At 29.0% G+C, this 57671-nt stretch carries 60 protein-coding genes (1 of these 60 cut by a window edge); 31 read left to right on the top strand and 29 right to left on the bottom strand.

Annotated features, from left to right (window positions below; translation table 11 throughout):
* Nucleotides 1–334, bottom strand: partial view of a 1,9-bis(guanidino)-5-aza-nonane synthase gene (locus B5L73_RS06160; RefSeq protein WP_085149370.1) — the beginning only. Its footprint begins 710 nt before the window's first position; only the first 334 of its 1044 coding nucleotides appear in the window; it begins with the start codon at nt 332–334; the stop codon falls past the left edge of the window.
* A complete protein-coding gene (locus tag B5L73_RS06155; RefSeq protein WP_085149690.1) occupies nt 334–1518 on the bottom strand; it encodes a type III PLP-dependent enzyme in 1185 nt (394 codons plus the stop codon). Before B5L73_RS06155 ends, B5L73_RS06160 begins: the two co-directional genes overlap by 1 nt.
* Before the next feature lie 148 nt (nt 1519–1666).
* Here B5L73_RS06155 and B5L73_RS06150 point away from each other — a divergent pair, with 148 nt between their 5' ends.
* Nucleotides 1667–2230 carry an ActR/PrrA/RegA family redox response regulator transcription factor gene (locus B5L73_RS06150; protein WP_085149367.1) on the top strand — a complete coding sequence of 188 codons (564 nt, stop codon included), beginning with the start codon at nt 1667–1669 and terminating at the stop codon, nt 2228–2230.
* On the opposite strand, the gene B5L73_RS06145 is transcribed toward B5L73_RS06150, so the two are convergent.
* Nucleotides 2223–2774 (bottom strand): biotin transporter BioY, encoded by a 552-nt coding sequence (locus B5L73_RS06145; RefSeq protein ID WP_085149364.1) that lies wholly within the window; start codon nt 2772–2774, stop codon nt 2223–2225. The two genes, B5L73_RS06150 and B5L73_RS06145, sit on opposite strands and share 8 nt — an antisense overlap.
* A gap of 46 nt (nt 2775–2820) precedes the next feature.
* Between B5L73_RS06145 and polA the strand changes: the two genes are divergently transcribed.
* The 7 genes from polA to B5L73_RS06110 are packed head-to-tail and all read left to right on the top strand — an operon-like array spanning nt 2821 to nt 11295.
* Nucleotides 2821–5595 (top strand): DNA polymerase I, encoded by a 2775-nt coding sequence (gene polA, locus B5L73_RS06140; RefSeq protein ID WP_085149361.1) that lies wholly within the window; start codon nt 2821–2823, stop codon nt 5593–5595.
* Nucleotides 5596–5640: 45 nt separating this feature from the next.
* Nucleotides 5641–6348 (top strand): response regulator transcription factor, encoded by a 708-nt coding sequence (locus B5L73_RS06135; RefSeq protein ID WP_085149358.1) that lies wholly within the window; start codon nt 5641–5643, stop codon nt 6346–6348.
* Nucleotides 6348–7889: a HAMP domain-containing sensor histidine kinase gene (locus tag B5L73_RS06130; RefSeq protein WP_085149354.1), complete on the top strand. Its 1542-nt coding sequence runs from the start codon at nt 6348–6350 to the stop codon at nt 7887–7889. The genes B5L73_RS06135 and B5L73_RS06130 overlap by 1 nt, the downstream gene beginning before the upstream one ends.
* Nucleotides 7890–7934: 45 nt before the next feature.
* Complete coding sequence (gene ahcY / locus B5L73_RS06125) at nt 7935–9221, top strand: adenosylhomocysteinase (protein ID WP_085149351.1); 1287 nt, start codon at nt 7935–7937, stop codon at nt 9219–9221.
* Entirely contained in the window at nt 9205–9660 is a 456-nt protein-coding gene (tsaE, locus tag B5L73_RS06120; RefSeq protein ID WP_085149348.1) for a tRNA (adenosine(37)-N6)-threonylcarbamoyltransferase complex ATPase subunit type 1 TsaE, read from the top strand. Before ahcY ends, tsaE begins: the two co-directional genes overlap by 17 nt.
* 10 nt (nt 9661–9670) lie before the next feature.
* On the top strand, nt 9671–10609 hold the full coding sequence (locus tag B5L73_RS06115; protein WP_085149345.1) for a phosphotransferase: 939 nt from the start codon (nt 9671–9673) through the stop codon (nt 10607–10609).
* On the top strand, nt 10606–11295 hold the full coding sequence (locus tag B5L73_RS06110; RefSeq protein ID WP_085149342.1) for a sugar phosphate nucleotidyltransferase: 690 nt from the start codon (nt 10606–10608) through the stop codon (nt 11293–11295). Before B5L73_RS06115 ends, B5L73_RS06110 begins: the two co-directional genes overlap by 4 nt.
* Here the strand turns inward: B5L73_RS06110 and B5L73_RS06105 are convergent.
* Nucleotides 11273–11986 (bottom strand): 2,3-bisphosphoglycerate-dependent phosphoglycerate mutase, encoded by a 714-nt coding sequence (locus B5L73_RS06105; RefSeq protein ID WP_085149339.1) that lies wholly within the window; start codon nt 11984–11986, stop codon nt 11273–11275. The two genes, B5L73_RS06110 and B5L73_RS06105, sit on opposite strands and share 23 nt — an antisense overlap.
* Nucleotides 11987–12030: 44 nt before the next feature.
* Here B5L73_RS06105 and B5L73_RS06100 point away from each other — a divergent pair, with 44 nt between their 5' ends.
* Both B5L73_RS06100 and B5L73_RS06095 read left to right on the top strand, forming a co-directional pair.
* The gene (locus tag B5L73_RS06100; RefSeq protein WP_085149336.1) at nt 12031–12426 is read left to right on the top strand and encodes a hypothetical protein; all 396 of its coding nucleotides are present in this window, start codon (nt 12031–12033) and stop codon (nt 12424–12426) included.
* Nucleotides 12407–13006 (top strand): transglycosylase SLT domain-containing protein, encoded by a 600-nt coding sequence (locus B5L73_RS06095; RefSeq protein ID WP_085149333.1) that lies wholly within the window; start codon nt 12407–12409, stop codon nt 13004–13006. Before B5L73_RS06100 ends, B5L73_RS06095 begins: the two co-directional genes overlap by 20 nt.
* Here B5L73_RS06095 and B5L73_RS06090 read toward each other — a convergent pair.
* Genes B5L73_RS06090 through msrA form a run of 4 tightly spaced genes read right to left on the bottom strand, consistent with a single transcriptional unit; the run spans nt 12996 to nt 18261 of the window.
* Nucleotides 12996–16124: an efflux RND transporter permease subunit gene (locus B5L73_RS06090; protein ID WP_085149330.1), complete on the bottom strand. Its 3129-nt coding sequence runs from the start codon at nt 16122–16124 to the stop codon at nt 12996–12998. The two genes, B5L73_RS06095 and B5L73_RS06090, sit on opposite strands and share 11 nt — an antisense overlap.
* Nucleotides 16124–16993, bottom strand: coding sequence for an efflux RND transporter periplasmic adaptor subunit (locus tag B5L73_RS06085; protein WP_085149327.1), 870 nt, complete (start codon nt 16991–16993; stop codon nt 16124–16126). Before B5L73_RS06085 ends, B5L73_RS06090 begins: the two co-directional genes overlap by 1 nt.
* A gap of 7 nt (nt 16994–17000) precedes the next feature.
* On the bottom strand, nt 17001–17816 hold the full coding sequence (locus B5L73_RS06080; protein ID WP_085149324.1) for a rhodanese-like domain-containing protein: 816 nt from the start codon (nt 17814–17816) through the stop codon (nt 17001–17003).
* 1 nt (nt 17817) lies between these two features.
* Nucleotides 17818–18261, bottom strand: coding sequence for a peptide-methionine (S)-S-oxide reductase MsrA (msrA, locus tag B5L73_RS06075; protein ID WP_085149321.1), 444 nt, complete (start codon nt 18259–18261; stop codon nt 17818–17820).
* Nucleotides 18262–18296: 35 nt separating this feature from the next.
* On the opposite strand from msrA, the gene B5L73_RS06070 reads away from it, so the two are divergent.
* Together B5L73_RS06070 and B5L73_RS06065 are read left to right on the top strand one after the other, a co-directional pair.
* Complete coding sequence (locus tag B5L73_RS06070; RefSeq protein WP_085149317.1) at nt 18297–19181, top strand: DMT family transporter; 885 nt, start codon at nt 18297–18299, stop codon at nt 19179–19181.
* Complete coding sequence (locus B5L73_RS06065; protein WP_085149314.1) at nt 19174–19809, top strand: DNA-3-methyladenine glycosylase family protein; 636 nt, start codon at nt 19174–19176, stop codon at nt 19807–19809. Before B5L73_RS06070 ends, B5L73_RS06065 begins: the two co-directional genes overlap by 8 nt.
* Here the strand turns inward: B5L73_RS06065 and B5L73_RS06060 are convergent.
* Together B5L73_RS06060 and B5L73_RS06055 are read right to left on the bottom strand one after the other, a co-directional pair.
* On the bottom strand, nt 19796–20095 hold the full coding sequence (locus B5L73_RS06060) for a DUF1330 domain-containing protein (RefSeq protein WP_085149687.1): 300 nt from the start codon (nt 20093–20095) through the stop codon (nt 19796–19798). The two genes, B5L73_RS06065 and B5L73_RS06060, sit on opposite strands and share 14 nt — an antisense overlap.
* A 1-nt stretch (nt 20096) precedes the next feature.
* Entirely contained in the window at nt 20097–20993 is an 897-nt protein-coding gene (locus B5L73_RS06055) for a hypothetical protein (RefSeq protein WP_085149311.1), read from the bottom strand.
* Nucleotides 20994–21041: 48 nt separating this feature from the next.
* Between B5L73_RS06055 and B5L73_RS06050 the strand changes: the two genes are divergently transcribed.
* Nucleotides 21042–21560 (top strand): phosphoribosyltransferase, encoded by a 519-nt coding sequence (locus B5L73_RS06050; RefSeq protein WP_232309657.1) that lies wholly within the window; start codon nt 21042–21044, stop codon nt 21558–21560.
* Between the two features lie 37 nt (nt 21561–21597).
* Here the strand turns inward: B5L73_RS06050 and B5L73_RS06045 are convergent, their stop codons facing one another.
* Nucleotides 21598–22908, bottom strand: a complete 1311-nt coding sequence (locus B5L73_RS06045) for an NCS2 family permease (protein ID WP_085149304.1) — start codon at nt 22906–22908, stop codon at nt 21598–21600.
* A gap of 126 nt (nt 22909–23034) precedes the next feature.
* Here B5L73_RS06045 and B5L73_RS06040 point away from each other — a divergent pair, with 126 nt between their 5' ends.
* Nucleotides 23035–23340: a hypothetical protein gene (locus B5L73_RS06040; RefSeq protein ID WP_085149684.1), complete on the top strand. Its 306-nt coding sequence runs from the start codon at nt 23035–23037 to the stop codon at nt 23338–23340.
* Between the two features lie 38 nt (nt 23341–23378).
* Here B5L73_RS06040 and B5L73_RS06035 read toward each other — a convergent pair whose 3' ends face one another.
* Nucleotides 23379–23825 carry an Hsp20 family protein gene (locus tag B5L73_RS06035; RefSeq protein WP_075522573.1) on the bottom strand — a complete coding sequence of 149 codons (447 nt, stop codon included), beginning with the start codon at nt 23823–23825 and terminating at the stop codon, nt 23379–23381.
* 94 nt (nt 23826–23919) lie between these two features.
* Nucleotides 23920–26001 carry a S9 family peptidase gene (locus B5L73_RS06030; protein WP_085149300.1) on the bottom strand — a complete coding sequence of 694 codons (2082 nt, stop codon included), beginning with the start codon at nt 25999–26001 and terminating at the stop codon, nt 23920–23922.
* Nucleotides 26002–26015: 14 nt separating this feature from the next.
* Here B5L73_RS06030 and B5L73_RS06025 point away from each other — a divergent pair, with 14 nt between their 5' ends.
* Nucleotides 26016–26519, top strand: coding sequence for a J domain-containing protein (locus B5L73_RS06025; RefSeq protein ID WP_085149297.1), 504 nt, complete (start codon nt 26016–26018; stop codon nt 26517–26519).
* On the opposite strand, the gene B5L73_RS06020 is transcribed toward B5L73_RS06025, so the two are convergent.
* Nucleotides 26516–27478, bottom strand: coding sequence for a glycosyltransferase family 9 protein (locus B5L73_RS06020; RefSeq protein ID WP_085149294.1), 963 nt, complete (start codon nt 27476–27478; stop codon nt 26516–26518). The genes B5L73_RS06025 and B5L73_RS06020 overlap by 4 nt on opposite strands.
* Before the next feature lie 48 nt (nt 27479–27526).
* Between B5L73_RS06020 and B5L73_RS06015 the strand changes: the two genes are divergently transcribed.
* From B5L73_RS06015 to B5L73_RS06000, 4 genes are read left to right on the top strand one after another with little or no spacing between them, the layout of a single operon-like run.
* Nucleotides 27527–28411, top strand: a complete 885-nt coding sequence (locus B5L73_RS06015; RefSeq protein WP_085149291.1) for a dihydrodipicolinate synthase family protein — start codon at nt 27527–27529, stop codon at nt 28409–28411.
* 1 nt (nt 28412) lies between these two features.
* The gene (locus B5L73_RS06010) at nt 28413–29600 is read left to right on the top strand and encodes an SAM-dependent methyltransferase (RefSeq protein WP_085149288.1); all 1188 of its coding nucleotides are present in this window, start codon (nt 28413–28415) and stop codon (nt 29598–29600) included.
* 29 nt (nt 29601–29629) lie between these two features.
* A complete protein-coding gene (locus B5L73_RS06005; RefSeq protein WP_085149285.1) occupies nt 29630–30829 on the top strand; it encodes a hypothetical protein in 1200 nt (399 codons plus the stop codon).
* Between the two features lie 30 nt (nt 30830–30859).
* A complete protein-coding gene (locus tag B5L73_RS06000) occupies nt 30860–31153 on the top strand; it encodes a hypothetical protein (protein WP_085149282.1) in 294 nt (97 codons plus the stop codon).
* On the opposite strand, the gene B5L73_RS05995 is transcribed toward B5L73_RS06000, so the two are convergent.
* Complete coding sequence (locus tag B5L73_RS05995; protein WP_085149279.1) at nt 31143–31499, bottom strand: DCC1-like thiol-disulfide oxidoreductase family protein; 357 nt, start codon at nt 31497–31499, stop codon at nt 31143–31145. The two genes, B5L73_RS06000 and B5L73_RS05995, sit on opposite strands and share 11 nt — an antisense overlap.
* Before the next feature lie 94 nt (nt 31500–31593).
* Here B5L73_RS05995 and tldD point away from each other — a divergent pair, with 94 nt between their 5' ends.
* Genes tldD through B5L73_RS05980 form a run of 3 tightly spaced genes read left to right on the top strand, consistent with a single transcriptional unit; the run spans nt 31594 to nt 35291 of the window.
* The gene (gene tldD / locus B5L73_RS05990) at nt 31594–33006 is read left to right on the top strand and encodes a metalloprotease TldD (RefSeq protein WP_085149276.1); all 1413 of its coding nucleotides are present in this window, start codon (nt 31594–31596) and stop codon (nt 33004–33006) included.
* Entirely contained in the window at nt 33007–34323 is a 1317-nt protein-coding gene (locus B5L73_RS05985) for a TldD/PmbA family protein (protein ID WP_085149273.1), read from the top strand.
* Nucleotides 34320–35291 carry an NAD(P)-binding protein gene (locus B5L73_RS05980; RefSeq protein ID WP_085149270.1) on the top strand — a complete coding sequence of 324 codons (972 nt, stop codon included), beginning with the start codon at nt 34320–34322 and terminating at the stop codon, nt 35289–35291. Before B5L73_RS05985 ends, B5L73_RS05980 begins: the two co-directional genes overlap by 4 nt.
* 1 nt (nt 35292) lies before the next feature.
* Here B5L73_RS05980 and B5L73_RS05975 read toward each other — a convergent pair whose 3' ends face one another.
* On the bottom strand, nt 35293–35973 hold the full coding sequence (locus B5L73_RS05975; RefSeq protein ID WP_085149268.1) for a DUF6134 family protein: 681 nt from the start codon (nt 35971–35973) through the stop codon (nt 35293–35295).
* 50 nt (nt 35974–36023) lie between these two features.
* On the opposite strand from B5L73_RS05975, the gene yczE reads away from it, so the two are divergent.
* The gene (gene yczE, locus B5L73_RS05970; RefSeq protein ID WP_085149265.1) at nt 36024–36671 is read left to right on the top strand and encodes a membrane protein YczE; all 648 of its coding nucleotides are present in this window, start codon (nt 36024–36026) and stop codon (nt 36669–36671) included.
* Here yczE and typA read toward each other — a convergent pair.
* The 3 genes from typA to groES all read right to left on the bottom strand — a co-directional run bounded on the left by typA (nt 36668) and on the right by groES (nt 40906).
* On the bottom strand, nt 36668–38494 hold the full coding sequence (gene typA, locus B5L73_RS05965; RefSeq protein WP_085149262.1) for a translational GTPase TypA: 1827 nt from the start codon (nt 38492–38494) through the stop codon (nt 36668–36670). The genes yczE and typA overlap by 4 nt on opposite strands.
* A 436-nt stretch (nt 38495–38930) precedes the next feature.
* Nucleotides 38931–40592, bottom strand: coding sequence for a chaperonin GroEL (groL, locus tag B5L73_RS05960; protein ID WP_085149259.1), 1662 nt, complete (start codon nt 40590–40592; stop codon nt 38931–38933).
* Nucleotides 40593–40615: 23 nt separating this feature from the next.
* Complete coding sequence (groES, locus tag B5L73_RS05955) at nt 40616–40906, bottom strand: co-chaperone GroES (protein WP_085149254.1); 291 nt, start codon at nt 40904–40906, stop codon at nt 40616–40618.
* Between the two features lie 123 nt (nt 40907–41029).
* Between groES and B5L73_RS05950 the strand changes: the two genes are divergently transcribed.
* From B5L73_RS05950 to B5L73_RS05925, 6 genes are read left to right on the top strand one after another with little or no spacing between them, the layout of a single operon-like run.
* Nucleotides 41030–41848, top strand: a complete 819-nt coding sequence (locus B5L73_RS05950) for a TIGR01459 family HAD-type hydrolase (RefSeq protein ID WP_085149251.1) — start codon at nt 41030–41032, stop codon at nt 41846–41848.
* Nucleotides 41842–42768, top strand: a complete 927-nt coding sequence (locus B5L73_RS05945) for a bifunctional riboflavin kinase/FAD synthetase (RefSeq protein ID WP_085149248.1) — start codon at nt 41842–41844, stop codon at nt 42766–42768. Before B5L73_RS05950 ends, B5L73_RS05945 begins: the two co-directional genes overlap by 7 nt.
* A 1-nt stretch (nt 42769) precedes the next feature.
* Nucleotides 42770–45490: an isoleucine--tRNA ligase gene (gene ileS / locus B5L73_RS05940; protein WP_085149245.1), complete on the top strand. Its 2721-nt coding sequence runs from the start codon at nt 42770–42772 to the stop codon at nt 45488–45490.
* Nucleotides 45468–45962, top strand: a complete 495-nt coding sequence (gene lspA / locus B5L73_RS05935; RefSeq protein WP_232309656.1) for a signal peptidase II — start codon at nt 45468–45470, stop codon at nt 45960–45962. The genes ileS and lspA overlap by 23 nt, the downstream gene beginning before the upstream one ends.
* Complete coding sequence (locus tag B5L73_RS05930; protein ID WP_085149241.1) at nt 45963–46274, top strand: DUF3035 domain-containing protein; 312 nt, start codon at nt 45963–45965, stop codon at nt 46272–46274.
* Nucleotides 46274–47431, top strand: a complete 1158-nt coding sequence (locus B5L73_RS05925; RefSeq protein WP_085149238.1) for a hypothetical protein — start codon at nt 46274–46276, stop codon at nt 47429–47431. The genes B5L73_RS05930 and B5L73_RS05925 overlap by 1 nt, the downstream gene beginning before the upstream one ends.
* Here the strand turns inward: B5L73_RS05925 and rsmD are convergent.
* Nucleotides 47428–47988, bottom strand: a complete 561-nt coding sequence (gene rsmD, locus B5L73_RS05920; RefSeq protein ID WP_085149235.1) for a 16S rRNA (guanine(966)-N(2))-methyltransferase RsmD — start codon at nt 47986–47988, stop codon at nt 47428–47430. The two genes, B5L73_RS05925 and rsmD, sit on opposite strands and share 4 nt — an antisense overlap.
* Complete coding sequence (gene purD / locus B5L73_RS05915) at nt 47988–49250, bottom strand: phosphoribosylamine--glycine ligase (RefSeq protein WP_085149232.1); 1263 nt, start codon at nt 49248–49250, stop codon at nt 47988–47990. The genes rsmD and purD overlap by 1 nt, the downstream gene beginning before the upstream one ends.
* Nucleotides 49251–49271: 21 nt before the next feature.
* Between purD and B5L73_RS05910 the strand changes: the two genes are divergently transcribed.
* Nucleotides 49272–49463, top strand: a complete 192-nt coding sequence (locus B5L73_RS05910) for a DUF2093 domain-containing protein (protein WP_085149229.1) — start codon at nt 49272–49274, stop codon at nt 49461–49463.
* 4 nt (nt 49464–49467) lie between these two features.
* On the opposite strand, the gene B5L73_RS05905 is transcribed toward B5L73_RS05910, so the two are convergent.
* Genes B5L73_RS05905 through ubiA form a run of 5 tightly spaced genes read right to left on the bottom strand, consistent with a single transcriptional unit; the run spans nt 49468 to nt 55106 of the window.
* Nucleotides 49468–50334 (bottom strand): lysophospholipid acyltransferase family protein, encoded by an 867-nt coding sequence (locus B5L73_RS05905; protein ID WP_085149226.1) that lies wholly within the window; start codon nt 50332–50334, stop codon nt 49468–49470.
* Nucleotides 50321–51277 carry a tetraacyldisaccharide 4'-kinase gene (gene lpxK, locus B5L73_RS05900; protein WP_085149223.1) on the bottom strand — a complete coding sequence of 319 codons (957 nt, stop codon included), beginning with the start codon at nt 51275–51277 and terminating at the stop codon, nt 50321–50323. Before lpxK ends, B5L73_RS05905 begins: the two co-directional genes overlap by 14 nt.
* Nucleotides 51274–52509, bottom strand: a complete 1236-nt coding sequence (locus B5L73_RS05895; protein ID WP_085149220.1) for a 3-deoxy-D-manno-octulosonic acid transferase — start codon at nt 52507–52509, stop codon at nt 51274–51276. The genes lpxK and B5L73_RS05895 overlap by 4 nt, the downstream gene beginning before the upstream one ends.
* The gene (locus B5L73_RS05890) at nt 52509–54239 is read right to left on the bottom strand and encodes an ABC transporter ATP-binding protein (protein ID WP_085149217.1); all 1731 of its coding nucleotides are present in this window, start codon (nt 54237–54239) and stop codon (nt 52509–52511) included. Before B5L73_RS05890 ends, B5L73_RS05895 begins: the two co-directional genes overlap by 1 nt.
* Complete coding sequence (gene ubiA, locus B5L73_RS05885) at nt 54240–55106, bottom strand: 4-hydroxybenzoate octaprenyltransferase (protein ID WP_085149214.1); 867 nt, start codon at nt 55104–55106, stop codon at nt 54240–54242.
* Nucleotides 55107–55158: 52 nt separating this feature from the next.
* Between ubiA and B5L73_RS05880 the strand changes: the two genes are divergently transcribed.
* Nucleotides 55159–55563 (top strand): DUF2721 domain-containing protein, encoded by a 405-nt coding sequence (locus tag B5L73_RS05880; RefSeq protein WP_085149211.1) that lies wholly within the window; start codon nt 55159–55161, stop codon nt 55561–55563.
* Here the strand turns inward: B5L73_RS05880 and B5L73_RS05875 are convergent.
* From B5L73_RS05875 to B5L73_RS05865, 3 genes are read right to left on the bottom strand one after another with little or no spacing between them, the layout of a single operon-like run.
* Nucleotides 55560–56531, bottom strand: a complete 972-nt coding sequence (locus B5L73_RS05875; RefSeq protein ID WP_085149208.1) for a quinone oxidoreductase family protein — start codon at nt 56529–56531, stop codon at nt 55560–55562. The genes B5L73_RS05880 and B5L73_RS05875 overlap by 4 nt on opposite strands.
* 3 nt (nt 56532–56534) lie before the next feature.
* The gene (locus B5L73_RS05870) at nt 56535–57368 is read right to left on the bottom strand and encodes a pirin family protein (protein ID WP_085149205.1); all 834 of its coding nucleotides are present in this window, start codon (nt 57366–57368) and stop codon (nt 56535–56537) included.
* 39 nt (nt 57369–57407) lie between these two features.
* Complete coding sequence (locus B5L73_RS05865; protein WP_085149203.1) at nt 57408–57647, bottom strand: CDGSH iron-sulfur domain-containing protein; 240 nt, start codon at nt 57645–57647, stop codon at nt 57408–57410.
* Between the last annotated feature and the right edge of the window lie 24 nt (nt 57648–57671).

The raw sequence follows: 57671 nt of genomic DNA, 5'->3' as shown, positions 1-57671 counted from the left end.
AACCAAGAGCTTCGAAAAAATCCATATCAATTATTGAAGCGCCAGTCGCCACTATTGCATCAACCATATTATATTTAACTAAATCTTTATAAATGTTCATACAACCCGCAGCAGATGTTGAACCTGCCAATGTTAAAAAAATTGTACATTCTTTGTCTTTCAACATTTCATTATAAATATTAGCTGCATTTGCGGTCTCTCTTGAAACAAAAGACATTTTTTCCATGGAAGAAATAATTTTTCTAGAGTCAAAGGACGTAATATCAATATGTTCTACAGGTTTTTTTAAGAAATCTTTTTTACTATTGTGACCAAGATTTTTATTTTCTGACATTAAGCAACTAGAGTAGCTTTGTCTGAATTCTTATCATACATAGACATTATTGGTGTATCCTCAACCTCATAAATCTCATCAGAGTAATAACCATTAAATTGAGTTCTAAAAGTTAAACCATATGATCCCAATTGACCAAGTTCAATGTAATCATTTTCTTTAATATTATTTGGAAGTAGGAAAGGACCTTTCATATAATCCATACTGTCACATGTTGGTCCATAAAAATCAAATGCAGTCATTTTCTTTGAAATAATCTTACTTGAATTTTCTTTAATTAATTTTGATGGAAAAACTATATTAGGTGTTCCAGCATCAAAAAGTGTGCCGTAAGTACCATCATTAATATAAAGTTTTTGTTTTTTTCTTAAATTAACTCTCACAATTGTTGATCCACTTTCTGCAACCAAAGCTCTACCAGGTTCACAAATAATTTGAGGCATATTCTTTAAATCTAAATTTTCTAAACTCTTCTTAATTTCCTCCATATAATTATCTAAAGATTGTGGCACAAGATCAGGATAAATTGTTGGGAAGCCACCACCGATATTTATGTAATCTGGAATTATTTTAGTTTTTTTAATTATATTTCCCACTTCTTCAATTCCTTTAGAATATGAAATCGGATGCATACATTGGGAACCAACATGAAAACTTAAACCAATTTTTTTTGAATGAAGTTTCGCAAGTCTTAGCAGTCCTGAAGCTTCAGAATTTAATGCACCAAATTTTTTTGACAAATCTATTTCGGCATGTTCATTGGAAACAGCAACTCTAATAAATAATTCTAAATCTTTGGCATTACCTGTTGTTTCAATAATCTTAATTAATTCATCTTTAGTATCTAATGCGAAAGTTTTTATTCCAAAATTAAAATATGCTTCTTTAATACTCTCTCTACTTTTAACTGTATGCATAAAAGAACATTTTGCAGTATCATTAAATTTCCTTACTGCTTTGATTTCTTCGATAGACGCAACATCAAATTGATCAATTCCACTTTTAATCAAAGTTTTTATTACTTCTGGATGAGGATTAGTTTTAACAGCGTATAGTATTTTACCAGGGAACTTTTTTTGAAAGAATTTTGAAGCAGAAAGAATAGAATTCTTCCTTATACAATATACAGGTTTTTCCGGTTTCAGTTGATTAACTAATTCTTCAACTGACTTAAATTTTTGCATTTTAAATGCCCCCCAAAAAAAATTTAACAAAAAAAAAGTCTTTTATTTAAAAAAAACTTTAATAATCGAGCAATTAATTCAATAGTTATTCAATGTAAAGCAAATAATGGCCTATTGAATTGTGGAAAAAAATGTCCATATAGAGTTTATGAAAAACCAAGCTCCATTACAAAATCTGTCTGATTTTGACAATAAATCCTTATTAATTGTGGATGATGACAATCCCTTCAGAGAAAGATTAGCTAGGGCTATGGAAAAGAAGGGATTTGAGGTCTTACAAGCTGAGAGTGTGCAAAAAGGTAAAGACGTGGTTAAAGTTAAGAAACCAGGTTTTGCAGTAGTTGATCTTAGGTTAAATGATGGAAATGGATTGGAGGTTGTAAAAGAAATTCAATCATCAAATTCATTAAGCCGAATCATAATGCTAACTGGCTATGGAAATATTCCAACTGCTGTAGCTGCAATCAAAGAAGGCGCTATTGACTATTTGGCTAAACCAGCTGATGCTGACGATGTAGAAAAAGCATTACTAGCAGATCCATCAAAAAAAGCTGCACCACCTGAAAATCCAATGTCAGCAGATCGGGTTAAATGGGAACATATTCATAGAGTATTTGAATTGTGTAACAGAAATGTTTCCGAGACTGCAAGAAGGCTTAAAATGCATAGAAGAACTCTTCAAAGAATATTATCTAAAAGATCGCCTAAATAAATTTTCTAAGTTTTATAATTTTTTTTGTAATTAAAGTAAGTAGACAAATTTTGAAAATTTCAGCAACTAAAAATGGCATTACACCTAATGTAAAAATAGGTTTATCCCAACCAATTAAAGTACCTAGCCACAGAATCCCGAAAATATAAATTGTTGAAACTGAAAATATTAATTTAAAAAAAATTAAAAAATAATTATCATCATTTTTGACGAGTGAGGCTAAAAAACATGCTGATAGAAATCCAATTAAATAACCCATTGTTGGGCCTGTAAAATAAGCTAAACCAACTCCTCTCTCAGGAGAATTAGAAAATACTGGTAAACCCAATATACCCTCTAATAAGTATAAACTTACAGTAGCTAGAGCTATTTTATAACCAAAGCTAATACCTAAAAATAAAACTATGAATGTTTGCATAGTCATTGGAACTGGATAGAAAGGTATCTTAATTTTAGCAGAAACTGTAAGAATTATTGAACCTATAAAGATAATCAATAATGATTTTACAAGCTGGCTTTCAGTATTTTCTTTTATAAGTTGCATAAAAAATAATACTCTTATTTATATCTTTAATCTATATTAAATTTCAATGAATAAGATTCAAAAAACAGATCATTTTTATCTAATTGATGGATCAGGTTATATATTTAGAGCGTATTATGCTTTACCACCATTAACTCGAAAAAGCGATGGATTACCAACTGGAGCAGTAAGTGGTTTCTGCAGTATGTTGTTTAAACTTCTTGAAGACTCGAAATCAAAAGAAAATTTACAGAAACCAACTCATTTTGCTGTTATTTTTGATTCAGCGAGAAAGACTTTTAGAAATGAAATTTATAGTGATTACAAAGCCAATCGATCTGAGGCTCCAGATGACTTAGCACCACAATTTGAATATATAAGAAAATCAGTTTTAGCCTTTAATTTACCCTCTGTTGAATTAGTCAATTATGAAGCAGACGACTTAATTGCAACTTATGTGGATCAGATTTTAAAAAAAGGGGCAAAGGTAACAATAGTTTCATCAGATAAAGATTTGATGCAATTGTATAGAAAAGATGTTCGTATTTTTGATCCTATGAAAAATAAGTTTATCTCTGATGAGGATGTAAAAAACAAATTTGGAGTAGATCCAGATAAAGTTATAGATGTTCAGGCTCTAGCTGGGGATAGCAGCGATAACGTTCCTGGTGTTCCTGGAATTGGCGTAAAAACTGCAGCTGAATTAATTAATAAGTATGGTAATTTAGAGACACTTTTAAAATCAGCAGGTGAAATCAAACAAAATAAGAGAAGAGAGACTTTACTCAACAACAAAGATAAAGCCTTAATAAGTAAAAGATTAGTAACATTGAAACACGATGCTCCAATTGAAATGAAACTCAATGATTTTGAATTAAAAAGAATTGATAAAGATAAACTTTATAAATTTCTTCGAGAAATGGAGTTTAATAGGTTACTTAGCTCTGCTATTTCTCTTTATGGGGAGCCAGATTTTAGTGGTGAAAAAAAAGATATTCAGTTAAAGGAAAAAAAAGTTGAAATTGATAAAAAAAATTATTCTCTAATAACAGAGCACAGTAAAATTGATGAATGGATTAAGGAGGCTGAAGAAATAGGAGAAGTTGCAGTTGATACAGAAACAAATTCTTTAGATCCTCATCAAGCTGATTTAGTAGGAGTATCTTTGAGCTCTAAGATTGGAAAAGCTTGTTATATACCAATAGGACATAATTCAAAAAAGTGCATTGATAAAGGTATAGTGCTTAAAAAGCTAAAACCTTTGCTTGAAGATCCAAGTATAAAAAAAATAGGTCAGAACATAAAATTTGATTTTATTGTATTTTTTAAACATGGGATAACAGTATCAGCGATGGAAGATACAATGCTAATGTCTTACGTTCTTGATGCTGGAAAAAATAGACACAACATGGATACTTTATCTGAAATTCACCTGAATCATAAAACAATAAAATTTAAGGAATTAGTTGGTTCTGGAAAGAAACAGATAAATTTTAGTGAGGTTGATCTAGAAAAAGCAAAAGATTATGCCGCTGAGGACGCTGACATAACTTATAGACTATATAAAAAATTTTATAAAAGTTTGAAAGAGGAAAAAATGATTAATATTTATGAAATTTTTGAAAAGCCATTACTTAGAATTTTGGCTGATATGGAGATACATGGTATCAAAGTTGATAACAAATTTCTAAAAACATTATCCACTAAATTTGAAAAGAAGATTGAAAAAATTCAGAAGGAAGTTTTTAAAATTTCCAAGAAAGAATTTAATATTGCTTCTCCAAAACAGCTAGGTGAAATTTTATATAATGATCTTAAGATTGCAGACTTAAAAAAAACAAAAAAAGGAAGCTTTGCAACAAGCGCCACAGTGTTGGAAGATCTTGCTTTTAAAGGTCATAAATTTCCACAATTAATTTTAGACTGGCGGCAAGTTTCAAAACTAAAAAACACCTATTCAGACTCATTACCTGAGCATATTAATCCTAAAACAAAAAAAGTTCATACTTCTTTTTTATTAGCAGCAACGACTACCGGACGATTAGCTTCAAGTGATCCTAACTTGCAAAATATCCCAATTAAATCAGAAGATGGTAGAGATATTCGTAAAGCTTTTGTTGCTGAGAAGGATAATATTTTGATTTCTGCAGACTATAATCAAATTGAAATGAGAATTTTAGCTGATTTGGCTGATGTCAAAGAATTAAAAAAAGCTTTTCAAAATAATGAGGATATACACTCTCTTACTGCTAGCCAAATTTTTAATATTGATATTAACAAGGTGAATCAAGACCAAAGAAGAAAGGCTAAAGCAATAAACTTTGGAATAATCTATGGAATTTCTCAGTATGGATTAGCGAAGCAAATAAATGTCTCTAATTTTGAGGCTGAAGAGTTTCTAAATTCATATTTTTCAAAGTTTCCTGAGATAAAAGTTTATATGGATCGAACAATTAAATTCTGTAGAAAAAGTGGTTATGTAAGTAATATTTTTGGAAGAAAATCTCATTTTGTTAATATAAATGACAAAAATTATAATGTGAGAAACTTTCAAGAACGTGCAGCAATTAATGCTCCAATACAAGGCTCTGCAGCTGAAATAATGAGATTGGCAATGATAAGAATTGACAAAAAATTAAAGGAGCAAAAACTTAATAAAACAAAGATGTTACTTCAAATCCATGATGAACTAATTTTTGAAAGTCCAAAAAATGAAGTAAAAAAAATATCAAAAGTGATAATTGATGAAATGGCTAGCGTTGCTGAAAGTGATCAACATTCTTTTTCAATACCTCTTACAGTAGATTTAAACACTGGAGAAAATTGGGGGGCATTACATTAATTTATTTGCCCAAATTAGAACAATTTAGTATTTTTATAATTAAGTATGCAAAAACAAACTATTGCTTTAGTAGATGATGACAGAAATATTTTAACTAGCTTAAGTATTGCTCTTGAAAAGGAGGGGTTTGAAGTTCAGACTTACATTGATGGAGAGAGTGCATTAATTGGATTAACCAGGACACCACCAGATCTAGCTATTGTTGATATAAAGATGCCAAAAATGGACGGTGAGGAATTGCTCAAGAAATTGAGAAAAAAAACTTCATTACCAGTTATATTTCTGACTTCAAAAGATGATGAAATTGATGAGTTACTAGGACTAAAATTAGGTGCTGATGATTTTGTAAAAAAATCAGGTGGTTTTTCAATTAAAGTTTTAATCGAAAGAATTAGAGTTCAACTTAGAAAAAAAGATTCCAAAGAAACTCTTGAGGAAAATAAAAGTATTATATCACATGGAAAATTAAAACTTGATCCGTCCCAATTAGAGTGTGAATGGAATGGGAAACAATTGCCTGATAAATTGACTACCACAGAATTTTTACTTGTAAAAGAGCTAGCCAAAAGACCAGGAATTATAAAAGAGAGAGCTCAATTAATGGACATAGCTTATAGAGAAGATACAGATATTGAGGATAGAACAATTGATAGTCACGTTAAAAGAATCAGAAAAAAATTCAAAAAGGTTGATCCTGAATTTTCAGCTATAGAAACTAGATATGGAAGCGGATATAGATGGAATGTTAGTTAATGCTCAGCAATTTTCTTAAGAACTTATCAATTTTAAAAAAATTTTTATTCATAAATTCTATTTTTTTCACAATAATAGGCTTGTTCACATTCATTTATTTAAAAAATGTCCAACCAAATTTAATTAAAAAAAAATCTTCAAATCATATTGAGGTTATCAATAATACAATTGATAATCTAACAAGATTAAATGTAAAATTTGTTGAAAAAGATATTAGAAAATTTTTGTTTTCAACAAGATTTCTTTTTCAGAACTTGGATAGAGTAATATTTTTTGATAATAAACTTAATTTAATAGGAGACACTGATACATTAGACTTAGATCCAAGATCATTTTCACAAAGGTTGGATACTATTGAGTTAGAGGTGTTGGACTCAACAACAACAAAAAAAATCACTGAAGAAAAAAATATAGATATTGGAAATGAAAATAACGTGTCTTTAAATGATGTTCTTTTAAATTACGCAACGTCTAAAAATTTTGGGATCCCTTTTACATTTACCGAGGAAGAATTTAATAAATTTAAATTGACCACTATCAAGAACGTGATGAAGGATGGAGAAAATATAGGATATTTAGCAATAACAGAAAATGCTAATGATATAAAAGCTGCCATTGATGAAAGAAAAACTTTTGTAATTAGGACTGCAATTGCAGTTGGTATCGTAATATTGATTTTTTCGTTTGTCTTAAATCGATATTTTTTAAAACCAATTAAAAATTTAGTCAGTTATACCAAAATTATAAAAAATAAAGACACAAAAAAAACAAATATAGATACATTAAAATTAAGAAACGATGAACTTGGTTTGCTCTCTAATTCTTTGGATGATATGACTTTAGAATTACAAAAGAGAATTTCACATGCAGAAAATTTTTCAACTGATCTTGTACACGAAATTCGCAATCCATTGGCATCATTAAAAAGCGCATCAGAAATTTTACATGACGCACAAGACTCTGAACAGAGACTTAAATTAATTAATATTTTAAGCCATGATGTACAAAGAATTGAAAGATTGATTACTGATTACTCACAAATGTTAAAAGATGAAGTTGCATTAAGTAAAGAAAAAATAAAAAAAATAGACATTGAACCAATAATTAAGTCAGTAGTAGATGATTTTAATAATATTTATAAACTTAAAAGAGGAATTAATATTTCTTATAAAAATGATGGTAAAAATAAATATTTAATTTATGGAATCGAAAACAGAATTGAACAAATCATTGCAAACCTTTTAGATAATGCGATTTCTTTTAGTGATGATGATAAAGATGTAATTGTACAAGTTTCGAAATCAGAGGATAGCAAAGTGCACATAAAAATATTAGATGAGGGGCAGGGTTTTAAAGAAAAAGACACGAATAAAATATTTAAAAGATTCTACAGTAACAGACCAGATAAATTTGGACAGCATTCTGGTCTAGGGTTAAATATAGTAAAAAATTTAGTTGATTTACATAATGCCACAATCAAAGCATCTAATAGACAAGATAAAAAAGGTGCGAGCATGGAAATAGAATTTCCAAAAGTTTAAAGAGTTCTATTGATTAATTAATTTTTAATTGTTAGAAGAGCCACGATGGAAGATTATAAAGTAAAAGATCTGTCTCAAGCAGAATTTGGTCGAAAAGAGATTTCAATTGCTGAGAGTGAAATGCCAGGACTTATGGCTTTGAGAGAGGAGTATGCTGGAAAATCTCCTTTAAAGGGCGCAAAGATTATAGGCTGTTTGCATATGACAATACAAACAGCAGTTTTAATTGAAACTTTAGTGGATTTAGGTGCAGAAGTAAGATGGTCATCATGTAATATTTTTTCTACCCAAGACCATGCAGCCGCTGCAATTGCAAAAGCAGGTATTCCTGTTTATGCGTGGAAGGGAGAAACAGAAGAGGAATATGTTTGGTGCATTAAACAAACTATTGAAGGCAAGAAAAGTTGGAAACCTAATATGCTTTTAGATGATGGTGGTGACTTAACAGCAATGATGCACAATGAATATAAAGATTTATTAAAAGATGTGAAAGGAGTTTCAGAAGAAACAACTACAGGGATAAAAGCGTTAAATAAAATGGAGAAAGAAAATTCTTTATTAGTTCCAGCAATTAACGTGAATGACTCTGTTACAAAATCAAAATTTGACAATTTATATGGATGTAGAGAAAGCTTAGTTGACGGAATTAGAAGAGCAACTGATGTAATGATGTCAGGAAAAATTGCAATTGTTGCTGGTTTTGGTGATGTTGGGAAAGGAAGTGCTGCATCATTAAGACAAAGTGGGGCACGTGTATTAGTTACTGAAGCGGACCCAATATGTGCATTGCAAGCCGCAATGGAAGGTTATGAGGTTGTTTTAATGGATGAAGCAATTAGTAAAGCAGATATTGTTGTGACTGCGACTGGTAACAAAGATATTGTTACAGCTGACCACATGAGAGACATGAAGGATAGAGCAATTTTATGTAACATCGGACATTTCGATAATGAAATTCAGGTTGAAGCTTTGAAAAATTACAAGTGGACCGAAGTAAAACCTCAAGTACATGAAATTGAATTACCTAGCAAAAAAAGAATAATTTTATTAGCAGAAGGTAGATTGGTAAATTTAGGTTGTGCCACAGGGCATCCAAGTTTTGTAATGAGTGCTTCATTTACAAATCAAGTCATTGCTCAGATAGAATTGTGGAATAATCATAAAAATTACAAGAACAAAGTTTATGTTTTACCAAAACATTTAGATGAGAAAGTAGCTACACTCCATCTTAAAAAAGTTGGTGCTAAATTAACTAAACTCTCAAAAGATCAAGCAGATTATATTAGTGTAGGAGTAGAGGGACCTTTCAAGCCTAATGCCTATCGCTACTAAAAGTGATTTTATCAATTTATCTTCAGAAAAAAAAACAGAGGAATTAGCTAAGAAGATTTCAAAGAAATTGAAATTAGGACATGTAGTTTTTTTTGTGGGTGAGATGGGTGTCGGAAAAACTACTTTTATTAGATATCTAATCAACAATTTCCAAAAACAAAATGGACTTAAAATAACGGAAGTAACAAGCCCTACATTCAATTTATTAAATGAGTATCAAATTAAACAAATCAAAATTAATCATTATGATTTATTTAGAATAAATAATTTAGATGAAATTTACAATCTAGGATTATTTGACGATATTACTAACGCTATTACATTAATTGAATGGCCACAAAAAATAAAACCAAAACCAAAAAATTTGATCGAATTAAATTTTGAATATGGAAATGATTACAAGAAACGAATTTTAAAAATTAAGGGTTTAAATTTGTAATTATAGATAAATGCAAAATCTTAAAAAATTAAAAGGAGATGCGTCACATAGAAAGTTTTTTAGAAAAAAATCCAATTATGGTAATTCTATTGTAATTCAAGCAAAAAAGGACAAATTTAAAAATCTTCTTGTTTATGATGCAATTAGCAAGATTTTAAATAAAAACAAAATTCTAGCTCCAAAATTATATCAAGAGAATTATAAGAATAATTATATAGAAGTTGAGGATTTTGGAAATAAGACAATTTTTCAAATTTTAAAGAAAAGTAAAAATAAAAAATTATTATATTTTAAAGATATAATAAAATTGCTTAATCAAATACAGTCAATAAAAGATAAAAAAGTAAGAAATTTTAGAAACAAATATTATCGAATACCTGATTATAAAAATGAAATATTAATTCAGGAGGCTAATTTATTTTGTGAGTGGTATGTGAAAAAAAATTTGACAAAAAATAAGAGACAAGACTTTAATAAAAAATTTAAAAAAATAATTAAAACTTTATCTTTATGTCTAAAGATGGAAAAAAATGTATTTGTTCATAGGGATTTTCATGTATCAAATTTAATGCTTGTTAATAACAGAATAGGTGTAATTGATAGTCAAGATGCTTTAATAGGGAATAGAGCTTATGATTTAGCTTCTTTAGTCGATGATGTAAGACTAAAAACCTCAAAAGTTCTAAAAAAAAAGATTTTTAATTTTTATATAGGTACTCAAAAAAAAATTGATAAAAAAAAAATAAAAAATGATTTTGAAATTTTATCTATTTTAAGAAACCTGAAAATAATTGGAATATTTACACGTCTGGCAATCCGAGATAAAAAAAAGGGTTATTTAAAATTAATACCATATGCGTGGGAATTGATTTCTTTAAGAATCAATGAAAATGAAATTTTCTTAGATTTAAAAAAATTACTAAATAATAATTTTAAAAAAAATTTATGAAAATTAATAATGCTTTTATTCTCTGTGCTGGATTTGGTAAAAGACTAAATCCTTTAACACTTAAAAAACCCAAACCATTACTTCAAATTAAAAATCAAACAATTTTAGAAGATTGTATTAATACTGTAATAAAATTGAAAGTAGATAATATTTTCCTAAACACTTTTTATTTAAGTGAACAGATTGTTGATTTTTTTAAAAATAAAAATTTTTCAGTAAAAATAAAAATTATAGAGGACGGAAAAGAAATTTTAGATACTGGTGGAGGAATTTTGAATTTGATCAACCATTCAGATTGTGAGGATTTTTTTGTTTTTAACCCTGATACTATATGGAATGAAAATTATGTGAGTGAAATTAATGATATGCAAAAATATTATTTCCAAAATAAATTAAATAATATTCTTTTATTGGTTAATAAAAAACTAAGTTTTGATAATAACTTAGAGGGCGATTTTGATTTAGAAGATAATATGATTAAAAAAAGTTATGAAAAAAATTTTATATATACTGGTTGTCAAATTTTGAATAAAAACTTGTTTAATGAATATGAAGTAAAAAACTTTTCAGTTGCAAATATTTGGAATAAATTATTAATGAAACAAGAGTTAAATGGATTTGAGAGCACCAATAAATTTCACCATTTAACGAATTTAGAAATTTTTAAAAAACTAAAAGGTTCTTAGATCTCTCTTTATCTAGATATTTACATTCATTTATTTTCAAATTTTCACCGAAATTGATTATTAAGGGATTTCCTGTTGGAATTTCTAAACTTGTGATTTGATTGTTATCTAAATTGAACAGATATTTACATAAAGCTCTTATTGAGTTTCCATGTGCTGTGATTAATATATTTTTATCTATTAATTTAGGTTGTATTTCTTTTTTGAAATATTCCAAAACTCTGTTGTATGTATCTTTTAAAGACTCTGTGTCAGGAATGAACTCTCTGGGTATTTTTTCATATGTCTCAATATTTAGCGGATGATAAGAGCTTTCTCTACTTAGTTTTCCAGGTTTGATATCCCAAGATCTTCGAAATTCGAAAACTTTATCTTCACCAATTTTATTTGCGGTCTCAATCTTATTCAATCCCGTAAGTTCACCATAGTGTCTTTCGTTTAGCTGCCACGCTCTTACAAAATCTTTTTTTGATTTTAATACTTTTTGTATTATTTTAAGAGTATGGTTTGCCCTCACTTGAAATGAGGAATAATAAAAATCTATATTTATATTTTGATTTTTGATAAGTAAACCAGCTTTCTCAGCTTCAATTTTACCTTGATCTGTTAGATCAACATCAACCCAACCAGTGAATCTTTTTTCAAGATTCCAAGTACTCTGACCATGTCTGACTAATACCAAAAAACTCATCTTGTCATATCTAAAAATAATTTATAAAAAAATCATTTAACTAAATGTCAAAATTTTTTTCTACATATAAAGTAATATTTTATATAATTAATATCCTTTTAATTATTTTATATCTATATCCTGGAAGTTTATTAGGCTGGATAATTTATGACAATAAAAGTATACAACCTCAAATAACACCAGATTTTGTTATATCATCAAATCATTTTTATGTATTTGTATTAATTTCAATTATTGGTTTTTTAACTTTTGTTAATTCCAAGAAAATCATCTTATTACTATTATATTTAATTTTTCTTTCTATCATGCTTGAAATTTTTCACCTAGTTATACCTGAGAGAACATTTCAATGGTCTGATTTATTTGGAAATTTGTTGGGTGTTATTGTTGTAATTCTTCTTAATAATTTTATAAATAAATATGGGAGATTTAAAAAATAAATTATTAATTTTTATTTATTTTTTTACGGTCGGCTGTTCATCAATTCCTTCAAACACTTCTAATAGTTGTTCAATTTTTAGTGAAAGATATCTATGGTATAAGCACACAAAAAAAGTTGAGCAAAAGTGGGGTACACCTATTTATATTCAATTGGCAATAATTAAAATGGAGTCAGATTTTGATTGGCTTGCTAAACCGGCAAGACAAAAAATTTTTAAAGTGATACCTTATAAGCGACCTTCTAGCTCTTTTGGTTATTCGCAAGCAGTCAAAGGAACTTGGGAGCAATATAAAAGAGAAACTGGTAATAAATTAGCAACAAGAGCAAGATTTAAAGACAGTGTTGACTTCATTGGATGGTATACAAATAAATCAGAAAACATCTTAAAGATATCAAAGAAAGATGCTTTCAAACAGTATCTTGCATATCACGAAGGATGGGGAAATTATAAAAACTATAAAAAAAATAAAAAAGTAATTGGACTAGCCAAAAAAGTTGAGAGACAATCTAATAAATACAAAAATCAATTATTGAAATGTAAAAGTAAATTAAATAGAAAAAAATATATTATTTTTTAGACAATTCTTTTTTTAGTTCTAAGTCAACTATATCAATCCTTTTAGTGTTTTTTGCCAATGCGAGATACATTGAAGGAGTGACATATAAAGTAAAGAAAGTTGAAATAATCATTCCTCCTAATATTGTAGAACCAACTGCTAATCTTGAACCTTCTCCTGCACCAGGGCCAAAATTTCCAATCACTAAAGGCATCATTGCAATCATCGTACTCAGTGATGTCATTATAATTGGTCTAAACCGAACAGCACACGCTTCTTTAACAGCTAATTCAATAGTTTTTCCACTAGATCTAATTTGGTTTGCGTAATCTACGATTAAAATACTATTCTTAGTTGAGATACCTATTAGTATAATTAGTGCAATTTGAGAAAAAATATTTACTGAGCTATTTAAAAATAAAATAAACACTAATCCTCCAAAAATAGCCAAAGGCACAGTTAAGATTATAACAAATGGATGAACGAATGAGTTGAATGTTGCGGCCATGACCAAGTAAGCAGTTAGTAAAGCTAAAGCAAAAATTATAAATAATTCATTACTTGTTTCTTTAATTTCCTCTGATTTTCCTTTCCAAGTAATTTGTTTTTCTGGTGCTAAATCAACCATCACATTTTCGAAGTATTTAATTGCTTCTGTTAATGTATACCCCTCACTAATATTTGCAGAAATTGTTACAGCCCGCTGTCTGTTATATCTAGCAAGTTCTTTTGCTGAACCTTCTTCCTTAAAACTAACAAGATTTGCTAAAGATATTAATTTTCCATTGGTTTCAGAGCGAACAAATATTTTTGAAACACCTTCTTTATTTCGTCGATCAGATAAATATTGTTGAACAATTATTGGATATTCTTTGCCTAATTTATTAAAGGTCGTTATTTTTTTACCCCCGTAAAGTGTTTCAAGTGTTTCACCAATTGATTTAGTTGAGACACCTAGATCTTTGGCTTTATTTTTATTTATTATTAATTTTACCTCTGGTTTGTTTCGATTATAATCAGACTCAATTCTTGAGAGATTTTTATTAGATCTGAGTTTTCGTATTACTTTTTTTTGTATTGCTTCAAGTTCTTCGTAAGTATTTCCATAAATGACCATTTGGACTGGTTTGTTGTAATTTGATACTCTAATTGATTGAGGAGATATAGGAAAAGCTAGGGCTTGGGGTAAACTCACTATTTTCCCAATCGCTTCTCTAAGAACAACTTGTTGACCTTTTTTACGATTTTTCCAATCATCAAGGAGAGCGATAATTATAAAACTATTATATGAATTAGCTGAATTTCCAAAACCTGGAACACGCATTATAAATCTTGAGTATGGACTATCCTCAGCTTGCAACAAAGGAATAAGTCTTGCCTCTACTTTTTGGGCTTGCTCTTGAGTATATTCAAAAGAACTTCCTTCATCAGTTGAGCCAATTATTAGATATGCTCCCCGATCCTCCATAGGCAAAAGTTCTTTTTTTGAGAAACTAAATAAAAGCACTGAAGCAATTATTATAAAAACAATAAAAAAACTTACACTTTTAGTTTTATTAATAACATTAACTAAAGTTTCCTCATAAAATTTTGCGAAGTTAGAAAAAATTTTTTCAAATTTTTGAATAAAAATTTTTTTTGATTTTTTTTTGTATAAAAATTTACTCGCAAGCATTGGTGACAAAGTTAATGCAACAAAAGAAGAAACTACAATTGAAAAAGATAATGCAATCGCTGTTTCTCTAAATAATGTTCCAGAAATTCCCTCAATAAATATTAATGGTAAGAAAACTGCTACTAAAATTAGTGTGGTAGCAACGATAGCAAAAGAAATTTGTTTAGAGCCTTTATAAGCTGCAACCAGTGGGGTCTCACCATTCTCTATTCGTCTGTATATTGCATCTGTCATAATTACTGAGTCGTCTGTGATTATACCAATCGCTAAAATAAAACTTAAAAGGACAAAAATATTAATAGAAAGACCAAATATGTATAAGCCTAGAAAGGATGCTATTAAACTCACGGGGAGTGCAATAGCAGGTACAATGACTGCCTTTAAATTCCCTAAAAACAAATAAATTATCAACACTACTAAAATAAAAGCAATGACCAAAGTTTTATAAACTTCTTCTATTGCGGCCTCAACATAGTTAGCCCTATTGAATGAAACCCTTAAATCTAACTCTTCCGGTAAAGTTTTTTTTACTTCAACAATTTTTTTTTTGATATCATTTGAAAGTTCTACTGTTGAAGCTCCACTTCTTGCATAGATTCCTATTCCTACAGTTTTCAAATTTATTTGATCTTTAGTTTGAGCTTTAAAAAGAGTTTTCTCTGATACTGGACCGAATTCAACGTTTGCAACGTCTGATAACTGAATTACACGATTACTAGTTTTTTTGATGGGTATTTGTTTTATAGTCTCAATATCGTTGTATGATTTGTCTAGATTTAGTGTTAAGTCGATATTATCTGCTTCTAACGTCCCTGCAGGCAAACTTATGTTTTCGCCACGAATTGCAAATTCAACTTCTTTGATGGTTAAATCATTAGCTGCAAGTTTAATAGGATCAATCCAAACTCTAATGCTTAATTCTCTTAATCCACCTACCCTTATTCTTCCAACATTTTTAACACTTGAAAATTGGTCTACAAGATATCTCTCCGCGTAATCTCCTAATTCAAGGTCGCTCCATGAGGATGAAGATAAAGACAGCCACATAGTTGTTGTAAAACCTGCAGCTCGTTTGAGTATTTGTGGTGGATCCGATTCACTTGGCAAATTATCCACAACTCTTGCAACTCTTTCTCTTATATCGTTGGCAGCATTATCTAGATCAATACTCGTATCAAACTCGACATTAATTGTGCTTCTTCCATTTTCAGATTTTGAGTCTATATTTTTTATACCTTCAGCCCCACCAATAACATCCTCAACAACTTGTGTAACTTCTTGATCTACTATCGAAGCTGATGCAGACTTGTAGTCTACTTGAACTTGAACAACAGGTGGTTGAATTCCATCGGGCAATTCTCTAACGGGCAATTTCCAAAAAACAAATAAACCAAATATGATCAGTATCAGTGACATAACCCAAGATACCGTTGGTCTTTTAATACTTAATTCAGTAATAAACATTATTTATTAATAGGTTTTATTTTTCCGCGAGGCCTAACCTTTTTTAGACCCTCAGCTACAATTATATCACCTGCAGTTAAGCCTGAAATTATTTCAATGTTACTATCGCCTCTAAGGCCAGTTTTTACCTCAGTTTTATTTGCAATATTTTCTGCATTAATTTTGTAAACATATGATTTATCGCCCTCTATCATCACACTTGTATCAGGTACACTTAAAGAATTTCTCAAATCAAATTTTACTCTTACCTCTAAAAGTGAACCTGAAATTAATTCTAAATTTTCGTTTTTTACTTTTATTCTTGATAACAAACTTCTGGTGTCCGCATTTATTCTACTTGAAACAAAATCTATTTCACCTGAAAAAGTTTTATCTTTAAAACTAGATAAGGTAACTTCGACTGGAAGACCTTTTTTAATAAATGTAGAGTAACTTTCTGGAATTTTAATATCTGAGTAAATTATTGAGTTATCATCAAGTGTAATGATAAATATGTTATTTGAAACAAGAATGTCCTCAGTTAAACCTGTGTAGCCAAGAACTCCACTAAATGGAGCCAATATGTCCCCGCTTTTTAATTTAATTAAAACATCTCCTTCTTTAACAAAATTTTTAAGCTTTAAATCCTCAAAAAGATCATCTTTTTTAATCTTAAAAGTTTTTGATTTTTTAGAAATTGCTGTGCCGTAAGTTTCTATTTGTTCAGAGAATTCTTTTTCAATTACCTCAGTTACAATTATTCCTGGTGGTGGTCTCTTACTGAATTTTTTTTTAAAATGATTGCCAATCATGGATCTTCCAACAATTACAATTGTAATTATTAAAAAAAACACAAATATTATTGAAATTGTTTTCGTAGATCTTTTCATATTAAATTTAAATTAATCCGTATTCGGCCCAAGAGCCATCATATATACAAGGAAGATATTTATCATTAATTAAAGAATAAGCTAGTGCCAAAACACACGCTGTAACACCTGAACCACATGAAAAAACAATCTTTTTTTGCTCTAAGTTTTCAATACTTGTTTTAAAAATTTCTTTAAGCTGACCTTTATTTTTAAAAGTTTTGTCGTCATTTAGACAGTCATTAAACGGTATACAAAAAGAGTTTTTTATACATCCGCTTCTAAGACCTTTTCTGGGTTCAGGGATTTTACCTTCAAATCTTTCTCTACTTCGAGCATCAATTAATGTGAATATTTTTTCGTCTATATTTTGATCAATTGCTTGTTTACTCTTAACAAGATCTTTTCTCTCGCTACCTTTATAATCTGATCTATCTATATTTAAAATTTCATCAGTTACTTTCTTTTTTTCTTTAAGCCATTTCCTTAAACCACCATTTAAAACTTTTATTAATTTTGGATCATGTCCGTAATAAATAAAATTAAACCAACCACGACATGAGCTTATAACATCTGAATTATCATAGATGACTATTTCATCATTTTTTTTAATTCCCATATTTGAAACAATTTTATCCCAACTCATTTGATCAACTAACATATGTGGTAAAGCAGTATCTTTTCTTGAATTTTCATCTATATCAAAAAAAATTGCGCTTGGAATATGAAGAGATTTATATTCTTCAAATCCACTTCTTTGTGTTTGAGGCATATGCCAAGAGCAGTCAATAATTTTCACCTTAGTAAGGTTTTTTTCTAACCAATCAGTTTCAACTAAAGACATGTTATCGCTTTTCTAAATATTTTTGATGGTATTCCTCAGCAGGACAATAGTTTTTTAGTAAAGATATTTTCGTTACAACTTTTCCAGATAAACGCGCATTCACTTCATTTAATACCTTCTCAGCTATCATTTTTTGATTGTCATTAAGATAAAATATTTCACTTCTATATTGTGTTCCAAAATCTGGTCCTTGAGAATTTAAAGTAGTAGGATCATGAATTTGAAAAAATGTTTTTAAAATTTTCTCATATGTGATAATTTTTTCATCAAAATCTAGTTTTACAACTTCAGCATGATTTGTATTTCCAGTGCAAACCTCTTTATATGTTGTGACAGAGCTATTACCTCCACAGTAGCCAACTTCTGTTTTAATTATGCCGTCTATTTTACTGAATTTAATTTCAGGTCCCCAAAAACATCCAAGTGCTAAAACCGCTATTTCCATTGATAAAGATTTAGTTTAATTTACAAATTATTCATATGCTCAGTAAAAATCAATTAGGTTTTTTGTACATGTTTCTGTCCATTATTGGATTTTCGTTAATGGACGTTATAGTTAAGTGGTCAGTCGATTATCCAGTTGGACAAGTCTTATTTTTTAGAGGTTTTTTTGGGATTATTTTTTATTTTTTTATTATTCCAAGAGAAAGACTTCACGATTTTTATAAAACAAAAAGACTAGGATTGCATTCTCTAAGATGTATAGCTGGATTGATTGCTATAATTGCAATTTTTATTGCATTGAGAAAATTACCTTTAGCAACAGTAGTAAGCATATCTTTTGCAGCCCCGATATTTACAACTATTTTTTCAATATTTTTATTAAGTGAAAAAGTTGGTATTTACAGATGGTTGGCAGTTTTAGTTGGATTTATCGGCATTTTAATCATTACAGAACCAGGGATTAGTAATTTAAATATCTATTATATTTTTCCAATAATTTTTTGTTTAGGACTTTCTTATGTTGCAATAACGTTAAGACAACTTTCAACAACAGAGCCAGTTTGGCTTATCTCTCTTTTCTTTTCTATTGCAATTACTTTTCTAAGTTTTTTGACTCTACCATTCGGTTGGGTAATGCCTAGTTTCAATCACTTTTTAATTCTATCTTTGGTAGGAATTTTCGGTGGAGTTTCAAATCTGTGGCTAAGTCAATCATATAAATATTCTGAAGTATCCCTTGTAACTCCTTTAAAATATCTGACCTTAGTGTTTGCTATTATTTTTGGATATTTTATTTGGGACGAAATACCTACAATAAAAACATTAATAGGGGCGTTATTAGTAATTGTTTCAACACTTATAATTTTTAGAAGGGAGATTTATAAGAAAAAAATTATAACATCCAGGCCAATCAATGACTAAAGTACCTAAATATTGGGTTAAGGCAAAAAAATATCTATCTAAAAAAGATCAAACTCTTTCTAAGTTAATCAAAAGTTATGAAAGTCCCTCAGAAACTATTTTAACTTCAAGGCGAGATATTTTTTTTTCGTTATGCAAAAGTATAATTGGTCAACAAATAAGTGTTGCAGCAGCGAATTCTGTATTTTTAAAATTTAAAAAAAAATGTAAAAATAAAATTAACGCAAAAACAGTATCTAAACTGACTTTTGTTCAATTGAAAAGCTGTGGATTAAGCAAACAGAAAGTATTAGGTATAAAGAGTTTAGCTAAGCAAACAATAGAAAAAACTTTTAATCCTAAACTGATTAATAAAATGTCAGATGAGGAGGCTATTAATTATTTATCACAATTAAGACAAATAGGGAGATGGTCAGCTGAAATGATTTTATTATTTACATATAACAGATCAAATATTTGGCCAATTCAGGATATCGGTCTTCTAAGAGCTATTTCAAAAAATTATAAAAAAAAATATTTACCACCTGATAAATTTGTATCATTATTAAAAAAAAGGTTTAGTCCTTATTGCTCTGTAGCCACGTGGTATTTATGGAGAAGCATAGATCCTGAGCCTATTCAGTACTAAACCCCTCAACCACTTGCATATGTCTTTTTGTAGTTTTTTTTGCTACTGCCCAACTATCTTGATATTCTTTAGAGGAGTGACATTCTAATGCTTTGGCATAACTTGGAAATTCCCACACAACAGTTCTACTAAAATCATCACCATTAAATGTATCATGCTTGCCTCCTCTAATTAATGGTACGCCGCCATAACTTTTGATAACGGGTGTAGCTAATTCTGAATATTTTTTCAGATTTTCTTGATTTTCTATTTTAAAATATAAACTAACCCAATATCCTTTTTTCATATTAATCAATCCATTGTTTATAATCATTTAAGTTATCTTGCAAAAACTTTGGCAACTTGTCTGTTGGATATTTCTCAAGTTTGCTACCGTCACCAATTTTGTTTACTCTTTTATCAACTTTTAGATCGTAAATAGCTTGTTTGTTTTTTATTAAATCGTTTATTTCCTCAACAGATAAGGGATTTTCATCAAATTCTCTATGATGGAGATATGATTTAAGTTTAAATTCAATTTCAGAGGCAGTTTTTAAGTTAGAAAAGTGCCATCCACCATTAGATATAATTTTGATATCAATATACTTTGTATCAGAAAAAAAAGTATCTAATCTATAAAAGGGGTATTTTCTGTCTTTTATATTTCTCAACCATTGAGGAGATTTAAGAAATTTTTTTTTACATCCTTTTGTACCAGTCCAATCAAGATTTGGTAATTTAAGATTAAACTTATAATAAAACATGTCCTGTTTAAAAAGAATGATTTTTTCCTGGATTTTTGATAATTCTAAATTTTCTAAATTTGGAATTTCATCGACATCAGAAATTAAAATCATGTCATCATTGTTTGCTAAATCTAATCCTTTTGAGATATAATTCCTTTGACCATTTTCTCTATAAAGTGCATTTGATATATATTTCCAGGATTTGACAGCCTCACTATCCTTATCACTGACTTGATTTTTTGCTATTTCTGGTGGTTCTTCGTCATAAGTAATATAAATTATTTTATCTTTAAATTTTGTAAATTTTTGATGATTAAACTTTAAATCTCTCTTTTCTCCTTTGTGAGTGAATGAACTCTCTACTATAATAAAATAATCGACATATTTATTCAAAATATTCAGTCTTAATTCTAAAACTGTTTCTTCATCAAAATACATAAAACAATCAAAAATTTTCATAATGACTTTTTAATCTTTTTTAATTTTTTTTATATGATAAAAAAATATATGGCAGATAAATTAGTAGTTAGTTTTGAAGAATATATCAAAATTGTTGAAAAATTAGCTGTTGAAATTCATAAAAATTACAAACCAACAGTTTTAGTTGGAATAATGAGAGGTGCAGCACCTATAATTGATATTCTTTCAAGAATTCTTAAACTCCCGATCGCATACATTGTTATTCAAAGTTATACTGGTAAAGGATTAGAAGATAAACAAGGTCAATTAATGTTTGCTAGAGAAATAAGCTCATTAGCGAAAGAACAAGATTTTGAAAAAATACTTTTAATCGATGATTTGTCAGATACAGGGCTAACACTAAATAAAAGTATTGAGTGGTTAAAAAGTTATGAGCCAACAAAAAAATTTATTAAAGAAATTAAAACCGCTTGTTTGTGGAAAAAAAAATCCTCATCATTTGAACCAGATTTTTGTCCAATAAAATTGGACTCAGATCCATGGATAGTCCAGCCTACAGAACATTATGAAGAACTTTCTATTGAGGAAATTATAAAAAGAAACTAATAAACGGGGCTAGAAAACTAGCCCCGTAAAATATTATTTAACTTACAGCAAAACTTACAACACTAAGTATTGCCACAACCCATATTGCTGGAGAAGTACTTGAAAATTTTCCAGTAAATATTTTTATTAAAGCATATGAAACAAATGCTAAAGCAATACCATTACTGATACTATAAGTTAATGGCATAGCAATCATCGCTAAAATTGCTGGAGCAGACTCAGAGATGTCATTCCATTCTATATCTGTAATATTTCTAATAAATAAAACAGAAACAAAGAGTAAAGCCGCACCATCAATTTGTTTAGGCAAACTAGTTGCAAGAGGTGCAAAAAATATACATGCTAAAAACAAAATACCTATCACAAGAGAAGTCATCCCAGTTTTACCACCAGCTTTTACGCCAGCCCCTGACTCTACATAACTAGTAACAGTTGTTGTTCCCATCATAGCACCCGCAACAGTTCCCACACTATCGGACAACATTGCTTTGTTAATGTCTTGAACTTTTCCTTGTTTATCAACTTTACCTGCAACGTTTGCAACAGAAGTTAACGTTCCAGCTGTGTCAAAAAAATCTATAAATAATAAAGTGAATATTACTGTAGACATTCCAGCAGTCATCGCAGCGGATAAGTCAAATTCAAAAAGGTATGTCATTGGTGGTGGTGAACTTGCTAAACCATTAAACTTAGCTAGACCAGTAGCCCATGCAATAACACTAAAAAATAAAATACCTATAATGATATTTCCTTTAACATTCATTTTTTCAAGCACAATGATCGCAATAAATGTTGCGCATCCAAGAAGGACTAATGGATCACTTAAATTTCCAAGCTGGACTAATGTTACAGGATTATCAACTACAACTTCCATAATTTGCAATCCAATAATTGCAAGAAACAATCCAATACCTGCGCCAATTCCAAGTTTTAAACTTTTTGGAATTGAGTTAATTAACCAAGCTCTAATAGGTGTAAGTGAGATAATTAAGAACAATACCCCTGCAACCAAAACTGCACCAAGAGCTTCTTGAGGCGTATAACCCATACCAGCACAAACGCCAAAAGCAACAAATGCATTAATACCCATTCCTGGGGCTAGTCCGATTGGCCAAGTTTTTCCATAAAAGGCCATTATAAAACAAGCCAAGGCAGTTGCTAAAATTGTTGCAGTGTATACTGCGCCGAAATCAAAGAAACCTTTTTCAGGGCCGGCGAATTCCCCTGATAAGATGAATGGATTTAAAAACATTATGTAAGCCATTGTTAAGAACGTAGTTGTTCCCGCAATTACTTCTGTTTTAAAATCTGTTTTATGTTTTTTATATTCAAAATATTTTTCAAGCATTTATCCTCCTATAAACTGCAAAATATTTGATTCTTTACTGTATTACCCGTCAAAACTAATTCTTATTAACAATATTCAACTCACAAGTTTATATTTATGCCATATTTAGGTTGTTATTATAAAATTATGAAAAAAATCAAAATCTCGATTCTAAGTGTATTCATAATTTTCTCTTTATTAGGCTGTCAGACAATTAAGCAAAAAACTGACGCTATTGTTGAGAAGGAAAATGAAAAATTAAGTGCATTTATAGGCAAGTCTTCTCAGGATTTAACAAGCAGCTTGGGAAGCCCAGATGAAGATTTTATAAATGAAAAAGGAAATTTAGTTTTAGTTTATAACACCAAAAAATATGGAATCCCTTGCGAAAGAAGATTTGAAGTAAATTCAAAATTGATTGTTATTGGATTTGTATCTAACGGATGTTTTTGATTACCTGCGGAGAATTTATCTCCGCAAGCAAGGTATACTTATTTAATTTCAATAAGTTTTCTTTTTTTATGCTCTGGAACAATTCTTTCACAAGATATTGTTAAAAGACCATCTTTTAACTCAGCACCATTAACTTTTACATCATCAGCTATAGTAAATGATCTAGCAAATTGTCTTTGAGAAATACCTTTGTGAATTATTTCTCCATCAGCATTATTATTTTCAGATTTATTAACTTGCTTAGTCCTTACAGTTAATAAATTATCTTCAAACTCAACTTCAACATCATTTTTATTAAAACCAGCCAATGCAACTTCGATTGCATAATTATCCTTACCAGTTTTTCTGATGTTATAAGGTGGGTAATTTGACTGCATAGTCAAAGAACCATTACCAAGCATATTTTCGAATTGGTCAAACATGTCGTCAAAACCAATTGAAAAAGGTCTTAGTGAGTTGAATATAGATAAATCCTTACTTGTCATAATATCCTCCTTTGTTAAGCAAGTTTATTTATTGTTAGCCCCATTAGGCGACCAACTTTGTTTATATGGGAATTATTTGTTTTTTTTCAAGATATCAAATTTTAATTTTTTTGGAGATCTTTAAAATAAATGCGTAGTCAAAAGCTATTTCTTCAATGGCACCATCTCTACCTGACTTACCTCCGTGGCCTGCATTCATTTCAGTTTTTAACAAAAGCAAATTATTATCAGTTTTTAAATCTCTAAGTTTGGCTGTAAATTTTGCTGGTTCGTCAAATAATACTCTATTATCACTTAAGCTTGTTGTAATTAACATGTGAGGATAATCCATTTTTTTAATGTTGTTATATGGAGCATAAGAATAAATATAATCAAAATGGTCTTTTTTATCTTTTGCATTTCCGAATTCATCAAATTCTCCAACAGTAAGAGGCAAAGAATGATCCAAGTTAGTTGTTAAAGAGTCAACGAATGGAACAGCCATAACAATTCCAAGAAATAATTCCGGGGATTGATTAACTACTGCTCCCATTAATAAACCACCAGCCGATCCACCCATACCAATAATTTTTCCTTTCGATGAATATCCTTTTTCAATCAAAAACTTTGCAACATGAATATAATCTTCAAATGTATTTTTTTTATTAAGAAGTTTTCCTTCTTTCCACCATTTCATTCCTTTTTCCATTCCCCCTCTAATATGTGCAGTTACCCAAATAATATCTCTGTCAATTAAACTCAATCTAGTTGAGGAAAAGTCTGGAGTCATTGAACTTCCATATGACCCATAGCCATATAAAAGTAAATTTGCTGAACCATTAATTTTTGTTTTTTTGTGTCTAGTAATTGTAAGTGGAACTAATCTTCCATCATGAGAAGGGCACTCTAGTCTTTCGACTATATAGTCATCTGGATTATGACCAGATGGGATTTCTTGTTCTTTTACTAATTTTTTTTCTTTTGTTTTTAAATTGTATAAATAAGTTTTACCTGGTGTTTTCGGGGACGAATAAGACAAGTAAACTGAGTCAGTATTTTTATTTCTTTGTATCAATGAAACACTGGGCACAATCACAGATTCATCAGTAAATTTTAATTCTTCCTCAATTCCTGTTTGTTTATTTCTTACAAATAATTTTCCTAATGCATTTGATTTTTCCCCTCTGATAATCCAATCGTTTAAAAATATTAATCCTCCGATTAAAACCTCTTCTTTAGCTGCTATATAAATTTCCCACTTTTGATTTGATAAATCATCACATCTTTCGATTTTGAAATCCTCTGCATCATCATTAGTATGACAATAAAAATATCCATCCCAAGAATTGACTGAATAAATTACACCCTTTTTTCTTTCTATAATTAATTTTGGCTTTGGATTTTTTTCTGTTACCTCAAAGTAGTATTGTTCGGAAGTATTATGATCTGATGTTGTTATAAAAAAATATTTTTCATCTGAACTCAAACTTATACCCACTGTAAATGCTTCACTTTTCTCCTCAAAAATAAGCTCATCATCTTTGACTGATGATCCAATTTTGTGTCTAAATATTTTTCTTGGTCTATGAAATTCATCAAGCTTTGAATAAAAAAAATATTGGTCGTCCAAACTAAAAGTAATACTTCCACTTGTCTCTTCTATTTTCTCAGTGACTAATTTTCCTGAGGTAATATTTCTTATGTAAATTGTATAATATTCAGATCCCTTTAAATCTAAAGAATAACCTAAAAGTTTGTCATTATAACTTACCTCTAAATCACCTACACCGAAATATTCAGTTTTTAATTTCTCTTTTTCCTCATCACCATTCCAAAGTTCTTCAACTGTATCACTCCCAATTTTCTTTCTTAGTTTTATCGAATAATTTCCTACTGCAGTTGTTTTAGTCCAATATTCATATTCTTTGTCTTTAAATTTTAATGATTCATCATCTAACTTTATTCTACCTTTAATTTCATCAAATAAGATTTTCTGATATTTTTTTGTGTCTTTTAAATTATGTTCTGTAAAATTATTTTCTTCTTCAAGATACTTCCTAACATCTGGAAGTAGCTTGGAGCTATCTTTTAAAACCTCAAGAATATTATCCTGATGGATCCAACTATAATTATCTTCCCACGTGGTATTGTGACAAGATTTAAGCTCTGGTTTTTTTTTAAGTTGTGGTATTTTCATTAAATCAAAAATATATGAATATCATAATTTATACAGTGGTTATATTAACCATTTTTTATTTTCTACTACGTTTAATAACCAACATTTCATCTAGGAAAATTTCAAAAGGCCTAAGATTTTTAATTATATTAGGATTAATTGTTTTAGCAGTCTTGTTTGCTATTGGTGGAAAATTTTTATTAACCTTACCTCTTACTTTGGCAAGTTTAGCTTTATTAAAATTAAAAGGTTTATCTATTTTCCAATTAATTTCTCTTTTTAGACTTATTCAAACATTAAGAAGATCTGGTCGCTTTTCTTTTAACCAAGCAGGTACCAATAACGTTTCGTCTATATCAGTTTCAGAGGCCTACAAAATTTTAAATTTAGATATGAATAAAAAAGTTACCAAAGAGGATGTTAATAAAGCATATATAAAAATTCAAAAAAAAATTCATCCTGATATTTCTCCTGAAACCTCAAGATTATCCTCAATTGTTAATGAGGCTAAAGATATTGTGCTAAACGATATTTCTTAATCAATAATTTCTAAAAATCTCTTAAAAATTTTTTGCGGATCAATTTTATCTTTACCTAAAGTATTATGTGTGACTGTGTTTTCTCCATCTGGAATTACCGGAAACATTTTTGAGCTATAATTTCCATAAATTAATGGAGTATCAGCCATTAAAGTAATTGTTTTGATACCTAAAGCTGAGGATAAATGACTAAAGCTCGAATCATTACAAATGGATACATTACAATTCTTGATTAACGGTAAAATTTCTTTGATGGTTAAATTATCTAAACGAGTACAAAAATTCTTAAATTTAGATTGCAAAATTTCGTTTAATACTTCCTGTTCTTCATTTGCCTTACCTGTTGCAAGAAAAAATCTGCAATTTTTCATATTTGATATCTTATCAATTACGCTTAAGAAAGTTTTTGCAGGAATTCTTTTTGTAGGTCCAGAACCACCTATGCCTAACAGAATATTTGTAGTATTTTTATCTATTTGAAATTTTTGTGCTGCTTTAGAAATTGAATCATTATCAATTTGTACTTCAGGATCCTCATTAATGTCTAAATCTAAATTTTTTTTTAAAAATTTTTTAGGAGCCTCAACTATATGTTGTTTGTTTTTTGCTAACAATGGATATTGGTAAATTTGTGGAATACCAGATATCTTAGAAACTAAGTTAAATCTTAGAGATGAATTAAAAATAAAAATTTTATCAAATTTATATTTTTTTAAATCGTTTGCTAATTTAAAAATACCAAAAAAACCACCATGTCTATTATTTGTTTTATTATCTCTTTCTAGGGTAAGAATTTTATCAATATATTTTGTCTGGTGTAAATATTGATTGGCTTTAGAGTTTTCTTTTACCAATATACTAATTGGTGAATTAAATTTTTTGGACAAAGCCTTAATAAATGGTAAGAAAATTACTGTATCTCCAATACCCATTCTGCTCTGAACTGCTAATATTTTCATATAGTATTTATAAACTTTACTGAGTATATTTTTATATAAATTTTTATTATGACAAAAATAAGTGGAATTTTTGCTGCTTCAATGTCAGTGCTTAACAATGATTTAAGCCTGAATGTTGAAAAAACAATAATGCATTCTGAGAAGCTTATCGATCAAGGTTGTCATGGCACGGTAATCTTTGGCAGCACAGGTCAGTCTCAATTAATACCTATTTCAGAAAAAATTGACTTACTTAACAATCTCTCAAAAAGCAAATATCAAGATAAACATATAATTGGCACAGGTCTGAACTCTTTAGGTGAAACAATAAATTTTATGAGGATAGCAATTTCATTGAATCTAAATAAATTTTTAATTATGCCTCCCGCTTATTATAGTTATGGTGATACAGAGGTTTTGGATTTTTATTCTAGAATAATTAATTCAGTGCCAGATTGTAAAATTATTCTTTATAATTTTGAAAAACTTAGTGGTTATAAATTTAGTTTGAAGTGTGTAGAGACACTTGTTAATAAATTTCCAAAACAAATAGTTGGGGTAAAAGATAGCTCTTACAATTTATACGAAAATTTAAAACTTAAAAATTTTTCAATTTTACCTGGTTCAGAAATTAAATTGTTGAAAGGATTGGAATTAGGATGTTCTGGTATAATAACTGCAACATGCAACGTTACAGCAGAATTATCTAGGCAAGTTTATGATGATTTTTTTGCAGGAAAAAAACAATTATATAATGATAAGTTATGCGATGTGAGAAGCACCTTTGATAAATATAATCTAATTTCTGGTTTACATACTTTCTGTGCACAAAACGACAATATGTACAAAAATATTTTACCACCACTAAGTCTTTTAAATCAAAATGATGAAGAGGAATTAATGAATAGATTAAAAGATTTAAAATTTTATAACAAACCAACCCTGGCAGCATAAAATGCAATTAGCAAGATTTCTCAACAAAGTTTTTAAAAAAGGTGGTTTTGTATTAACTGATGCTAATTCAAAAGATTATATTATAGGACAACCAGACAATAACCCTATTAAATTAAAGATTTTAAATAAAAATCTTCATTATAAATTGTTATTTCATCCTGATTTATATTTTGGTGAAGCATATACCAATGGTGAAATTGTAATTGAAAACGGCACACTCACAGATTTTTTAGATCTTGCCTTAATGAATTTTGGAAGGGGAGAATTAAACTTTTTCAGTTATTTAATTAATAGATTAAGGGGATCATATAGATATTTAACTAACTTTAATTTTATTAAAAAATCCAAAATGAATGTATCTCACCATTATGATATTAAGGACGACTTGTATGACTTATTTTTAGATCCAAAGAGACAATATTCTTGTGCATATTTCAAAAACGAGAATGACAGTTTAGAAACAGCTCAAAATAATAAAATTCAACACATAATTAAAAAATTAAATATAAAACCCAATCAAAAAGTTTTGGATATTGGATGTGGCTGGGGTTCACTTGCAATCGATATAGCCAAAAGTGCTCAATGTGAAGTAACGGGTATTACTTTATCAGAGAACCAACTTAATTATTGTACCCAAAAAGCTAAAGAATTGAATTTAGAAAACCAAGTAAAGTTTAAACTAATGGATTACAGAGAGTTAAATGAAAAATTTGATAGAATTGTAAGTGTTGGGATGTTTGAACATGTTGGAAGGAAATTTTATAAAAAATTTTTTAAACAAATCGAAAAAATGTTGAAAGAGGATGGGGTTTCACTGATACACACCATTGGATCTGTAAATCCTCCAAGAGATCCTCATCCATGGATTACGAAATATATTTTTCCTGGTGGTTATACTCCAAGTTTAAGTGAAGTAACCAACCCTATTGAAAAAGCTGGCTTAATAGTAACAGATATTGAGGTTTTAAGGCTTCATTACGCACACACGTTGAGACATTGGAAAGAGAATTGCTTAAAAAATAAAGATAAAATTATCCAAATGTTTGATGAAAAATTTTTTAGAATGTGGGAGTTTTATCTTGCTGGTTGTGAAATGGCATTCAAGTGGGGAGATCAAGTTGTATATCAATTTCAACTTACTAAAAATTATAGTTCAACACCTGTGACTAGAGACTATATTTATCAATAAATTATTGATAGGGTCATTTCTTCTTAGAAATGAAAAAAAAGCAAAAAAAATCAAAAAAAAAGACAAAAACTAAAAAGAAAAATAAAGCTACGAGAGCTAAAAGAAAAATAAATAAAATTAGAAAAAGCTCAAAAAAAAAGAGAAAAAATAAGTTAATTAAAAAAAAGAAAAAAAATAAGTCTAAAAAACCAAAAAAAGCCAATTACCAACCAAAAATAAAAAAAAAACAGAAAGATAGCCTAGTCTTAAAACTAGTTAAATTTCAATTATCTCTCAAACCTCAATTTAATTTCAAATTTAATTTTGGTTTGGAAAAAAGCATTCAGAGTTTTTTTGACAAGATTTCGGAGACAATTTCTAATTACAAGGTGTTAAAAACCTTTGAAAAAAGAAGAATAAAAATAGAAAAAATTGAAAGAGAAAGAAAAGAAAAAATCGAAGAAGCAGAGAAGAAAAAAGAAGAAGAAAATTTAAGATTAAAGTTGAGGGAGCAAACGCTAAGAGAAGAGGAAAGATTAGCAAAACAGAGAACGAAAGATATAAAATTATTTTTAAGAAAAGAACAAGCGCTTTTAAGAATCGAACAAGCAGAAAAGCAAAAACAATTTTTAAAACAATTAAGATTAGATAAACAAATTGAAAAATTCAGAATAAGAGAAGTTAAAGAACTAGAAAAACTTGAGAAAATTTCCCTAAAAGAAAAAAGAGAAGATTATTCTGGGCTACAAGATAGGATCGACAAACTTAAAGAAAAATACAGATTACTCAGAGATCAAAAAATCAAAGAAAGAGTTGAGGCGCTAGGTGTTAAACTTCAAGGTGACGAAGACAGAGAAACTTTATTAGAAAAAGAAAAAGAATATACATTAGCAAGACAGAAAGTTGAATTTGCACTTGAGAGCTTTTATAGAAGCGCAAGTAGTTTAGTATTTCAGCTCAATAAAAGACATATTACCCGAGACATGTCTATTTTTCGATGCATAGATAGACGATTTGAAACTGGAGAGGTTTTTATTAAATGGGACGAAGCATCAGATGATGAGTGGTTATTATTAATTTATATTAAAAATAATTCTCCAGATGAAGGAATTGTCATTGAAGATAAAACAAATCCTGAAAAAAATCTTTCCCATGAGTTTAGAAGTGTGGACATCTTTAAAGCTTCAGACACCATGGTAGACTCTTTAACACAGCTCATTGCAAGGAAAAGAGCCAAAAATAATAATTAAACATTTATATTTAATTAGATATTATCTTATATGATTTTAGGATCTGCCTTTTTAATAATCTTATATTTAATTTTCAGATACATTATTGCGTGGATCACATATTATAATTATTTAGACCCAAGACTCGGTGAAAGCACCTGGCGATTTACTTATGATTATCCAGTAGTCGGTGAGAGAGATATTTCTGATTTGGATGATAAGGATTTTGTTAGATTAAGAAGAAAAAAAAATAAAATTATATTACTAATGTATTCAATAGTTTTAGTAATGTTTGTATCCTCCATGTCCTTATTAAGTAAATTTTTATTATTTTTCACAAGTTAGATTTTTTTAGTTGCTTTTTATTTTTTAAGTAAAGAAAAAAGGCTATTATTTCATACGCAACTGAAAATATATTAAAGATGATTGGTAATTTAAAAAATTTATAAAGAAATTTATATTTGGGCATTTTTTTCCATAATAATAAAAATGCATCTGCACCTACTAAAACTTTTTCACCATCTTTGATATGAAGCCTTCTTAAAAGTTGTTTACTGTCTTTAGAAGTTTCCTTTTCAGCCAACTTATTATCGGTAATATCAACCCAATCGATTTCATCTATTTTTTCTTTTTTATAAAGATCAATTTCTGCCTTACAAATTTTACAAGAATTATTAAAATAAACTTTCATATTAAGTGAATTTATTACTAATTTGTCTCAGATATGTACATGCGTAAAATACTCTAGTTGAAAATTTTATGAAACAATCTATTTAATGTCTCACATGAGTAATTTCTTTGAAAAATCTGACGTATCTAGAAAAGAGGCTGAAAGTATTATTTCTGACACTTTGCAAAAATGTGATGATGGTGAATTGTATCTGGAAAATTCAAAATCTGAGTCGATATTATTAGATGATAACAAAATTAAAAATTCCAGTTATAATTCAGATTTAGGATTTGGTTTTAGAGCTATATCTGATGAAGTGGTCGCTTATTCTCATTCTAATGAGATTTCTAAGAACTCTTTAAAACAATCCTCAGAAAATTTAAAGTCAACTTTAAAATCTGTCAAAGGTACTTACAATCATGAAATTCCTAAATCAAATAAAAAGTATTATGACAATATTAATCCTATTGAGCAAAAATCTCTTAATGAAAAAATTAAAATATTGAACGATGTAAATGATTATTTACGATCTAAAGGTGATAAGGTTAAACAAGTTACAGCTAATTTTTTGGGAGAGCAAAAGTCTGTAGAAATAATTAGATCTGGTGGAGAGACTTTGTCAGATGTCCGTCCTTTAGTAAGATTTAATGTGTCAGTTATGGTTGAGAAAGATGGCAGAAAAGAAACAGGCGTATATGGTGTTGGTGGAAGACAATCTTACGACTCATATTTAAAAGATGAAAATTGGAAAAGTGTTTGTGACGAAGCTTTAAGGATAGCATCAGTAAATTTAGAGAGTAAACCCGCGCCAGCAGGTGAGATGAAGGTTGTACTCGGACCTGGGTGGCCAGCAATATTAATTCATGAGGCTGTTGGTCATGGTTTAGAGGGAGATTTCAATAGAAAGAAAACTTCAGCATTTCATAATCTGATGGGCCAAAAAGTTGCAAGTGAAGGAGTTACAATTATAGACGACGGTACCATTGATAATAGAAGAGGCAGTCTTACAATTGACGATGAGGGAACACCAACAGAAAAAACTGTTTTAATTGAAAATGGAATTTTAAAAAATTTTATGCAAGACAGGCTCAATGCTCGTTTGATGAAAACAAGATCTACTGGTAGTGGAAGAAGAGAAAACTATAGACATATAGTTTTACCAAGAATGAGAAATACTATGATGCTAAGCGGTAAGCAAACCCAAGAAGAAATGATTAAAGCTGTCGACAAAGGTATTTTCGCAGTTAGTTTTGGTGGTGGACAAGTTGATATTACATCTGGAAAATTTGTATTTAATTGCACTGAAGCTTATGAAATTGTTAATGGCAAGATTGGATCACCAATTAAGGGTGCAACATTGATTGGAGATGGTCCTTCAATTTTAAAAGAAGTTTCTATGGTAGGCAATGATATGATGATGGACCCTGGAATTGGAACATGTGGTAAAGCTGGACAGGGTGTCCCTGTAGGTGTAGCGCAGCCATCTATATTAATTAATAAGATGACTGTGGGTGGTACGAAACTTTAAATGGTTAAAGATCAAGAATTTTTAGAAAAAAAAGCATCATATTGTTTAGGTTTAACCAAGAAATTAGGCGCAACAGACTCAAGTGTGGTTGTAAAGAACTCGATTTCTGAAACTGTAAATTTTAGAAATAAAAAATTAGATGAATCTAATAGATCAGATGATCTAGGCATAAGCATCACTACATATATTGGTAAAAAAAAATCATCAATATCTTCCTCTAATTTGCTTAATGACAATTTAAATATTTTAATCGAAAAATGTATTGAGACCACAAAAAATACACCTGAGGATGAATTTAATTCTCTACCGGATAGAGATTTACTTGCAAAAGAAGTCAAAGACTTAGATCTTTATGATGAAACTCATATAGAAAATAATCAAAAAATAGATTATTTAAAAAAATTAGAGGCTGCAGCTTCCAACGATAAAAAAATTGTTAATACTGAGTCTAGTTTTACTCAAAATAAATCTAATTTTGTTTTAGCTAACAGCGAAGGTTTTTGTAATGGTTACAAAACATCTTCATTTACAGCATCAAGTGTAACAGTTGCAAAAGATGAGCAAAGCATGGAAAGAGATTATGAATATTCTAGCAAATGTTTTCTAAAAGAATTGGATAATGCAGAGGAATTAGGCATACTAGCTGCCAATCAAACTATACGAAAATTAAGTCCAAAAAAAATTGGGAGTGAAAAAATTGCAATAATTTTTGATAAAAGAATAGCTAAAGGAATTTTAGGCACTTTCGCAAGCGCTATTTCATCATCAGCGATATCAAGAGGAACCTCTTTTTTAAAAGATAAAATAAATCAAAAAATATTCTCTAATAAAATAAATGTTTTAGATAAACCAGATATACTTAAAGGATTAGGCTCAAGAAATTTTGATAGTGAAGGGGTAAAAACCGACACACTTAAATTAGTGGATCAAGGAATTTTGAAACATTATCTGATTGATACTTACAATGGAAAAAAATTAAATCTTAAATCTAATGGAAGATGTGGAGGAACAAGTAATCTTTATTTTGAAAATGGAAATATTAATTTTAAAGATTTACTGAATTCACATTCAAAAAGTCTTTATATTACCGAAACTATAGGACATGGAAGTAATATTGTGACCGGAGATTATTCAGTTGGAGCAACCGGGTTTTTAATTGAAAATGGTGAGTTTAAATATCCAATAAATGAAATTACTATAGCAGGTAATTTTAAAGACATGTTTCAAAATATTACCTTAGCAAATGATTTGGAGTTCAAATATGCAACTAACTCACCAACCATGTTAATAGAGGGAATGGTTGTTGCTGGTAAATGAGCGAATTTTGTATAATTGGTTCTGGAATATCTGGATCCACAATTGCAAATCTTCTTAATAAAAAATATTCAGTAATTTTGTTCGATAAAGCAAGAGGTCCTGGGGGTCGTGCATCTTTTAAAAGAATAAATGGCAAAACAGGTTTTGATCATGGTACTCAGTATATTTCACCAAAAACTAAGGAATTTAAAAAATTTACTAAAGATTTAATTAAAAAAAGAATATTAAAAGTATGGAGAGGCAAACATGTTTTTCTAAGTTCAAAAAAAAAAGAGGATAAAAAACATTTAAAAGTAATTGGTAAAAATGGAAATAATGATATTAGCAAACATTTGCTAAAGAAAATTAATTGCAACTATCACAGTGAATTAAAAAAAATCTATTATAAAAATAAACTCTGGTATTTGTTATTTGACGATGGAAAATTAAGATCCTTTAAAAACTTAATTTTGACTTGTCCTTTTCCACAATTAAAAAAACTTTCTAAGAAATTTATTAATAACTCTTTTTTAAGAAAATCAATAAAAATGGATGCAAATATTACTACTATGATTGCAATAAAAAAAAACAAGAATTCAAATAGTAGCTATCTTTTTGAAGACTCAATTCTTGGTTGGGCTGGCAATGAAAACTCAAAAAAAAGGTTTAAATCAAAATATGATTTATGGACCCTTCAAAGTACATTTAACTGGGCAAATAAAAAGATTAGTAAAAACAAGAATAACAAAAAAGAAAATTCAAAAATTATGATTGATAAATTTTTTAAACTTTCAAACATCAAAAAAACAAAAATTTATTATTCTCTTAATCACGGTTGGCGATACTCTTCAAATTCGAGACCATTTAAAATTAAGAGTTATTGGGATCCTAAGAAAAGATTGGGTGTTTGTGCTGATTGGTTTGTAGGACCTAGATTAGAGTCAGGATGGATAAGTGCACATGATTTATTTAAAAAAATCTCAAGATAAATTAATTAAAATTTTTTAATTTATATTCCCAGTTACCCATTCTTGAATAGGACACTTTTAATATCATTAAATTTTTACGATCATACCAAATATCAAAATTTAACCTTTTATCTTTCGGTATACTCATGTCTTTAGACTTCAGTGTAAAATGATCAACATCATAAACTTTTCCATAAAGATCTATTTTTTCTTTACCTAAAAAGGTTACCACTTGATCCTTAATACTCCCTGATATAGGACTTATTTGAGAACTCGCTTGTAAAATTTTGTGATTCCACCAATTTCCAATTACGTTTTCAGCCGAGGCTTCTCCATTATATGAAGAGCCTTTAATATTAAATTTTTTAGTTTTTTGATTAAATGTTAAATTAACAAATTTCTTTTTGTCATTTTGTAAAGTTTTAGAATTATAAGAAACTAATTGATCTTTGAAATATTTTTCCTCGCTATAACCCTCAACTTGGAAAACTGTTGCTCCCAAAAGTTTAACTACAAACTTAATTTGATTAGTAACAGTAGTTTCTGATCCATTTCTATTGAAAAAATAATGATTATAGCCAATAAGCTCACCATTTCGGAAAATCTCCATCTCAATTTTGTTGTATTTAATGTAATGTCCAATATGAGCGATTGAATTTGTTGGATAAATTAAAAGAAATAAAATGACTATAATTTTTTTCATTTAACAACTAGTTTAATAGACTTTATTAACAATAGAAATAACTTATTAAAATGTTTTTAAAAATTAAGAAAATACCAAGTGTAAATTGGAGTTCCGATAAACCTTATAATTTTAAACCAAAATTCTCTACATTCTTTTTTTTATGTTTTGGTTTGATGTTATTTGGTCTTGGAGAAGGTTTGTTAATTGTATCTTTTACCGGCGCTTCTCCATGGAGTGTTTTAGCTCAAGGTATTTCTTTGAATGTTAACTTGAGTATAGGAACAATAACATTTTTGATTAGTGTTGCAGTTTTAATTTTATGGATTCCGCTTGGTCAAAAACCAGGGATGGGAACAATACTTAATGCAATCATTATTGCACTGATGATCGATCTTTGTATAAAATTTGTTCCAACCCCATCAAACTACTTGTATCAATTAATTTTAGCTATAATTTCTGTAATAACCGTTGGGATTGGTGGAGGTATTTATTTGGTATCCAATCTTGGAGCAGGACCAAGAGATGGTTTGATGATTGGTCTTCAAAAAAAAACAAATTTACCAGTTGCTGCTGTAAGGGCATTTTTAGAAATCTCTGTTGTAAGTATTGGATGGTACTTAGGTGGAACTGTGGGAGTGGGAACCTTATTATTTGCTTTTGGAATTGGTCCTTGTGTTGCTTTAGGCCTGTATTTAGTTGGTAAAATTTTCGATTAGGCTGCAGCGCCTGATTTTTCACTTCTCTTTCTTTCGTGTGGATCAAGAATTGCTTTTCTTAATCTACAGGAATCTGGAGTGATTTCTAAAGCCTCATCAGTATTTAGCATGCTCAATTGTTCAGCAATGGACATTTTTCTGACTGGTGTTAGAACGACATTTTCATCTGTACCTTGTGTTCTCATATTAGTTAATTTTTTGCCCTTCATAACATTAATAATCATATCTCCAGGTTTAGGAGATAATCCAACAATCATACCTGGATAAACAGGATCATTATGTGTTACAAACATCTCTCCTCTAGCCTGTAAATTAAATATTGCGAACGCAACTGCTTTTCCTTGTTCCATTGAAATAAGTGCACCATTTCTTCTACCTTCCATTTCACCCTCAAATGGTCCGTACTCATGAAAAATTCTGTTAATTACACCATTACCTTTTGTAAGTGTCAAAAACCGACTTGTGTATCCCATTAAACCTCTTGTCGGCGCATGAAAGATTAATCTTTTTTTATTTTTACCAGTATCTTTTAATTCTATTAATTTACCTTTTCTTCTATTCATTGAGTCTATAATTTTTGATGAATGTTCCTCATCTAGATCCATAGTTATTTCCTCTATTGGCTCAAGTTTGTTACCATTTTCATCTTTTTTATATAGAACTTTTGGGGGACTAACAGTCATTTCAAAACCCTCTCTTCGCATTTGAGTGAGTAAAATTTCTAACATTAATTCACCTCGACCGCTTACGACAAAAGAATCGTTACCTTCATTTTCTGCAAAAGTAATTCCAACATTATTCTGCGCTTCTTGAAGCAACCTATCCCTTATTTGAGTACTTGTAAGCTTTTTACCTTCAGTTCCTGCAAGAGGGGACGTATTCACAGTAATGGTAATGGACATTGTTGGTGGATCGATTGGAGTAGCTTTAATAGGATCATTTACCTCAAGATCACAAATTGTGTCTGCAACATTTGCTTTTTCTAAACCAGCAACAACCACAATATCTCCAGCCTCACCGATTTCGATTGGCACCTTTTTTGTACCCTCATATCTAAAAATTTTAGTAAGTCTTCCTTCATCTACTTTTTCACCTTTTAGATTTATTGCTTTGATGGATTGATTAGCTTTTGCAGTTCCTTGAGCAATTCTTCCAACTAAGCTTCTTCCTAAAAAATTGTCTGCATAAAGAAGAGTAGACAACATTGCAAAGGGTTTTGTTTTATCAAGTTCAGCTGGTTTTACATGATCAATAATTTGATCTAATAAAGGATTTAAATTCTCTCTAGGACCATCAATTTCTTTATCAGCCCAACCAGATCTTCCACTCGCATATAAAACAGGAAAATCCAATTGTTCCTCATTTGCGTCTAAACTTACAAATAAATCAAAAGTTTCATCTAAAACTTCGTTAGCTCTCTGATCTGATTTGTCCAGTTTATTGATTACAACAATTGGTTTTAAACCTTGTTTCAGAGCTTTTGAAAGCACGAATTTTGTTTGAGGCATAACTCCTTCAGCAGAATCAATTAAGAGTAATGCACCATCTGCCATGCTTAAAACTCTCTCAACTTCTGCTGCAAAATCTCGGTGACCTGGTGTATCAATAATATTTATTCTCGAATCTTTCCAATTAATTGATGCAGGTTTTGCTAAAATTGTTATTCCTCTTTCTTTCTCAAGTTCACCTGAATCCATTAATCTTTCGTCAACAACTTCATTTTCCCTAAAAGAGCCACTTTGTTTCATCAGATTATCAATTAAGGTAGTCTTTCCGTGATCAACGTGCGCGATTATGGTGATGTTTCTTATATCTTTGCTCATAAATCCTGGCTCTTATACCTTAAAAATTTTTTTTGAAAACTTTAAAAAAACCAATAAATATTAGGATTTTGAACAAAATATGTTGTTATTTTGTTTTTTTTGCCTTTTCCCTTTTTAATCTTCTTTTTTCTTTGAGGGTAAATTTAGGTTTTTTATTAACACTTGAGTCTTTAAATGATTTCCCACTGTATCTTTTTGACATCGTATTATTTTAATATCTCCAAAAAAAAAGGCCATCAAAAGATGGCCTTTAAATTTTTTATATTTGAGGTTGGGTTACATTCGCAGAACATTCTCTCATACCTCGCATAATATCTTACTTTTTAAAAAACTTCATTGAACATTCATTGTGAACTTCATTGCAGATTTTTGTTTAGGGTAAAAAAAAAGGGCAGTAAAAACTGCCCTTTTTGAATTTTGATTTGGGTTGGAACGATTACATTCCCATTCCACCCATTCCTCCCATGCCACCCATGCCACCCATTCCTCCGGGCATTCCAGCAGGTGCTGCATCTTTTTCTTCAGGTTTGTCAGCTATCATAGCTTCGGTTGTCACCAATAATCCTGATATAGATGCTGCGTCTTGTAAAGCCGTTCTTACAACTTTCACAGGATCAATAATACCTTTAGCGAACATATCACAATACTCTTCGTTTTGTGCATCATATCCATGTGTCTTTTTATTTTGTTCTAAAAGTTTGCCAACAACTACTGATCCATCTACACCAGCATTTTTTGTAATTTGTCTAATAGGAGCCTCTAATGCTCTTCTTACCAAATCAACACCAGCTTTTTGATCTTCACCTTTAGCTTTAACTTTTTCAAGTTCTTGAGCAGCATACAATAATGCACAACCACCACCAGTTACGATACCTTCTTCAACAGCAGCTCTTGTCGCGTTTAAAGCATCTTCAACTCTATCTTTTCTTTCTTTAACTTCAACTTCTGTTGCACCACCAACTTTAATCACTGCAACACCACCAGCTAATTTTGCTAATCTCTCTTGTAGTTTTTCCTTGTCGTAGTCTGAAGTTGTTTCATCAATTTGTTGTTTGATTGAAGAACATCTAGCCTCTATATCTGATTTTTTACCTGAACCATTCACTATAGTGCTGTTATCTTTATCAACCTTAATTTTTTTACATGAACCAAGATCATCAAGTTTAACATTTTCAAGTTTAATTCCTAAGTCCTCAGAAATAACTGAACCACCAGTAAGAATTGCAATATCCTCAAGCATAGCTTTTCTTCTGTCACCAAATCCTGGTGCTTTCACAGCTACAACTTTTAAACCACCTCTTAATTTATTTACTACCAAAGTAGCTAATGCTTCACCCTCAACATCTTCAGAAATAATCATTAATGGCCTTCCAGCTTGAACAACTGCCTCTAAAAGAGGAACCATTGGTTGTAGATTTGTTAATTTTTTTTCGTGTAATAGAATAAAAGGATTTTCTAATTCAGTTGTCATCTTATCACTATTCGTAATAAAGTATGGAGACAAATATCCTCTATCAAACTGCATACCTTCAACAACATCTAATTCTGTTTCAATTCCTTTGTTTTCCTCAACCGTGATAACACCCTCGTTACCAACTTTTTGCATTGCTTTAGAAATCATAGTACCGATTTCTTTATCACCATTTGCAGAAATTGTTCCAACTTGAGCAATCTCATCACTATCTTTTACTTTTTTAGCTGAAGATACAAGATTTTGTTTAACTACATCCACCGCAGCATCAATTCCTCTTTTTACATCCATAGGGTTCATGCCAGCAGTAACATATTTTACACCTTCTTTTACGATAGCTTGTGCGAGAATAGTTGCTGTAGTTGTTCCATCACCAGCTTCATCATTCGTTTTGCTAGCAACTTCTTTAACCATTTGAGCGCCCATGTTTTCAAATTTATCTTCGAGATCAATTTCTTTAGCAACAGAAACACCATCTTTTGTAATTCTTGGAGCACCGTAAGATTTGTCCATAACCACATTTCTTCCTTTTGGTCCAAGTGTTACTTTAACTGTATCAGCCAGGATATTAACTCCTCTAATCATTGCTGCTCTTGCTTCTGCATCAAATTTTACTACTTTTGCCATTTTATTTTCTCCTTTAAATTAAATTATTTGCTTGAAATTCCCATAATGTCCGACTCTTTCATTATGCTGTATTCTTTGCCATCAATTTTAACTTCAGTTCCTGACCATTTGCCAAATAAAACTTTATCTCCAACTTTTACATCCATTGATATTGTTTTGCCGTCCTCAGTTTTTGCGCCACCACCAACTGCAACTACTTTGCCTTCTTGAGGTTTTTCCTGAGCTGTATCAGGTATGATTATTCCACCAGCAGTTTTTTCACTGCTATCTAAAACTTCTATTAAAACTCTATCGTGTAACGGTCTAAATTTCATAAATTCTCCTTATTAATATGGTCTTCATATAGAGATTGGCCTTACTATTTCAAGATATACTTAAAAATTAGTTAGTTAAAAAATAAAGGAATTTGAGGGTTTTATGGTTTATAGATTAATTTGATGACTAAAAATTTAGATAATGAAGGCCTAAGTTCTATCGCAGACAATTATCAGCTATTTTATATTGATTTATGGGGAGTGGTCCATAATGGGGTCACACTTCACCTTGAAGCAATAAAAGCTCTTAGAGAAATCAATAAAAAAAAAAAGAACTATATTTTACTCACAAATGCACCCAGACCTAACCATGCAGTTAAATCTTTTTTAGAAAAACTAGGCATGGAAAAAGAAATTAGAGACCATGTTTTTACCTCTGGTGAGGCAGCTCTCATTTATTTAAAGAAAAATTTGATTAATAAAAATTTTTTTCACGTTGGTCCACCAAGAGATTTTGATTTATTTAAAGAATTTAAAAAAATGAAATTAGATAATATAGAAAAAAGCGAATATATTTTATGCACTGGATTGTTTGATGATCATAATGAGGACTTAAATTTTTATAAAGATCTGTTTGAAAAAAATATAAAAAAAAAGATGATTTGTACAAATCCTGATCTAATTGTAGACAGAGGAAACACCAGAGAATTTTGTGCTGGTTCCGTTGCGATGGTTTTTGAAAAAATGGGTGGAGAAGTTGTTTACTTTGGAAAACCTTATCCTGAAGTTTATAATCAATCTATCGATAACAAAAATAAGAAAATTCTCTCCATAGGTGATAATTTAAATACTGACATAAAAGGAGCGAACCTTTTAAATTATGACTCTTTAATAATTTCAAATGGAATTCATAAGGATGAGATTAAAGAAAAAGGAATTGAAAAAGTTGCAAAATCTTACGAAGCAATTTGTAATTATATTCAATCAGAATTGAAATGGTAGAATCAAAGAAAATATATAAAAATTTTGATATCAATCCAAGATACAAAAACTCAATTATATTGATTGGCAACTTTGATGGAGTTCACAAAGGACATCAAAAATTATTCTCATTAGCTAAGAAATATAAAAAAAAATATTCCTCAAAAATTGGTGTGTTGACTTTTGAACCAATGCCCAAAATGTTTTTTAATAAGAATTTAGATAATTTTAGAATTTCTAATTTGCAGCAAAAAATTGATAATCTCAAAAATCTTAATGTGGATTTTTTGATAATAAAAAAGTTTGATCGAAAATTCTCAAAAATAAAATCTATAACGTTCATTAAAGAAATATTAGGTAAAAAGTTAAAACCAAAATTCATTTTTGTAAGCAATAATTTTAGATTTGGAAATAAAAGAGAAGGTAACGTTAGACAGTTAATTAATTTTGAGAGAATATGTGGTTATAAGGTAGTTAAACCACAACCATTGTTAACCAATAAGAAAATAGCATCTTCATCGCTGGTTAGAAAACTTTTACAAAAAGGAAAATTAGAGAAAGCCAATAAAATTCTAAATAGAAATTGGTCAATTGTTGGAAAGGTTCAAAAAGGAAGACAGCTAGGAAAAAAAATTGGTTTCCCAACAGCAAACATTGATATCAAAGACTATATTTTAGCCTGCCCAGGTGTATATGCAGTAAAAGCAAAAAGATATGGCAAAAACAATTACTTAAAAGGGATTGCAAATTTAGGCTATCGACCAACATTTAATGGAAAAAAAATATTATTGGAAGTTCATTTATTTAATTTTTCTGGAAATCTTTATAATAAGTATTTAACAGTAGAATTTAAAAAATTTATTAGAAAAGAAAAAAAATTTAAAAATGTCGACCAACTTAGAAAACAAATTAAAACTGACTTATTAATAGCAAAAAAATAAAATGAGCAAATCTCAAATAAATCTTCCTAAAACCGCTTTTTCAATGAAAGCAAATTTGCCAACACGAGAACCTGAAATTTTGAAACTCTGGCAAAACATAAATCTTTATGATGAATTAAGAAAATCGAGAAAAGGAGAAGAAAAATTTGTCCTTCACGATGGTCCTCCATATGCGAATGGTAATATACATATGGGGACAGCTTTAAATAAAATTTTAAAAGATATAATTGTGAGATTTCATCAAATGGATGGAAAAGATTCTGTTTACGTTCCAGGGTGGGATTGTCATGGATTGCCAATAGAATGGAAAATCGAGGAACAATACAAAAAAAATAAAAAAAATAAAAATGAAGTTCCAATCGTTGAGTTTAGAAAAGAATGCAGAGCCTTTGCAGAAAAATGGATAGATGTTCATAAAGATCAATTTAAAAGGTTAGGAGTTGTAGGAGATTGGGATAATTATTACTCCACAATGAGTTTTGATGCTGAAGCTCAAATAGTAAGAGAACTAGGTAAATTTTTAAAAGAAGGAAGTTTGTATAGAGGATTTAAACCTGTTTTGTGGTCTACTGTTGAAAAAACAGCTTTAGCAGATGCAGAAGTTGAGTACCAAGATCATAGGTCAGATACTATCTATGCATCTTTTCCAATTAAATCATCAAATATTAAAGAATTAAATGATAGTGAAATAGTAATTTGGACAACTACCCCTTGGACTATTCCAGCTAACAAAGCCTTGGCTTATAATGAGAGCCTAGATTATTTATTAATTGAAGTAAATGACGATGGAGACTTTAAAAATAAAAAAATTGTTATTGCAGATGCATTAATTGATACAGTTGTAAAAGATACCAAAATTCAAAGTTTCAAAAAATTAAAAAATTTTAAAGGTAAAGATTTAAAAGGAACAATTTGTAATCATCCTTTTTTAAAACTTGGTTATGAATATGACATACCTATGCTGGAAGCACGTTTTGTTACTACAGAACAAGGTACTGGAATTGTTCATTGCGCGCCAAGTCATGGTCCTGATGATTTTAATTTGTGTATGAATAATGGAATTAAAGCAATTGAAACAGTTGATGGCGATGGAAGATATACAAAAAATGTAGCACTTTTTGAAGGGATGCATATTTTTAAATCTAATTCGATTGTGATTGAAAAATTAAAAGATCAAAAAAAATTATTATCGAGCGGTGAACTTGTTCACTCTTATCCTCATTCATGGAGGTCCAAAGCACCATTAGTTCACAGAGCAACTCCTCAATGGTTTATTTCTATGGATAGTCATAAACTCAGAAATAAAGCTTTAAAAGCAATTGATGAAACAACTTTCTATCCTAGCAAAGGAAAAGAAAGATTAAAATCGATGATTGAAACAAGACCCGACTGGTGTGTTTCAAGACAAAGAGTATGGGGAGTTCCATTACCTATTTTTATTAACAAGAAGACAGGTGAAATTTTGGTTGATGATGAAGTCTTTGAAAATATTGCGAAAATTTATGAAAAAGAGGGATCTGATTGTTGGTTTTCAGACAACCCACAAAAATTTCTCGGAAAAAAATATAAAGCTGAAGATTTTGAAAAGTTAAGTGATATCGTAGAGGTTTGGTTTGATAGTGGATCTACACACTCATTTGTATTAGAGAAAAGAAAAGATTTAAAGTGGCCTGCATCTATGTATCTCGAGGGCTCTGATCAACACAGGGGATGGTTTCATTCGTCTCTTTTAGAGTCTTGCGGAACTAGAGATCGTGCACCTTTTGAGTCTATTCTGTCTCATGGTTTTGTAGTTGATGGCAAAGGTTTAAAAATGTCAAAATCCTTAGGAAATGTAATTGCGCCTGAAGACATTCTCAAAAAATATGGAGCTGATATACTTAGAATTTGGGTCGCTTCCTCAAATTATGCTGAGGATCTTCGAATAGACTATTCAATATTAGATCAGCATGCTGAGTCTTATAGAAAAATAAGAAATACATTTAGATATTTGCTTGGAAATCTTAATGATAATTTTGAACAAATAGATTTAGAAAAAATTAAAATTGAGAATTTACCTGAATTAGAACAATTTATGCTTCATAAAATTTACAATTTAAATTCTAAATTTAACAAGTATTTCAAAGATTATGATTTCCATAATTTGTATAAAGAATTATTGAATTTTTGTACTGTAGATCTATCTGCCTTTTATTTTGATATAAGAAAAGATACTTTGTACTGTGATCCATTAAATTCTGAAAAAAGAAAATCTACTCTTATATTGCTAAATGTTATTCTTAACTCTTTACTAAGATGGTTTGCGCCAATATTATCTTTCACAACTGAGGAAATTTATCAACTTATTTCAAAAAATAAAAAAAGTATTCATCTCGAGAAATTTTTGAATTTCCCCGAAAAATTTGATAACTCGAACTTAAATTCTAAATGGGAACAATTAATCAAAATAAGAGATATTTGTAACCTTAGTATTGAGCAAAAACGAGCAAGCAAAGATATAGGATCTAGTTTAGAAGCTGCGTTAATCGTAAAATTGAATAACGAAAACCAGAAATTTTTAAAAAATATTGATCTATCAGAACTTTGTATAACTTCTTCAGTCAAAATTGAGAATGGTGATACTAATGAAATAATTGTGGAAACAAGTAAAGCAACAGGTGAAAAATGTCCAATATGTTGGAAAATCAGAAGTGCACCATGTGAAAGACCAAATTGCAAATAAAATGTTAAAAAAACATTTAGTAGATTTTTCTATAATTATTTTTATTTTTTTAATTGATCGAATTAGTAAATTATTGATCATTAGTTCTCCAGAAACTTATGAACAATATGGCATTAGTGTTACATCTTTTTTAAATTTTAATTTGATTTGGAACGAAGGTATTGCTTTTGGTTTATTTTCTTTTGATGAAAAACTATATTATAATTTTCTAACAATCTTTATTTGCCTAATAACCGTCATCATTATTTGGCTAATGTTTAGATCTAGTGGATTTGAAAAATTAAGTTATATGATGATTATAGGTGGTTCTCTCGGAAATATTTTTGACAGAATATTTTACTCTGCGGTGCCAGATTTTATAGATATACATATTAACAATTTTCATTGGTTTATATTTAATGTTGCTGATATATTTATCACTATTGGCATAATTTTTTTAATATGTTTTGAAATCTTTGGTAAAAAAATTTAAATGAGATTTATTTATAATACTTTCCTAATCTTGGCATTATCCTCATTTTTATTTTCTTGTGGAGGTTTCAAACTACAAAAGAAGGCTACTTCAGGTGAGGAATTTTTAATAGAAAAAAAAGATCCTTTGGTTTTACCACCAGACTTTTCTAAATTACCAAAACCTAATGAGCAACCCGAAACTACAGATAAAGATATTAATATAAAATCTGTGTTTGATGGAAATCAAAATAGTGCAGAGGAGGATAATAATCAGAATTCATCAAAATCTAATATTAAAAAAAGTATTTCAGAAAAAATCCAAAAACAATAATGTCAACCAAAAATCTTATTTTTGAAAATTTTATAAATAAAAAAGTAAATTCAAAATTAAAAAAATTTTTAAAAGATTTAATTTCCTCGAAAAGTGAAGTTATAAATTCTTTATCAAAAAACTACAAATACAGCTATACAAAAAAATCTATTAAAAAATATAAAAAATATAAAGATATTAGAGTTTTTGGTATGGGAGGATCCTCTTTAGGAACAATGGCAATTTATGATTTTTTAAAACATAAAATAAATAAAAATTTTTATTTTCTTGAAAATCTAAATCAAAAAAAAATATTTCCAAAAAAAAATTATCTTAATTTAGTAATCTCAAAATCTGGAAATACGTTAGAGACAATTGTTAACTCTAATTTATATATTAAAAAAAATGATAAGAATATTTTAGTTTCAGATAAAAAAGATAGTATTTTAAGAGAAATAAGTATGAAGCTAAGAGCGGATATTATTGATCATAATAACTTTATTGGTGGAAGATATTCAGTTTTATCAGAGGTTGGCATGTTACCAGCAGAGTTAATGGGGTTGGACACTATGAAATTTAAAAAACTTAATAATTTAGTGGCCAATAAGAAATTTTTAAATTCAATCATAATTAATGTTTCAAATATTTTAGAGTTAGTTAAAAGAAAAAAATTTAATTCAGTAATCCTCAGTTATGATGAAACTGCAGATAATTTTTTAAAATGGTATCAACAATTAGTAGCCGAAAGTTTAGGAAAAAAAAAAAATGGCATTTTTCCAATAATATCAAATATGCCTAAAGATAATCATAGTTTAATGCAGTTATATTTGGATGGTAATAAAAACAATTTTTACACATTTTTTTATACGAAGGATCGAAATTACCCAAAATTAAATCAAGATATGATTCCTGGTTCTTTAAAATTTTTAAAAAGAAAGGATCTAGGTGATATCCTTTACTCCAAAATCCTAGCAACAAAAAAAGTTTTCCAAAAAAAAAATATACCATTTAGAAGTTTTTTTATAAAATCTAAAAATGAAGAAGTGCTAGGTGAATTATTTACATATTTTATTTTAGAAACAATTCTTCTAGCTAGGGCTTTGAAAATAAACCCTTACGATCAACCAGCTGTTGAACTTATTAAAATAGAAACAAAAAAACTTTTAAAAAGATCTTAATTAGCAAAATATACCTTGGAGACACCATAAGTTCGAGTATCGAGAATATTAATTTTTTCAGTTATTACTATTTTATCTTTTTTATGTCTGTGAATAATTAAAATACCGTCTTTCTTAAGAAGTTTTCTAAAAATAATCTTTTCAATTAACATATTAATTTTTATTTCTTTGTAAGGAGGATCAATAAAAATTATATCAAATTTTTTATCTATTTTTTTTTCAGAGTCAAAATATTCAAAACAATTATCCTTCAAAATTTTAAATTTTTTTTCATTTTTGAAAAGAAGAAGATTTTTTTCTAATACTTTAATTGCTTCAAAATAATTCTCAAAAAAACATACATATTTAGATTCTCTTGATAAACATTCGATTCCAAAAGACCCAGAGCCGGAAAATAAATCTAAAACTGTAGAATTTTTTAAATTTACATTCATTTTTTTTGAATGTTCTAGAAGATTGAAAATTGACTCTTTCACTAAATCTTTTAAAGGTCTAGTGTTTTTATCCTTAGGTAATAATAACTTTTTTCCTTTAAATCTCCCAGAAATTATTCTCATTACGATATAATCTTATAACCAATATCTTTTCTAAAATATCCATTTTGCCAATTTAATTTATTAATTAAACTTATGGCTTTATCTCTACCAATTTTTAAATTATCAGATTTAATTACAAAATTTAACACTCTCCCACCATTAGAGTATATTTTTGAATTATTTACTTTAGTCCCCGCATGAAAAATGTATTCATTATCTTGAAGCTTAATTTCTTTAAGGCCTTTTATTTCTGAATTATTTTTAAATTCATCTGGATATCCTTTTGAAGCTAAAACAACGCAAATGCTTTTATCTTCAAACCATTCTAAATTTATATTTTTTAAATCCTCATTTACAGTGGCAACCACAATGTCTAAAAAATCGGTTTTGAGTCTTGGAAGTATTGTTTGACATTCAGGATCACCCATTCTTACATTATATTCAATTAAAAAAGGCTCTTCATCTACAATCATTAATCCCGCATATAGAAAACCTCTAAATTTGTTTTTTATCTCTTTTAAACCTTTTAATGTTGGTTCGATTATTTTTTCTATTATCTTTTTTTCCAGTTTTTCACTTTCCAATCGAGAAGGTGAATAGGCCCCCATTCCTCCCGTGTTTTTACCCTTATCTCCTTCCAAAGCTCGCTTGTGATCTTGTGCTGTTCCAAATATTTTATAACTGATACCGTCAGAAATTATAAAGAAACTCATTTCTTCGCCTTTTAAAAATTCCTCAATTAAAATTTGTTTTGCTTCTCCAAATTTTCCATTGAAAATTTCTTCAACTGCTTTTTTTGACTGATCATGAGTTTCACAAATATAGACGCCCTTACCCGCTGCTAAACCATCAGCCTTTACAACTATAGGAAATTTACACTCACTTAAGAATGAAAGACTGTCTTGAATGGTATTAAAGACACCAAATTTTGCAGTGGGGATATTATATTTTTTACATAAATTTTTTGTGAAAATCTTTGAACCTTCAAGCTGTGAAGAAACACGATCTGGACCAAAGACTTTAATTTTATTTTGTTCCAAGAAGTCGACTATTCCATCTACCAGAGGTTTTTCAGGACCTACTATTATTATGTCTATACCTAGTTCTTCTATAACTCTTTTTAATTCCTCAAAATTATTCAGATCAATCTCAATATTTTCAGCAATAAAGCTAGTACCCGCATTTCCTGGAAAACAGTAAATTTTGTCAATATTTTTTGATTTTTTTAAAGATATACATATGGCATGCTCCCTTCCACCGCTTCCTATTACTCCAACTTTCATATAATTATATATAAACTATAAATCATGAAAAAATTAGCTAAATTAAAATATTTACCAAATAATTTCAAAATAATTGAGAATGGTGACCATGTTCTATGTGCAGTTTCAGGTAAAAAAATTTCTTTGGATAATTTAAACTATTGGAATGTGGAAACTCAAGAGGCCTATTTTTCGTATAAGGAAGCTCATCAAAAAAGAGAATCAGAAAACTAAATCATTATATTTTCCATCTATTATGTGTCCAAATCCATTGTTTTGGGTTTGCGATAATCATTTTTTCTAAAATTTTATTTAGTTCCAGTGTAATTTTTTCAACAGAGTCACTTTTAGAAAATTGAATATTATCAAAAATTTTAATTTTAAAATTATCATCTGTTAATCTTTCAATACTAATAGGAACTACTTCAGCATTAAATTTTTTGATAAACTGAGCTGGTATTGTAGTCGTGAGAGCCTCTTGACCAAAAAAATCACATTTTATTCCTTCAGAAACTCTTTGATCAATCATTAAAGCAATAGACGTCCCATTTTTGAATTCTCTTAGTAACTGCTTTGTACCAGAAATTCCTTTTTGAATTTGTTTTTTGCAAATATAATTTTTTCTTATATTTTCCATTAGTGGATTTAGAAATTTATTATTCAAAGGTCTATAAATTGCAGCTAAATCAACACCAGACTTTTCAATATGCATTGCCATTAATTCAAAATTATCAAAATGTCCTGATATAAAGATTACCGGAGTATTTTTTTGCTTAATTTTTTCTAAGATTTTTTGATTTTCTATAATAATTTTTTTTGAAAATTTAGGAGATTGCCTGAAATTTTTTATAAAAATATATTCAGCAAAGATTTTACCATAAGTAGCCCACATATCGTTTACAATTTTATCTTTTCCATTTTCATCTAATTCAGGAAAAGCTATATTTAAGTTAGCATGAGAAATTTTTTTTGATCTAAAATGAGGGCCAATTGTTTTGAAAATAAAACTTGAAAAAGATTTCGATAGTTTCAATCTTAAAATCTTAAATAATAAAAATAAAAAAATAATTAAAATAAACTGTATAAAATATTTAATTAATTTCATTTATTTTGGTTTTTAAAAATTGAACAAGCTTAGTTTCATCCTTAATTTGGATATTTATTTCTAAAAAATTAATTTTTTCTTTAAAATTTTGAGGAATTCTTTTGAAATCTTTTTCAGTTGTAATGATTTCAGCATTATTGGAATTTGCTTTATTTATGATTTCTGAAATATCTTTATCTTGATAATTATAATGATCTGGAAAAGTAATCTCCTCAATTATTTTAAATTGATTTTTAAGAAGTAACTTTTTGAAACTATCAGGATTTCCAATTCCTGAAAAAATAATATAATTTTTATCAATATCGAATTGATTAATATTCTTTATATCAATATTTGTTTCAAAAATTTCAATATTTGGATTTATATTTCTGATTTTATTAAAAATATAATCTAAATTTGAGTTTTCATTAACTGTTTTTAAAAATATTCCATGATAGTTTTTTATAGTATCTATTTTTTCTCTTAATGGTCCAGAAGGTATTAAATGACCGTTTCCAATCCATTTCTCACTATCAAAACAAGCAAACTTTATATCATAATCGATCCACTTTTCTTGAAGTCCATCATCAAAAATTATCATATCAAATTTCATCTCAATAGCTTTTTTAACTATTTTTTTTCTGTCAGTTAGTGAGATGAAATTTGAATTATCTTTAAGAAGTTTTTGTTCGTCCATTTGATTATTATAAAATTTTTTTGCAGTTACCGGATTAATATTCATTTTCTTTAAAAGATTATATAGAAGTAATGAAGTTGGAGTTTTTCCAGTACCTCCAACATATAAGTTTCCAACACATAGAGTTTTTATTTCAGTGAATTTTTTCTTTGGTATAAGATTTGAGATAATATTATTGATTTCAATAAATATTGTAAAAGGATAAAGCAAATACGCAAAAAAATTTGGTTTTTTAAAATCCCAAAATTTTGGTTTTTTTAAAATCATTTATTAATTTCTTTAAAGGTTTTATTTAAAATATCTATTCCTATCAAATGTAAATCCTTAATTATTTTTTTTGAGTTATTTTTGGAATTAAAATATTTGATGATATAGTTAATTAGTTGATCTTGATTAGTTATTTTTCTTGATAAATTTTTTTTATTAAGAAATCTATAAATTTCTTTAAAATTTGAAATATTTGGACCATGCAAAACTTTACAACCATATCTAGTTGCTTCTAATGGGTTTTGACCACCATGTTTAATTAACGATCCTCCTAGAAAAATATTTTTACAAACTTTGTAGAACAATTTTGTTTTTCCATAAGAATTTACTAGATAAATATCTGTATTAGGGTCAATTTTCTTTTTAGGTTCGTCTAAATGAACTTTTAAATTTAAGTTATTGAGTTCTGTCTTAATTGCATTAATTCTGTTAATGTGCCTTGGAATAATTATTGTTAACAAGTTTTTGAATTTTTTTTTCAACTTTATGTGTGCTATTCCACAAAACTTTTCTTCATTATAGTGAGTGCTGGACGCACACCATGTTTTCCTTGAGTTAATTAAATTCACCAGGTCTTTATTTAGGTTTGTTTTTTCATTTCCAGATTGACTAAATTTTAGATTACCTATTATTTTTATATTTTTTGCCCCCAGTTTTTTCAAATATTTTTTTGTTTCAATATTTGATGAAAGACATAAATTAAATTTACTAAAGATTGATTTTGCAAAGGAAGAAAAAACTTTCCATCGAATAAATGATTTTTTTGTGATTCGTCCGTTAAGAAGAAATATTGGTGTACTTCTTTTGTATAAGTTATTTATAGTAATTGGCCAAATTTCAGAGTCTATAAAAAAAGCCTTTGCAGGTTTCCAATAATTTAAAAACCTTTTGGAAATAAAATTACAATCAATAGGAAAAAATTGATGTATTGTTTTTTTTAATTTTAAATTTTTAATTATAAACGATGAGCTTACAGTATTAGACGTAATTAATATCTGTTTAATTTCCTTATTTTTTTCAAATCTCTCTATTAATGGAATAACACTTTGGATCTCACCCACGCTGGCTCCATGAAACCAAATTAACTTCCCTTTATTTCTTTTTTTTGAAAAAAAACCTATTTTTTCCTTAAATCTTAATAAGTCTTCCTTACCCTTAAATATTCGAAAAATGATTATTAATGGAGAAAAAAAAAATACTAAATTTATTAAGATTTTATAAATAAAAAACATTAAGATTTTAATTGCTTATCATAAAAATTTTTATAAATAGATGAAGTATTTAATAGTTCATTATGATTTCCCTCTGCAACTACGCTTCCTGAGTCAATTACGTAAATTTTGTCTGAATTTAGAATTGTAGATAATCTATGGGCTATAACAATTGTCGTTTTATTTTTTGTAAGGTAATTAATTGCTTTTTGAATTTTATCCTCTGTTTCTGCGTCTAAAGAAGAGGTGGCTTCATCTAATAGAATTATTTTACTTTTTTTAAGTATTGCTCTTGCAATCGATAATCTTTGTTTTTCTCCACCAGATAATTTAACACCATTTTCACCTATCACAGTGTCATATCCATTTGGCATACTTTTTACAAAATCTTCACAATTAGATAATTTTGCAGCTTCAATGATTTCTTCATCTGAAGCTGTAAGTCTAGAATACTTTATATTATTTTTAATAGTATCATCGAATAAAGATATATCCTGACTTACTAATGAAATATTTTCTCTTAAAGATGAGAGTGAGTGTTCATCAATCGGTTGATTATCTATATAAATTTTTCCACTTAATGGTTCATAAAATCTTGGGATAAAATTTAAAATAGTAGACTTTCCTGCACCACTATGACCAACTAGCGCAGTCATTTGATCACTTTTAAATTCTAAATTCACTTTATTTAAAACATTTTTTAAACTTTCAGAATACTTAAAACTAACGTCTTTAAAGTTTACGTTCCCTTGATCGATTTTAAGGTGTTTATCAGAATTTTTGTCGCTATTATCCTCGTCAATAATTGGCAACAATCTTTTGGCAGCTGATAAACCTTGATGAATACCCATGTTCAAAGTCGCTAATGTTCTCACAGGCTGGTAAGCCAACATCATAGCTGCCAAAAATGAAAAAAAATTATTCAATTCTAGTTCACCTTTTATTATCAAACTACCTGAATAATAAATTAATCCTCCAATCATTAAGCCAGTTAGAGTTTCCATTATTGGTGTTGCTCTAGTCATAACAGTCTGGATTTTAACTACTTTATCTTTAAAGGTGTTTATAATTTTAGTTAACCTTTTATTTTCATATTCCTCTGTTTGAAAAATTTTAATAACTTTATGATTTTTGATAATTTCAATAAAAAATGAACTTAAAAAACCAGAGACTTCTTGAGATTCTGTAGTTACTTTGCCAATTCTTTTGCCCAAAGACTTTGCAGCAATGGATGCAAGAGGTATCATTATTATTGCGAATATTGCTAGCTTCCAATTTTGATAAAACATCACACCTATTAAACCAATCAATGTCAAACTATCTTTCGAGAATAATAAAATTGTGTCTGTTACAAGTTTCATAACCATACCCGCGTCGTAACTGATGTGTGAAAGAAATTTCCCTGTATGTTTTTTGTTCATTTTTTCAACATTTGATTTTAAAATTGATTGCATAATTTGTAATTGAAGAACTTTTTGAACTTCACCGCCTACTTGAATGAGTAATGTTTTTGCCAAATAAAGAGAAGTGCCTTTAACAGCAAATGTAATCAAAATAATAATAGGAATTATTAACATCAGCTTTTGATTTTTTTCAATAAAAATTTTTTCTATAGCTGGATCAAGCAGGTAAGCAATCATTGCAGTACTACCCGCAACTAATATTGAAAAGAAAATAGAAAGAAAAATTTTTGTTAGGTGTTTTTTTGTATATCTTCTATAAAGATCTAATAAAATTTCTAAATTAGTCATTTAATTTAATCTACCAATAAGAATACAAATTAATATTAATAATCCTAAAAAGTTATTACTTTTAAATATTTTTAGACATTTTTCTTTATCTTCTTTATTGAAACTCATAATTTGAATAACTAATAGATGAAATAAAACTGCCATAGTTCCTAAAAAAAAATAATAATTAAAATTTAATTTGATACCAGTAACAACAAAAAGTAAGGTGAAAATGAAATAACATATAGATAAAAATATTTTTGGATTTTGTTTAAACTTAATTGATGTTGATTTAACTCCTATAATTTCGTCATCTTCAATATCTTGAAACCCATAGATAGTGTCGTAACCCAATGTCCAAAATATGGCGCCAAGATAAAATATTATTGGAATAAGACTTATTTCCTCATTAATAGATGTCCATCCAAGTAATAATCCATAATTAAAAGTTATGCCTAAGAACAGTTGAGGCCAATAAGTAAATCTTTTCATCAATGGATAGGTGAAGGCCAGAGGCATAGATGCCAAAGCAATTGCTATAGTAAAAAAATTAAAGTTAATTAAAACTAAAAAAGCAAGTGAGCACAGAATTCCTGAATATAGTAAAGCAAGTTTAATTGATATTTTTCCTGAAGCTATTGGTCTATCTTTAGTTCTAAATACTTTTTTATCATATTTTCTATCAAGAATATCATTTACTATACATCCAGCAGACCTCATTAGAACCGAGCCTAAAAAAAATAGTAATAAATAAAAAAAATAAATTTTAAAGTCAGATGAAAAATCATACGCTATTGTAAGCCCCCATGCACATGGCCAAAATAACAGCATGTATCCAATCGGTTTTTTTAGTCTGGTAAGTTCTACAAAAAGATTTAATTGGTTCATAAGATTTTACTTGTAAATAACAAAGGCAAGATTGATAATCAAACTGATTCGTATGAATATTGATTATACTGTGACAGCTTTGATGTTTCCAGCAATCCCATTGTTGATGTCAGTTTATAGTAATAGATTCCATTCATTAAGCATTCTTATAAGACAGCTTCATGATGAACATGTTTATGAAAAGCATATCCCTCCTGAATGGAAAAAACAGTTTATAAATTTAAGTGGAAGAATTACACTTTTGAGATGGACTATTTTGTTTGCTGCCTTTGGCTTCTTATTTAACATGTTAACTGTTTTTGCTCTCTACCTAGATGAAGTTTTTTTAGCTCGGATAATTTTTGGCTCTTGTTGTTTATCTATGATTATTTCAATACTATTTTTTATTCGAGAAATTCACATTTCTACGAACGCTCTAAGGCTTCATATGTCTGATATGGATGTAAATTTAGATTAAGGAATTATTACCGCAGGACCTGTTAGTAATCTTGCTTCTAAATCCTTATGTGCTTGAGCAGCATCCTTAAGTGAGTATTTTTTTGAAATTTCAACATTGAACTTTTTTGACAAGATTGCGTCAAAAACTTTTTTAGCTGACTCTACAAGCTCTTCTCTTTTAACAGTATAGTGAGCAATAGATGGTCTAGTAAAAAATAGTCCCTTCGCATTTATATCTTTTTTGACATCAATCGTATCAACATAACCTGATGCATTTCCAAACGCTACCATCATCCCTCTAATTTTTAATGTTTCAATTGACCCTTTATATGTTTTGATACCTACCCCATCGTAGACTACATCAATTCCATTTTTACCAACAATTTTTTCAACTTCTTCAACAAAATTTTTTTCAGAATAATTGATTACGTGATGACAACCATTCTTTTTGGCTATTTCCTCCTTAGCTTTTGAGCCAACAGTTCCAATTACCTCAGCACCTAAAGCATTAGCCCATGAACATAAAATCTGACCAAGTCCACCTGCAGCTGCATGGTATAAAACTTTATCCCCTTTTTTTAGTGGATAAGCTCTATGCAATAGATACTCCGCAGTAATTCCTTTTAATGTAATACAAGATGCTACTTCATCAGAAACTCCATCAGGGACAGAAACTAATTTTTCTTCAGGCATTATTTGTTTTTCTGAGTATGCTCCAATAGGCATTGATGCATGAGTAACTCTATCGCCAACTTTAAATAATTTTACCTCAGAGCCAATTTCTTCAATTACTCCACAAGCTTCAAGTCCAATACCACTTGGTAGAGGGATAGGATAAAGGCCTGTTCGATGATATACATCTATAAAATTAAGACCAATTGATAAATTTTTAATCAAAACCTCTTTTGGCCCAGGCTTTCCTAATTCAAAATCTTTAACAACCAAAACTTCTGGTCCACCAAATTTATCTATTTGAACTGATTTCATTATTTATTTTACAAATGTACCATTATGATAATCTTGAACAGCTTGCAAGATCTCTGCTTTAGTGTTCATTACAAATGGTCCACCTCTAGCTATTTCTTCATTGATAGGTTTACCTGAAATAACTAAGAATTTTGCATCAGTTTGTGCTCTAACTTTTAAATCCTTTCCTTTAGATAGTAAGATCAAAGTACTATCCTTAACTTTTTCATGTTTTTTTTCACCAATTTTGATTTCACCTTTTATAAGATAGATAAATGTATTGTGCGTAGCGGGAAGGCTAAATTTAAAATCTTTGTTTTTATCTAATTCAACATCGAAATAAACAGGTTCAACATTATGCTTTTTAACTGGACCTTCAGCTTTTTCAAATTTACCTGCAATAACTTTTACTCTCTTATCATCATCTTCGTGAACGTTCATTTTATCTGCATCAATATAAATGTATTCTGGTTTACTCATTTTTAATTTTGCTGGCATATTTATCCATAATTGAAATCCATGAAGTTTACCCTCTTTCATAGCAGGCATTTCAGAATGAATAATTCCACTTCCTGTTTTCATCCATTGAACATCACCAGCAGTCATTCTACCTTTTCCACCAGTGCTATCTTCATGCTCAAAGTCACCAGCAAGCATATAAGTAACTGTTTCAATTCCTCTATGTGGGTGTGGAGGAAATCCAGCGATATAATCTTCACTATTTTCTGAACCAAATTCGTCTAACATTAAAAATGGATCAAAATAATTTGGTTCAACACCAATACTTCTTTTTAATTTAACTCCAGCTCCATCTGATGCTGGAATGGGGTCGATGATTTTATCTACTTCAATTGTCATATGGTTTCTAGAGTAATTGTTAAATTTAAATTTTCAATGTTACTTTTTGTTATGCGAACCGTCACAAAAGGGTTGATTATTAGTTTGTTTGCAAGCGCAAAAAAACATTTTTTTTGTCGACTCAGCTTTATATACAAATGGATTAAATTCAGTTCCTTTATGTGAGCCGTCACAAAAAGGTTGTTTTGAACTTTTGCCACAACTGCACCAATAATAAGATTTTCCTTCTTCGACATCTACTGCAATTGCTCCATCGCCCGCTCTCTGACCTTTAGTCATGTTCCCCACTTTCTAATTAATTTG

This window comes from Candidatus Pelagibacter sp. RS39 (assembly GCF_002101315.1).
Classification (GTDB): domain Bacteria; phylum Pseudomonadota; class Alphaproteobacteria; order Pelagibacterales; family Pelagibacteraceae; genus Pelagibacter.
The sequence above is the reverse complement of the archived record's forward strand: the minus strand, read 5'-3'. Positions and strand labels throughout refer to the sequence as shown.

Coding starts and splice junctions, on each gene's coding strand:
- B5L73_RS06045 (WP_085149304.1), bottom strand. CDS start 22,908: ATGCTTGAAAAATATTTTGAATATAAAAAACATAAAACAGATTTTAAA.
- ubiA (WP_085149214.1), bottom strand. CDS start 55,106: ATGAACCAATTAAATCTTTTTGTAGAACTTACCAGACTAAAAAAACCG.
- B5L73_RS06095 (WP_085149333.1), top strand. CDS start 12,407: ATGGGAGATTTAAAAAATAAATTATTAATTTTTATTTATTTTTTTACG.
- B5L73_RS05865 (WP_085149203.1), bottom strand. CDS start 57,647: ATGACTAAAGGTCAGAGAGCGGGCGATGGAGCAATTGCAGTAGATGTC.
- B5L73_RS06030 (WP_085149300.1), bottom strand. CDS start 26,001: ATGAAAATACCACAACTTAAAAAAAAACCAGAGCTTAAATCTTGTCAC.
- B5L73_RS06110 (WP_085149342.1), top strand. CDS start 10,606: ATGAAAATTAATAATGCTTTTATTCTCTGTGCTGGATTTGGTAAAAGA.
- B5L73_RS06005 (WP_085149285.1), top strand. CDS start 29,630: ATGAAAAAAAAGCAAAAAAAATCAAAAAAAAAGACAAAAACTAAAAAG.
- B5L73_RS05930 (WP_085149241.1), top strand. CDS start 45,963: ATGAGATTTATTTATAATACTTTCCTAATCTTGGCATTATCCTCATTT.
- B5L73_RS06015 (WP_085149291.1), top strand. CDS start 27,527: ATGACAAAAATAAGTGGAATTTTTGCTGCTTCAATGTCAGTGCTTAAC.
- B5L73_RS06090 (WP_085149330.1), bottom strand. CDS start 16,124: ATGTTTATTACTGAATTAAGTATTAAAAGACCAACGGTATCTTGGGTT.
- msrA (WP_085149321.1), bottom strand. CDS start 18,261: ATGGAAATAGCGGTTTTAGCACTTGGATGTTTTTGGGGACCTGAAATT.
- B5L73_RS06130 (WP_085149354.1), top strand. CDS start 6,348: ATGCTCAGCAATTTTCTTAAGAACTTATCAATTTTAAAAAAATTTTTA.
- B5L73_RS06155 (WP_085149690.1), bottom strand. CDS start 1,518: ATGCAAAAATTTAAGTCAGTTGAAGAATTAGTTAATCAACTGAAACCG.
- B5L73_RS06070 (WP_085149317.1), top strand. CDS start 18,297: ATGCTCAGTAAAAATCAATTAGGTTTTTTGTACATGTTTCTGTCCATT.
- ileS (WP_085149245.1), top strand. CDS start 42,770: ATGAGCAAATCTCAAATAAATCTTCCTAAAACCGCTTTTTCAATGAAA.
- B5L73_RS05880 (WP_085149211.1), top strand. CDS start 55,159: ATGAATATTGATTATACTGTGACAGCTTTGATGTTTCCAGCAATCCCA.
- B5L73_RS06025 (WP_085149297.1), top strand. CDS start 26,016: ATGAATATCATAATTTATACAGTGGTTATATTAACCATTTTTTATTTT.
- B5L73_RS06135 (WP_085149358.1), top strand. CDS start 5,641: ATGCAAAAACAAACTATTGCTTTAGTAGATGATGACAGAAATATTTTA.
- B5L73_RS06145 (WP_085149364.1), bottom strand. CDS start 2,774: ATGCAACTTATAAAAGAAAATACTGAAAGCCAGCTTGTAAAATCATTA.
- B5L73_RS05875 (WP_085149208.1), bottom strand. CDS start 56,531: ATGAAATCAGTTCAAATAGATAAATTTGGTGGACCAGAAGTTTTGGTT.
- B5L73_RS05895 (WP_085149220.1), bottom strand. CDS start 52,509: ATGTTTTTTATTTATAAAATCTTAATAAATTTAGTATTTTTTTTTTCT.
- groL (WP_085149259.1), bottom strand. CDS start 40,592: ATGGCAAAAGTAGTAAAATTTGATGCAGAAGCAAGAGCAGCAATGATT.
- B5L73_RS06010 (WP_085149288.1), top strand. CDS start 28,413: ATGCAATTAGCAAGATTTCTCAACAAAGTTTTTAAAAAAGGTGGTTTT.
- B5L73_RS05985 (WP_085149273.1), top strand. CDS start 33,007: ATGGTTAAAGATCAAGAATTTTTAGAAAAAAAAGCATCATATTGTTTA.
- B5L73_RS05925 (WP_085149238.1), top strand. CDS start 46,274: ATGTCAACCAAAAATCTTATTTTTGAAAATTTTATAAATAAAAAAGTA.
- B5L73_RS06085 (WP_085149327.1), bottom strand. CDS start 16,993: ATGAAAAGATCTACGAAAACAATTTCAATAATATTTGTGTTTTTTTTA.
- purD (WP_085149232.1), bottom strand. CDS start 49,250: ATGAAAGTTGGAGTAATAGGAAGCGGTGGAAGGGAGCATGCCATATGT.
- groES (WP_085149254.1), bottom strand. CDS start 40,906: ATGAAATTTAGACCGTTACACGATAGAGTTTTAATAGAAGTTTTAGAT.
- B5L73_RS05890 (WP_085149217.1), bottom strand. CDS start 54,239: ATGACTAATTTAGAAATTTTATTAGATCTTTATAGAAGATATACAAAA.
- polA (WP_085149361.1), top strand. CDS start 2,821: ATGAATAAGATTCAAAAAACAGATCATTTTTATCTAATTGATGGATCA.
- tldD (WP_085149276.1), top strand. CDS start 31,594: ATGAGTAATTTCTTTGAAAAATCTGACGTATCTAGAAAAGAGGCTGAA.
- B5L73_RS06050 (WP_232309657.1), top strand. CDS start 21,042: ATGGCAGATAAATTAGTAGTTAGTTTTGAAGAATATATCAAAATTGTT.
- B5L73_RS06035 (WP_075522573.1), bottom strand. CDS start 23,825: ATGACAAGTAAGGATTTATCTATATTCAACTCACTAAGACCTTTTTCA.
- B5L73_RS05975 (WP_085149268.1), bottom strand. CDS start 35,973: ATGAAAAAAATTATAGTCATTTTATTTCTTTTAATTTATCCAACAAAT.
- B5L73_RS05945 (WP_085149248.1), top strand. CDS start 41,842: ATGGTAGAATCAAAGAAAATATATAAAAATTTTGATATCAATCCAAGA.
- B5L73_RS06105 (WP_085149339.1), bottom strand. CDS start 11,986: ATGAGTTTTTTGGTATTAGTCAGACATGGTCAGAGTACTTGGAATCTT.
- B5L73_RS06065 (WP_085149314.1), top strand. CDS start 19,174: ATGACTAAAGTACCTAAATATTGGGTTAAGGCAAAAAAATATCTATCT.
- B5L73_RS06055 (WP_085149311.1), bottom strand. CDS start 20,993: ATGAAAATTTTTGATTGTTTTATGTATTTTGATGAAGAAACAGTTTTA.
- B5L73_RS05950 (WP_085149251.1), top strand. CDS start 41,030: ATGACTAAAAATTTAGATAATGAAGGCCTAAGTTCTATCGCAGACAAT.
- B5L73_RS06020 (WP_085149294.1), bottom strand. CDS start 27,478: ATGAAAATATTAGCAGTTCAGAGCAGAATGGGTATTGGAGATACAGTA.
- B5L73_RS06150 (WP_085149367.1), top strand. CDS start 1,667: ATGAAAAACCAAGCTCCATTACAAAATCTGTCTGATTTTGACAATAAA.
- B5L73_RS05870 (WP_085149205.1), bottom strand. CDS start 57,368: ATGACAATTGAAGTAGATAAAATCATCGACCCCATTCCAGCATCAGAT.
- typA (WP_085149262.1), bottom strand. CDS start 38,494: ATGAGCAAAGATATAAGAAACATCACCATAATCGCGCACGTTGATCAC.
- B5L73_RS06100 (WP_085149336.1), top strand. CDS start 12,031: ATGTCAAAATTTTTTTCTACATATAAAGTAATATTTTATATAATTAAT.
- rsmD (WP_085149235.1), bottom strand. CDS start 47,988: ATGAGAATAATTTCTGGGAGATTTAAAGGAAAAAAGTTATTATTACCT.
- tsaE (WP_085149348.1), top strand. CDS start 9,205: ATGCCTATCGCTACTAAAAGTGATTTTATCAATTTATCTTCAGAAAAA.
- B5L73_RS06040 (WP_085149684.1), top strand. CDS start 23,035: ATGAAAAAAATCAAAATCTCGATTCTAAGTGTATTCATAATTTTCTCT.
- lpxK (WP_085149223.1), bottom strand. CDS start 51,277: ATGATTTTAAAAAAACCAAAATTTTGGGATTTTAAAAAACCAAATTTT.
- B5L73_RS06060 (WP_085149687.1), bottom strand. CDS start 20,095: ATGAAAAAAGGATATTGGGTTAGTTTATATTTTAAAATAGAAAATCAA.
- B5L73_RS05980 (WP_085149270.1), top strand. CDS start 34,320: ATGAGCGAATTTTGTATAATTGGTTCTGGAATATCTGGATCCACAATT.
- B5L73_RS05995 (WP_085149279.1), bottom strand. CDS start 31,499: ATGAAAGTTTATTTTAATAATTCTTGTAAAATTTGTAAGGCAGAAATT.
- yczE (WP_085149265.1), top strand. CDS start 36,024: ATGTTTTTAAAAATTAAGAAAATACCAAGTGTAAATTGGAGTTCCGAT.
- B5L73_RS05905 (WP_085149226.1), bottom strand. CDS start 50,334: ATGAAATTAATTAAATATTTTATACAGTTTATTTTAATTATTTTTTTA.
- ahcY (WP_085149351.1), top strand. CDS start 7,935: ATGGAAGATTATAAAGTAAAAGATCTGTCTCAAGCAGAATTTGGTCGA.
- B5L73_RS06115 (WP_085149345.1), top strand. CDS start 9,671: ATGCAAAATCTTAAAAAATTAAAAGGAGATGCGTCACATAGAAAGTTT.
- B5L73_RS06000 (WP_085149282.1), top strand. CDS start 30,860: ATGATTTTAGGATCTGCCTTTTTAATAATCTTATATTTAATTTTCAGA.
- B5L73_RS06080 (WP_085149324.1), bottom strand. CDS start 17,816: ATGTCTTTAGTTGAAACTGATTGGTTAGAAAAAAACCTTACTAAGGTG.